The 57,248-nt window shown below is 64.7% G+C and carries 51 protein-coding genes (2 of these 51 only partly in view); 21 read left to right on the top strand and 30 right to left on the bottom strand.

The window, feature by feature from the left end; all coding sequences use genetic code 11:
• Positions 1-9,963 carry the end of a helix-turn-helix domain-containing protein gene (locus ACQP2U_RS25515; protein ID WP_433709810.1) on the top strand. 15,093 nt of this gene lie to the left of the window's left edge, so the window shows 9,963 of its 25,056 coding nt (coding positions 15,094-25,056); the start codon falls outside the window, past its left edge; the stop codon is at positions 9,961-9,963.
• 441 nt (positions 9,964-10,404) lie between these two features.
• Here the strand turns inward: ACQP2U_RS25515 and ACQP2U_RS25510 are convergent, their stop codons facing one another.
• Positions 10,405-10,710 (bottom strand): hypothetical protein, encoded by a 306-nt coding sequence (locus tag ACQP2U_RS25510; protein WP_433709809.1) that lies wholly within the window; start codon positions 10,708-10,710, stop codon positions 10,405-10,407.
• Here ACQP2U_RS25510 and ACQP2U_RS25505 point away from each other — a divergent pair.
• Together ACQP2U_RS25505 and ACQP2U_RS25500 are read left to right on the top strand one after the other, a co-directional pair.
• Positions 10,695-11,840 (top strand): acyl-CoA dehydrogenase family protein, encoded by a 1,146-nt coding sequence (locus ACQP2U_RS25505; protein WP_433709808.1) that lies wholly within the window; start codon positions 10,695-10,697, stop codon positions 11,838-11,840. The two genes, ACQP2U_RS25510 and ACQP2U_RS25505, sit on opposite strands and share 16 nt — an antisense overlap.
• Positions 11,824-12,495, top strand: a complete 672-nt coding sequence (locus ACQP2U_RS25500) for a TetR/AcrR family transcriptional regulator (RefSeq protein ID WP_433709807.1) — start codon at positions 11,824-11,826, stop codon at positions 12,493-12,495. The genes ACQP2U_RS25505 and ACQP2U_RS25500 overlap by 17 nt, the downstream gene beginning before the upstream one ends.
• Before the next feature lie 14 nt (positions 12,496-12,509).
• Here ACQP2U_RS25500 and ACQP2U_RS25495 read toward each other — a convergent pair whose 3' ends face one another.
• On the bottom strand, positions 12,510-12,878 hold the full coding sequence (locus ACQP2U_RS25495) for a hypothetical protein (RefSeq protein ID WP_433709806.1): 369 nt from the start codon (positions 12,876-12,878) through the stop codon (positions 12,510-12,512).
• A gap of 300 nt (positions 12,879-13,178) precedes the next feature.
• Here ACQP2U_RS25495 and ACQP2U_RS25490 point away from each other — a divergent pair, with 300 nt between their 5' ends.
• Positions 13,179-13,934: a DUF4190 domain-containing protein gene (locus ACQP2U_RS25490; RefSeq protein WP_433709805.1), complete on the top strand. Its 756-nt coding sequence runs from the start codon at positions 13,179-13,181 to the stop codon at positions 13,932-13,934.
• A gap of 29 nt (positions 13,935-13,963) precedes the next feature.
• Here the strand turns inward: ACQP2U_RS25490 and ligD are convergent, their stop codons facing one another.
• The 6 genes from ligD to ACQP2U_RS25460 all read right to left on the bottom strand — a co-directional run bounded on the left by ligD (position 13,964) and on the right by ACQP2U_RS25460 (position 19,009).
• Positions 13,964-14,974, bottom strand: a complete 1,011-nt coding sequence (ligD, locus tag ACQP2U_RS25485; protein ID WP_433716578.1) for a non-homologous end-joining DNA ligase — start codon at positions 14,972-14,974, stop codon at positions 13,964-13,966.
• Positions 14,974-16,059 carry an ATP-dependent DNA ligase gene (locus ACQP2U_RS25480; protein WP_433709804.1) on the bottom strand — a complete coding sequence of 362 codons (1,086 nt, stop codon included), beginning with the start codon at positions 16,057-16,059 and terminating at the stop codon, positions 14,974-14,976. Before ACQP2U_RS25480 ends, ligD begins: the two co-directional genes overlap by 1 nt.
• A 167-nt stretch (positions 16,060-16,226) precedes the next feature.
• On the bottom strand, positions 16,227-16,625 hold the full coding sequence (locus tag ACQP2U_RS25475; RefSeq protein ID WP_397029060.1) for a cold-shock protein: 399 nt from the start codon (positions 16,623-16,625) through the stop codon (positions 16,227-16,229).
• 31 nt (positions 16,626-16,656) lie between these two features.
• Positions 16,657-17,757, bottom strand: a complete 1,101-nt coding sequence (locus ACQP2U_RS25470; RefSeq protein ID WP_364340530.1) for an SPFH domain-containing protein — start codon at positions 17,755-17,757, stop codon at positions 16,657-16,659.
• A gap of 37 nt (positions 17,758-17,794) precedes the next feature.
• On the bottom strand, positions 17,795-18,025 hold the full coding sequence (locus ACQP2U_RS25465; protein WP_433709803.1) for a hypothetical protein: 231 nt from the start codon (positions 18,023-18,025) through the stop codon (positions 17,795-17,797).
• Positions 18,026-18,091: 66 nt separating this feature from the next.
• On the bottom strand, positions 18,092-19,009 hold the full coding sequence (locus tag ACQP2U_RS25460; RefSeq protein WP_433709802.1) for a hypothetical protein: 918 nt from the start codon (positions 19,007-19,009) through the stop codon (positions 18,092-18,094).
• Positions 19,010-19,154: 145 nt separating this feature from the next.
• Between ACQP2U_RS25460 and ACQP2U_RS25455 the strand changes: the two genes are divergently transcribed.
• A complete protein-coding gene (locus ACQP2U_RS25455; RefSeq protein WP_433709801.1) occupies positions 19,155-22,091 on the top strand; it encodes a tetratricopeptide repeat protein in 2,937 nt (978 codons plus the stop codon).
• A 29-nt stretch (positions 22,092-22,120) separates the two neighbouring features.
• Here ACQP2U_RS25455 and ACQP2U_RS25450 read toward each other — a convergent pair whose 3' ends face one another.
• The 10 genes from ACQP2U_RS25450 to ACQP2U_RS25405 all read right to left on the bottom strand — a co-directional run bounded on the left by ACQP2U_RS25450 (position 22,121) and on the right by ACQP2U_RS25405 (position 32,349).
• Positions 22,121-22,747, bottom strand: a complete 627-nt coding sequence (locus tag ACQP2U_RS25450; protein WP_433709800.1) for a TetR/AcrR family transcriptional regulator — start codon at positions 22,745-22,747, stop codon at positions 22,121-22,123.
• Positions 22,748-22,828: 81 nt separating this feature from the next.
• On the bottom strand, positions 22,829-24,148 hold the full coding sequence (locus ACQP2U_RS25445) for a pyridoxal-phosphate dependent enzyme (protein ID WP_433709799.1): 1,320 nt from the start codon (positions 24,146-24,148) through the stop codon (positions 22,829-22,831).
• Positions 24,148-25,734: a decarboxylase gene (locus ACQP2U_RS25440; protein WP_433709798.1), complete on the bottom strand. Its 1,587-nt coding sequence runs from the start codon at positions 25,732-25,734 to the stop codon at positions 24,148-24,150. Before ACQP2U_RS25440 ends, ACQP2U_RS25445 begins: the two co-directional genes overlap by 1 nt.
• Positions 25,731-27,023: a heavy-metal-associated domain-containing protein gene (locus ACQP2U_RS25435; RefSeq protein ID WP_433709797.1), complete on the bottom strand. Its 1,293-nt coding sequence runs from the start codon at positions 27,021-27,023 to the stop codon at positions 25,731-25,733. The genes ACQP2U_RS25440 and ACQP2U_RS25435 overlap by 4 nt, the downstream gene beginning before the upstream one ends.
• A complete protein-coding gene (locus ACQP2U_RS25430; RefSeq protein ID WP_433709796.1) occupies positions 27,020-28,228 on the bottom strand; it encodes an aminotransferase class V-fold PLP-dependent enzyme in 1,209 nt (402 codons plus the stop codon). The genes ACQP2U_RS25435 and ACQP2U_RS25430 overlap by 4 nt, the downstream gene beginning before the upstream one ends.
• A gap of 217 nt (positions 28,229-28,445) precedes the next feature.
• Positions 28,446-28,880 carry a CBS domain-containing protein gene (locus tag ACQP2U_RS25425; RefSeq protein ID WP_397029076.1) on the bottom strand — a complete coding sequence of 145 codons (435 nt, stop codon included), beginning with the start codon at positions 28,878-28,880 and terminating at the stop codon, positions 28,446-28,448.
• Positions 28,881-28,964: 84 nt separating this feature from the next.
• On the bottom strand, positions 28,965-30,224 hold the full coding sequence (locus tag ACQP2U_RS25420; protein WP_433709795.1) for a PucR family transcriptional regulator: 1,260 nt from the start codon (positions 30,222-30,224) through the stop codon (positions 28,965-28,967).
• 500 nt (positions 30,225-30,724) lie between these two features.
• Positions 30,725-30,922, bottom strand: a complete 198-nt coding sequence (locus ACQP2U_RS25415; RefSeq protein WP_433709794.1) for a hypothetical protein — start codon at positions 30,920-30,922, stop codon at positions 30,725-30,727.
• Positions 30,923-31,111: 189 nt separating this feature from the next.
• The gene (locus ACQP2U_RS25410; RefSeq protein ID WP_433709793.1) at positions 31,112-31,348 is read right to left on the bottom strand and encodes a hypothetical protein; all 237 of its coding nucleotides are present in this window, start codon (positions 31,346-31,348) and stop codon (positions 31,112-31,114) included.
• 203 nt (positions 31,349-31,551) lie between these two features.
• On the bottom strand, positions 31,552-32,349 hold the full coding sequence (locus ACQP2U_RS25405; RefSeq protein ID WP_433709792.1) for an SAM-dependent methyltransferase: 798 nt from the start codon (positions 32,347-32,349) through the stop codon (positions 31,552-31,554).
• Between the two features lie 361 nt (positions 32,350-32,710).
• Here ACQP2U_RS25405 and ACQP2U_RS25400 point away from each other — a divergent pair, with 361 nt between their 5' ends.
• Both ACQP2U_RS25400 and ACQP2U_RS25395 read left to right on the top strand, forming a co-directional pair.
• Positions 32,711-32,935: a DUF397 domain-containing protein gene (locus ACQP2U_RS25400; RefSeq protein ID WP_397029086.1), complete on the top strand. Its 225-nt coding sequence runs from the start codon at positions 32,711-32,713 to the stop codon at positions 32,933-32,935.
• A gap of 86 nt (positions 32,936-33,021) precedes the next feature.
• The gene (locus ACQP2U_RS25395) at positions 33,022-33,909 is read left to right on the top strand and encodes a helix-turn-helix domain-containing protein (RefSeq protein ID WP_433709791.1); all 888 of its coding nucleotides are present in this window, start codon (positions 33,022-33,024) and stop codon (positions 33,907-33,909) included.
• Between the two features lie 5 nt (positions 33,910-33,914).
• Here the strand turns inward: ACQP2U_RS25395 and ACQP2U_RS25390 are convergent, their stop codons facing one another.
• Both ACQP2U_RS25390 and ACQP2U_RS25385 read right to left on the bottom strand, forming a co-directional pair.
• A complete protein-coding gene (locus ACQP2U_RS25390; RefSeq protein WP_433709790.1) occupies positions 33,915-34,862 on the bottom strand; it encodes a carbohydrate kinase family protein in 948 nt (315 codons plus the stop codon).
• Positions 34,859-35,527, bottom strand: coding sequence for a class II aldolase/adducin family protein (locus tag ACQP2U_RS25385; protein ID WP_433709789.1), 669 nt, complete (start codon positions 35,525-35,527; stop codon positions 34,859-34,861). Before ACQP2U_RS25385 ends, ACQP2U_RS25390 begins: the two co-directional genes overlap by 4 nt.
• Before the next feature lie 57 nt (positions 35,528-35,584).
• Between ACQP2U_RS25385 and ACQP2U_RS25380 the strand changes: the two genes are divergently transcribed.
• On the top strand, positions 35,585-36,223 hold the full coding sequence (locus ACQP2U_RS25380; RefSeq protein WP_433709788.1) for a TetR family transcriptional regulator: 639 nt from the start codon (positions 35,585-35,587) through the stop codon (positions 36,221-36,223).
• Between the two features lie 53 nt (positions 36,224-36,276).
• Here ACQP2U_RS25380 and ACQP2U_RS25375 read toward each other — a convergent pair whose 3' ends face one another.
• From ACQP2U_RS25375 to ACQP2U_RS25355, 5 genes are all read right to left on the bottom strand, one after another.
• On the bottom strand, positions 36,277-36,585 hold the full coding sequence (locus tag ACQP2U_RS25375) for a hypothetical protein (protein WP_433709787.1): 309 nt from the start codon (positions 36,583-36,585) through the stop codon (positions 36,277-36,279).
• Between the two features lie 230 nt (positions 36,586-36,815).
• On the bottom strand, positions 36,816-37,118 hold the full coding sequence (locus ACQP2U_RS25370) for a putative quinol monooxygenase (RefSeq protein ID WP_397029096.1): 303 nt from the start codon (positions 37,116-37,118) through the stop codon (positions 36,816-36,818).
• 32 nt (positions 37,119-37,150) lie between these two features.
• A complete protein-coding gene (locus tag ACQP2U_RS25365) occupies positions 37,151-37,846 on the bottom strand; it encodes an SDR family oxidoreductase (RefSeq protein WP_433709786.1) in 696 nt (231 codons plus the stop codon).
• Positions 37,847-37,929: 83 nt separating this feature from the next.
• On the bottom strand, positions 37,930-38,427 hold the full coding sequence (locus ACQP2U_RS25360; RefSeq protein WP_433709785.1) for a DUF2599 domain-containing protein: 498 nt from the start codon (positions 38,425-38,427) through the stop codon (positions 37,930-37,932).
• Between the two features lie 113 nt (positions 38,428-38,540).
• On the bottom strand, positions 38,541-38,807 hold the full coding sequence (locus ACQP2U_RS25355) for a hypothetical protein (RefSeq protein ID WP_433709784.1): 267 nt from the start codon (positions 38,805-38,807) through the stop codon (positions 38,541-38,543).
• Between the two features lie 355 nt (positions 38,808-39,162).
• Here ACQP2U_RS25355 and ACQP2U_RS25350 point away from each other — a divergent pair, with 355 nt between their 5' ends.
• The 7 genes from ACQP2U_RS25350 (at position 39,163) to ACQP2U_RS25320 (ending at position 46,481) form a co-directional block, all read left to right on the top strand.
• Positions 39,163-40,341 (top strand): lipase family protein, encoded by a 1,179-nt coding sequence (locus ACQP2U_RS25350; RefSeq protein WP_433716577.1) that lies wholly within the window; start codon positions 39,163-39,165, stop codon positions 40,339-40,341.
• 263 nt (positions 40,342-40,604) lie between these two features.
• Positions 40,605-42,023, top strand: a complete 1,419-nt coding sequence (locus ACQP2U_RS25345; protein ID WP_433709783.1) for a lipase family protein — start codon at positions 40,605-40,607, stop codon at positions 42,021-42,023.
• Positions 42,024-42,120: 97 nt separating this feature from the next.
• Positions 42,121-43,149, top strand: a complete 1,029-nt coding sequence (locus ACQP2U_RS25340) for a fused (3R)-hydroxyacyl-ACP dehydratase subunits HadA/HadB (protein WP_433716576.1) — start codon at positions 42,121-42,123, stop codon at positions 43,147-43,149.
• A gap of 102 nt (positions 43,150-43,251) precedes the next feature.
• Positions 43,252-44,193: a helix-turn-helix domain-containing protein gene (locus ACQP2U_RS25335; RefSeq protein ID WP_433709782.1), complete on the top strand. Its 942-nt coding sequence runs from the start codon at positions 43,252-43,254 to the stop codon at positions 44,191-44,193.
• A 136-nt stretch (positions 44,194-44,329) separates the two neighbouring features.
• Positions 44,330-45,172: an SAM-dependent methyltransferase gene (locus ACQP2U_RS25330; RefSeq protein WP_433709781.1), complete on the top strand. Its 843-nt coding sequence runs from the start codon at positions 44,330-44,332 to the stop codon at positions 45,170-45,172.
• A 56-nt stretch (positions 45,173-45,228) separates the two neighbouring features.
• Positions 45,229-45,876 (top strand): TetR/AcrR family transcriptional regulator, encoded by a 648-nt coding sequence (locus ACQP2U_RS25325; RefSeq protein ID WP_433709780.1) that lies wholly within the window; start codon positions 45,229-45,231, stop codon positions 45,874-45,876.
• A complete protein-coding gene (locus ACQP2U_RS25320; protein ID WP_397029109.1) occupies positions 45,873-46,481 on the top strand; it encodes an Rv1733c family protein in 609 nt (202 codons plus the stop codon). Before ACQP2U_RS25325 ends, ACQP2U_RS25320 begins: the two co-directional genes overlap by 4 nt.
• Positions 46,482-46,682: 201 nt before the next feature.
• Here the strand turns inward: ACQP2U_RS25320 and ACQP2U_RS25315 are convergent, their stop codons facing one another.
• Positions 46,683-48,233 carry an acyl-CoA carboxylase subunit beta gene (locus ACQP2U_RS25315; protein ID WP_433709779.1) on the bottom strand — a complete coding sequence of 517 codons (1,551 nt, stop codon included), beginning with the start codon at positions 48,231-48,233 and terminating at the stop codon, positions 46,683-46,685.
• Between the two features lie 401 nt (positions 48,234-48,634).
• On the opposite strand from ACQP2U_RS25315, the gene ACQP2U_RS25310 reads away from it, so the two are divergent.
• From ACQP2U_RS25310 to ACQP2U_RS25290, 5 genes are all read left to right on the top strand, one after another.
• On the top strand, positions 48,635-49,606 hold the full coding sequence (locus ACQP2U_RS25310; protein ID WP_433709778.1) for a transcriptional regulator: 972 nt from the start codon (positions 48,635-48,637) through the stop codon (positions 49,604-49,606).
• 45 nt (positions 49,607-49,651) lie between these two features.
• Complete coding sequence (locus tag ACQP2U_RS25305; protein WP_433709777.1) at positions 49,652-50,602, top strand: acyl-ACP desaturase; 951 nt, start codon at positions 49,652-49,654, stop codon at positions 50,600-50,602.
• Entirely contained in the window at positions 50,599-51,609 is a 1,011-nt protein-coding gene (locus ACQP2U_RS25300; protein ID WP_433709776.1) for an alpha/beta hydrolase, read from the top strand. The genes ACQP2U_RS25305 and ACQP2U_RS25300 overlap by 4 nt, the downstream gene beginning before the upstream one ends.
• An 85-nt stretch (positions 51,610-51,694) precedes the next feature.
• Entirely contained in the window at positions 51,695-51,985 is a 291-nt protein-coding gene (locus ACQP2U_RS25295; RefSeq protein ID WP_433709775.1) for a hypothetical protein, read from the top strand.
• Positions 51,895-52,248, top strand: a complete 354-nt coding sequence (locus ACQP2U_RS25290; RefSeq protein ID WP_433716575.1) for an ABC transporter permease — start codon at positions 51,895-51,897, stop codon at positions 52,246-52,248. The genes ACQP2U_RS25295 and ACQP2U_RS25290 overlap by 91 nt, the downstream gene beginning before the upstream one ends.
• Before the next feature lie 88 nt (positions 52,249-52,336).
• Here ACQP2U_RS25290 and ACQP2U_RS25285 read toward each other — a convergent pair whose 3' ends face one another.
• Positions 52,337-55,063 (bottom strand): discoidin domain-containing protein, encoded by a 2,727-nt coding sequence (locus ACQP2U_RS25285; RefSeq protein WP_433709774.1) that lies wholly within the window; start codon positions 55,061-55,063, stop codon positions 52,337-52,339.
• A 157-nt stretch (positions 55,064-55,220) separates the two neighbouring features.
• On the opposite strand from ACQP2U_RS25285, the gene ACQP2U_RS25280 reads away from it, so the two are divergent.
• Positions 55,221-56,252, top strand: a complete 1,032-nt coding sequence (locus ACQP2U_RS25280) for an LLM class flavin-dependent oxidoreductase (RefSeq protein WP_433709773.1) — start codon at positions 55,221-55,223, stop codon at positions 56,250-56,252.
• Here ACQP2U_RS25280 and ACQP2U_RS25275 read toward each other — a convergent pair.
• The 3 genes in view from ACQP2U_RS25275 to ACQP2U_RS25265 are tightly spaced (at most 38 nt apart) and all read right to left on the bottom strand, a layout consistent with a single transcriptional unit that may run on beyond the window.
• Complete coding sequence (locus ACQP2U_RS25275) at positions 56,213-56,560, bottom strand: hypothetical protein (RefSeq protein WP_433709772.1); 348 nt, start codon at positions 56,558-56,560, stop codon at positions 56,213-56,215. The genes ACQP2U_RS25280 and ACQP2U_RS25275 overlap by 40 nt on opposite strands.
• A 38-nt stretch (positions 56,561-56,598) precedes the next feature.
• Positions 56,599-56,907: an FAS1-like dehydratase domain-containing protein gene (locus ACQP2U_RS25270; RefSeq protein WP_433709771.1), complete on the bottom strand. Its 309-nt coding sequence runs from the start codon at positions 56,905-56,907 to the stop codon at positions 56,599-56,601.
• Positions 56,908-56,930: 23 nt separating this feature from the next.
• A protein-coding gene (locus tag ACQP2U_RS25265; RefSeq protein WP_433709770.1) for a YdcF family protein crosses the window boundary here: on the bottom strand, positions 56,931-57,248 show its final stretch. It continues 333 nt past the right edge of the window; the window shows 318 of its 651 coding nt (coding positions 334-651); its start codon lies beyond the right edge, outside the window — the gene reads right to left on this strand; the stop codon is at positions 56,931-56,933.

Genomic DNA, 57,248 nt, shown 5'->3' with positions numbered 1-57,248 from the left:
GCTGCCCATCAGTTGCCTGGTGACTGGGTGCGCGCTGTTCGTATCAGCAAAGGTATGACCCAGTCGGTCCTTGCGCACGCGGTCGGTGTGGACCCTGTGCGCATCGGGGTCTACGAGAACAACCGGGAGCGTCCACGCCCCGGCCTCTTCTTGCGGATTGCGCGAGTTCTGGGGGTAGAGCAGCAAGCGCTGGCGGACGCGGTTAGCGAGTTCTATCGGGACATCGAGTTCGACCTCGACCCCACCGCGCACGACTCTGGGTTGCCCGGAAGTTGGATTGCGGCGCTGCGCTATGACCAGGACATGTCCAGCGCCGAGTTGGCACGGATCGCGGGCATATCGGAAACATCTGCCAGCCGAATCGAGGGCGGTCACTCTCCGAATTCGTTCGTCTTCTGGCGGATCTGCCAGGCACTGGGAGTTGCGCCGGAAGTACTCGCTGCCGCCGCGCGCCATTTCTATCGGGATCTCAACCTCGATACCGACCCGGCCGCGCACGATGCCGCGTCGCCTGGTAGTTGGTTCGTGGCGCTGCGGCATGACCGGGAGATGTCCCAGAGCGAGGTCGCGAAGGCGATCGGTTCCGGTGCGGGCCATCTCTACCGGATCGAATCCGGAAGGCACAGGCCGAGGTTCGCGGTATTCCGGCGAATCTGTGATGTGCTGGGGGTCGGTGACGAACTGCTGCGGGCCGCCATGCGTCACTTCTATTCGGATATCAATCTCGATATCGAACCTGCTGCGCACAGCCCCGGGTTGCCCGGAAGCTGGATTGCGGCGCTGCGCAATGACACAGGTATGTCGGGCGGCGAGCTTGCGCGCCGAGCGCGGATGCCTCGGGACTCCATTTCCCAGATCGAAAACCAACGTTTTCGTCCGAGGTTGAGGAAGTTTCGGCAGCTCTGTGCGGCGTTGGGAGTCGGTGGTGATGTGTTGCTGGAGGCTGTCGAGCGATTCTACGATCGGGGTCGTTTCGGGCCGTCCGCTGATCGATATGAAGTAGATCTGTTCAATCGATATGTCGTGAGCAGGGTGGGTTCGCCGGAGGAGAGGGAAGTCCGGGACGAGATCTGCAAGAGGTTCGCTTGGGTTCGGAATGCGTTGGCGCTTCGTGAGTCTCCGGATACCCGAGACGAGGCGGGGCAGGCCGCGTGGCTGGGGATTCTGAGCGCGATCGACAACCACCTCCCCTCCGCGTCGTTCGCCCCGTATGCCTGGGCGAGCGGTAGCAGAGCAATTTCCCGATACCGCTCCAAGCATCAGTTCCCAGCTCTGAACAATCGCACCGTGCGGAAAGTCAACGCGGTGAGAGCACACATGGCGAGGATGGTTGCTGCTGGTGTAACTCTCGACAACACGGAGATTGCCCGCGCGACACGATTGAAAATGGCCGATGTCATGCTGGCGCGGGAGATTTTGACTCGGACCACCGTACAACTGGATGCTCCGATCGGGGGGACGGACGGATTGCATCAGGAAATGGTCGATCGGGTTGCCTCCGCAGGGGCTTCCGATACCGATTTCGCGATGATGATTCGCGCCGCGCTAGCTGATACGGCTGATCCTGATGACACGGAGCGGTTGGTGATGCTCCATCTGGTAGACGGCGTCCCCTTGGCCGAGGTTGCTCAACGAGTGGCGTTACCGGTCACGACCGCAGCTGAGGTGTTCGCCGATGCTGTTGCGCGGCTGCGCGATGCGTTCGACTCGGGGAGAGCGGGCGAGGTGACCGCGAGTGATCGGGGTCCGGGTGCGCTCACTGCAGGTGCCGAGGTGGCGCAGCAGGATCAACTGCCGGTATGGACCAGTGATCCCGAGGATGGCGACGGCGTTCCCGGTGGGCTGATCGGCAGCAGGCCATATGCGGACGATTCGCACTCGGATGCCGCGCGGGGTGCGTGGATCAAGGCGTTGCGACTCGAGCGGGGGATGACGCAGAAACAGCTCGCGCAAGCCGTGGGTCTGACGAATAGCGCGCTGTCCACTATCGAGAGCGGGAAATCGAAGCCACGGCTCGGCAACTTTCAGCAGATCTGCCGGGCACTCGGGCTCGATGGCGAGGCTGTGACCGACGCTATCCGGAGATTCTATCGGGACGTCGAGGTGGGAACCGCTGTGGCCGACCATGATTCGCTGGGTAGCTGGGTGGCGGCTCTTCGTAACAGCAAGGGCATGACCAGGGCGGATCTCGCACGCGCAGTCGATATAGCGCCGACGAGCATCACGGAAATAGAGAATGGCGTGTACCCGCTGCCTGGTCTGTTCTTGCGGATTGCGCGAGTTCTGGAGGTAGGGCAGCAAGCGCTGGCGGAGGCGGCTCGCGAGTTCTATCGGGATATCGTGTTCGGTCTCGATCCCGCCGCGCACAACCCGCGGTTGCCCGGAAGTTGGATTGCGGCGTTGCGCTATGACCGGGACATGTCTCAGGCCGAGCTGGCCCGGACCGCGGGCATACCGGAACAATCTGTCGGTCGAATCGAGCGCGGACGCACTCCAAAACTCATGGTCTTCCGTCAGATCTGCCGGGCGCTGGAAGTTGCGCCGGAAGTACTCGCCGCCGCCTTTCGCCATTTCTATCGAGGTGTCAATCCCGATATCGATCCCGCCGCGCACGATCCCGCGTTACCCGGTAGCTGGTTCATGGCGCTGCGACACGATCAGGGCATGTCCGGAAGCGAGGTTGCGAAGGCGATCGGGTCCAGCTCGGATCTGTCTCATATCGAATCCGGAAGGAACAGGCCGGAATTCGCGCTGTTCCGGCGGATCTGCGACGTGCTGGGGGTCGGTGACGAACTCCTACGGGCCGCCACCCGCCACTTCTATCCAGACCTCGCTATCAATCCCCCTCCGCACACATTGCTGGGTGGTTGGATCAAGGAGCTGCGACTCGAGCGCGGGATGACGCAGAAAGAGCTTGCGCGTCGGGCGTGGATGTCCCAGCCCTACATTTCCGCCGTCGAACTCGGAACGCGTTTTCCGCCGGTGCGGAGATTGCGGCAGCTCTGTGGGGCGTTGGGTGTGGGTGGTGATGTGTTGCTGGAGGCGGTCGAGCAATTCTATGCGGGTCGCTATGAGCGTTCCGGTGACCGGGAGGAAGTGGCTCTTTTCCATCGATATGTGGTCAGCCGGGTGGGTTCATCTGAGGAGAAGACGATCCGGGACGAGATTTGCGCCACGGTTGCGTGGGTTCCGGATGCGTTGGCGCGGCGTGAATCTCCAGATATCCGCGATGAGGCGGTGCAGGCCGCGTGGATGGGGATTCTGAGCGCGATCGACAGCCACGTCCCCTCGGCGTCGTTCACCGCCCATGCCTGGGGCGGCGGTAGGAGAGCAATTCTCCGATACCATCTCGCGCGCACGTTCCCGGATCTCGACAATCCCACCCTGAAGAAAGTCAGCACAGTAAGAGCGCAGATCGACCGGATGGTTGCCGCGGGCGAGGTGCACGACGATGCGGCGATTGCGCGCGCGGTGAGTTACCCGGTGGCCGATGTCGTATTGGCGCGGGAGATTCTGGCTCGGCCCGCCGCGCAATTGAATGCGCCGGTCCAGGGCAAAGACGGACAGCTGAGTCGAGACGTAGCCGATCCGGCTGCTACTACAGGGTTTTCCGATACCGATTTCGTGACGACAGTTCGCGCTGCGCTGGCGGATTTGGCTGAACCTGATACCGCTGAGCGGTTGGTGATGCTGCATCTGGTGGAGGGTGAGCCGTTGGCCGACGTGGCCGCGCGGTTGGGGTTGACGGTCGCGTCGGCGGGTGAGGTTCTCGCCGAGTGTGTCGCGCGGCTACGTTCTGTGTTCGATCCGCATGGTTCCGCCGAGGTGACCGCGAGCGAACAGGATCCGATACCGGGGAACCAGATGAAGGCTGAGCCGGATCAGCCGACAATACGCGGCGGCGATGCCGAACCGGATGGCACCGACAGCCGACGGACCGGGGGTGAAGGTGGAGGTCCGAGTGATCTGATCGGTAGCAGGCCATATGAGGACGATTCGCACTCGGATGCTGCGCGGATCAAGGAGTTGCGGCTCGAGCGGGATCTGGCCACGCTCACTCCGACGGGCGAGGTGGTGGCGGCGCAGGATCAGCTGCCGGTACGGAGCACTGATCCCGGGCCGGGCGAGGGCGGGCCGACCCCGGGGGGCCTCAGCGGCAACCGACCGGTGGGGGGTGAGCGCGGTTTCGTCGGCAGCAGGCCGTTCGAGGATTCGCCTGGTGAGCGGGCGTTCGCTGGTCCCGGGTTCGAGGAGTTGGTGCTGGCGGGCCTGGATTCCGGTATCGCGGAACGGTTCGTGGTGGAGGATGCGCCGGGGCTGAAGGTCGAGGAAGTAACGTTCAGCAACGGCTTGCGGGTGTTCGCGGAGACATATTCCGACCCGATAAAAGCGGACATCCAGGTGTTGCAGGCCAAGGTCGCCGCTGTCATGGGTGCTCCGGTCGCCCACGCGATGCTGAACCTGGACGACGACCGCGTTTATCGGGAACTCACGCCCCACGGGCGGCCCGGGCACGAGTTCGATGTCTTGCCTCCGGAGATTCTGGACTCGTCCTCGGCGGTGCTACTCGGCCTGTTCGACGCAATGACCAGGACGAATCGAACCGGGCGAGAGTGGAGTATCGACCCGTATGACCACGTGATGGGCGGGCGCGCCCGATCCGACGTCGACGCTACGCCGACCGGTGTGTTCGCGGCGAAGTTCGTAAAACGTCTCGATGGCCGTGACGTGTGGTTGGACAACGCCCTGCCGAGGTGGGTGATCGAGGACATTCGCGAGCGGGTGACCTACCTCGAATCGTGGATCGAAAGCCATCCGGCTCCCGAGAAACACCGAGATGTGCTGCTCGACATCCACCGCGCGTACTTGGCAGCGCTGGCACAGATCGAACGGCACGCTGTGCCCACCCCGTGGGACCTGTTGCATCGTGCGGGGCTCAACGACGAATGGGGCGATGACGATGCGGAGGCCAAGGCGCGGTTGGTCGAGGTGTTCAATCTGAAGTATCCGCATCTCACGATGGTGGGGTTCGACCATCCGCATGTGCGCGCCCATGTCGTCGAGGAGATCCTCGGTGGGCTGGACGAGATGTTCACCAGGTTCCCCGGCCGGACCAATATCCGGGAATTCCGGATCGATTACCTCGGGGATCCGAAAGCCAGTGCCAGAACGTCTTGGCATGTAGATCGCGTAGCGGCGGCGGGGCGAACCCAGCGGATTCATTTCAGTCTGCACCATGCGGCTAGGCCGGAGCCGTTTGTCGAACTGGGCATCCGATCGCGTGAGGACGGGATCAATCCGATCGGCGACAGACCATTCCACCACGATGCCGTCCACGAATTCATCCATGCGATCGACGCCAAGGAGGGGCTCTCGGAGAACCTGCGACAGGTGCTGAGCCGGACCCATGCACAATTGTCCAGGCTCGGCCTGATCGACGAGCACTGGTGGACCTGGTTCGCTCGGCTACCGCGGTACGCCTTCGGTAACGAAGCCAAGACCGTATTCGACGACGGCGAGGCGCTTGCTGTCGGGTTCGCTGAGGCCGACATTCATGGTGTGCCGGTGGGTTCACCGCAGTGGGCGATTCACGAGTACGTGACCACCGGGCGTCCGCCGCGGGTCACGCCGGACCTCGAGGTCGATCTTCCGCCGTATGTCGATCGTCCGGTCTCGGGCCGTGCGCGTGGTCTGATCGGCAGCAGGCCACATGAGGACGATTCGCGGCCGGACCTCGAGCGTGGATCCGCGGATGTGATGGCGAGTGAACGGAGCCCGGCACCGCGGACACCGTGGACCACGCGAGCCGAGCCGGATCAACCACCCGCGCGAAGCGGCGATACGGAGCCGGGCGAAGGCAGCCCGGAACCGGGCGGCCGCGTCGGCAACCGACCGGCGGCGGACGAGGGCGGTCCGCGCGGGCCGATCGGTAGCAGGCCGTTCGAGGACTCGCCTGGGGAGCGCGCGTTCGCTGGTCCCGGTTTCGAGGAGCTGGTGCTGGCCGGACTGAATTCCGGTATGGCCGAACGCTTTGTGGTAGAGGGGGCGCCAGGGATTCGGGTCGAGGAGGTGACGTTCGACAATGGCCTGCGGGTGTTCATGGAAACCTATGCCGATCCGATAGACGCTCTTGTGCAGGTGTTGCAGACCGAGGTCGCCGCCATCATGGGTGCTCCGGTCGCCCACGCGATGCTGAACCTGGAAGATGACCGCATTTATCGGGAGCTCACCCCGGGCCGACCGGGGAACAGTGTCGAGGGTGTGGACCCGGAGGTTCTCGGCTCGTCCTCGGCCACAATGCTCGGCCTATTCGATGCGGTGACCAGGACTCACCGGACGGCGCGCGAGTGGAGTGTGGCCGACAACCAGGTGATGGGCGGACGTGCCCGATCCGACGTCGACGCGACGCCCGCCGGTGTGTTCGCGTCATCGTTCGTGCGGCGGGTCGACGGCCGTGAGGTGTGGCTGGACCACGCTATGCCGACGTGGGATGTCGCGGCCATTCGGGAGGCGGTGTCCTACCTCGAAGAGTGGATCTCGAATTTTCCGATGCCCAAGCAACATCGAGAGGTGCTATTCGATATCCATGGCAGGTATATGGTCGCGTTGGCGCAGGTTGAGCGGCATGCCGGGCTTACCTGGGGCGAGATAAGGCATCGCGCGGGGCTCGATAAAGCGGCGCGGGCCAAGGCGCGGTTGGTCGAGGCATTCACCCTGATGTATCCGCATGTGGCTATGGCCGGATTCGATCATCCGGATGTGCCTGCTCATGTTGTCGAGGAGATTCTCGGTGGGTTGGATGAGATGCTCACCAGGTTCCCGGGCCGTACCAACATTCGCGAACTGCGCATCGACTACACCGACTCCGAGGGCACCAGCGCCAGAACGTCCTACGATGCGGACCCCGCGACGGCGGGGCGGAGCATGCAGTTCAGCCTGCGTGATGCGGCCAGGCCGACAGAGGCTGTCGAACGCGGGATCCGGTTGCTCGAGTTCGGCCTGAATCCGGTCGGCGACAGGCCATTTCATCACGACGCCGTGCACGAGTTCGTGCACGCGATCGACGCCATGGAGGGGCTGTCGAAAAATCTGCAACAAGTGCTCTCGCAGACCCATTCACAGCTGTCGAGTCTCGGCCTGATCGACGAGCACTGGTGGACCTGGTTCGCTCGACTGCCGGAGTACGCCTTCGGTAACGAAGCCAAGACCGTATTCAACGACCTGGAAGCGCTCGCTGTCGGGTTCGCGGAGGCGGACATTCATGGCGCGGCGGTCGGGTCGCCGCAGTGGGCGATCCACGAGTACGTGACCACGGGGCGTCCGCCGCGGGTCACGCCGGATCTCGAGGTCGATCTGCCCGCACCTGTAGAGCCGGATTCGGATGGTTCGAGTGGACTGATCGGCAGCAGGCCACACGAACACGACGAGACCACACGGCAACCCACACCTGGACGGACCACGCCCTGGTCGCGGAAGGGAATCGACGAACCACACCCAGCCCACCAACACCGCGCATATCCGTCGCCCATCCCCGAGCGGCCCGCCGACAATCCGCCGAGCACATTCCAGCTCACCCTCCGCGAGACCAAAGTTCTCGCTCGGGTGCAACAGGGTATGACACACGAGGAGGTAGCGGCGGCACTGGATATTTCCGTGCTCGATGTGCAGGCGAACCTGAGCAGTCTCCGCCGCAAGATCAGAAATGAGCAGGCACGGCAGGTTGCGGCACGCCAACTTGGCGACCTGCCGTCCACGACATCGGAGTTCGACCGTTTCCGAGCGGCCATGTACGCCGCCTTGATGAGTGCCGACCAGCCGGATCCGCGACAACTGCTGGCCGAGGCAAGCCCAGAGCAGATGGAATCCGCTGTCCAAGGGCTCAGTTCGACTCATCGAGGGGCGCTACACCAGCTGCGAGTGAGAGCGGGTACACCAATGATCCGCAGTATGGCGCTCATCGCGGCTCAGCGATGGGTGAGCACCGTTGCGGCCGCACACCACCGGTCCATGGCGCTGTCGGCCACAGCGCTGGCCGAGGCCAGTCCCGCTGACTTGCACACAGCGCTCGACCAACTCACCGCCGCCGAACGCCAACTCCTGGTCAACCGGTTCGCACCGACGACGTCGCCTGCCACCTTCGAACCCGACGGTTCCGTGCGAGCCTTGCGTGCGGTCGACATCGTCCGGCACGTCGCGGGGTGGATCGCGACCCGTGCGGGAACTCCGGCCGTAGACGAAAACGGTATCGACGAGAGCGGATTCCAGCGCAGGCCCCATCTCGTGGAATACGAAACGTACTCGGCGGACGAATGTCTGGACGCGGTCTTGAATTGGATGGACCGGCAGGCCCCGCCGGAGTCGGGCAAACGGTCCAGGCGGGTCCGTCGAGGTTCCTCGTCGGCGACTGCGGATCGATCCGACGGCCGATTGCACCAGGACGGGCTGCCTGCTGACGAGCCAGGTGTAGGCGGCCCCATCGTCCCCGGCGGCACCCATCCAGCGGCCGCCTCGTCCGAGGAACCAGGGCATCCGGAGGACTCCGTGCCCGACGACGCGAGCGGCTACTGGCGCTCGTTGCCTGCGGATCACGGTTTCGATGACGAACAGCAGCGGCTGGCCGACGAGGCGCTACGTGCCGGCGGCTTCGACAACGCGGATAGGTTGCTGCGTTGGGGGTATCGCCGGCCAGCGTGGTCCGCACGACGCCGCGCGACCGAGAACGGCGAGTGGTGGAACTCGCTGCGCGACCCCGCCGAACCAGGTGCGTTGAGCGCTGCGCAACAGGCACTGATCCAGGTCTACCCACACCGGATCGGCAACGCCGACGGCCTTCCCGCCACGATCCGCGACCACGCCAACCGGCTGTCGATCAGCCGCGATCTCGGCGAGTTCCTAGCCCGCAAGCCAGCGGACCAGAGGCTGCTCAACTGGACGCGGACCGGCCTCACCGACGCTGAGAGGAAGCAGCTCGGCAACCTGATCCGCACCCGAAATCACTTGCGAGAGTTGGACCGACAGGCCACGGAGGTACCGGGCAGTCCGCCGGTGCATGTCCTGTCCTACGATTCGACCGCCTTCCGCGGCAAAGGGAAGGCCGTCGTCGCGCTCGGCAATGTGGACACCGCGCACACGGTGAATTGGCACGTGCCTGGGACGAATACGACGTCCTCCTCGTTGGCCTATCAGTTCAAGCCGCTGCGTAACCTGTATGAGGAGACGCTGCGGGTCGATCCGTCGCTCGAGCTGGCGTCGATCATCTGGATCGGATACGACGCGCCGGCCGGGCCGGTGAACACCGGTTATGCGAAGGCCGCCTTCCGACGCCGCGCACGCGTCGGCGGGGACCGGTTGCTGTGCGACATCGCGGCATTCCACGCCACCAGAAGTCTCGCCGGAACCGCCGGCCCCGACCAGCTTGCCATCCGGATCTACGGGCACAGCTACGGTTCGGTCACGATGTTCTATGCGGGCAGGTTCGGCAGGTTCGCCGGCTTGGTCCGCTCGGCAATCGCCGCGGGCTCGCCGGGAGCGGCCTCGGTTCGCGATGCCGCAGAGCTGGGCATCGGCGCCGACAATGTCTATGTCGCCGCATCGTGGCGCGATCTGGTGACCATGTTCGGAGCGGACGAGCCCGGCGCGTGGAGCCGCCTCATCGTGTGGCTCGGCCTCGGCATCGATCCCGCCACCGAGGCATTCCGCGGCAAACGTATTCCCGCCGAGTTCCCCGACTCGCCGAACTTCGCCGGCGTCGAGGCCACGCATCAGGGCTATCTGCACCGCGACCCGGCGACCGGGCTGCCCACCGAGGCGCTGGCCAACGTCGCGCAAATCACCGCAGGACGCGGCGACACCGTCGCTTCAGTGGATCGCCGTCGAGCTGGCGGCGGGGTGGTCGGGCGACGACCCATCGACTCCGAGCGCGGGCGATACGCCGACGGCAACGGCGATCGAGATATCGACTGAGGTGGCCGTAGGGGGAGAACCCGGAACGGCCGGTCAGGGTGCTGGTGTTCTCCGGGAGAGATGGTCACCGCTTGGCCAGGGATAGGTATTGTGTGGCGATGCGGTTACGGGCGCCCGGCTCCGTCCCGGGCGGCAGTTGGTCGTGCACGGGAGGGCGGGCGGGCGGCGAAGAAGGTGCTGACGCACGAATCGGTCACGGGCACCGTCGGCACCGTAGTGATCTGCGGCGAATCGAATCTCGAGACGATGCGCGACGTGCTGCGAGATGTCGCCGTGTCCGTGGACGTCTCCTACGGTGTCGCTGCGCGGACGAATAGTCCCGCTAGGTCGATGGAGTTGCCCGGTGTGCAATTCTCATGCCGGTTTCCTTCCGGGGGTGCGAGCCATACCGTGGCGTTGTTGACGCAGGCCCGTGCAGTCGGGCAGCGGGTCGAGCGTGCGTCATTCGCAGCCGGCAAGACCATCGATGACGAATTCCTGCTGTCTGTCGATTGTGGCTCGACGATTCATGTCGACGGCTGCGAGCGCGGTGAAGTTCGTGTACGCCGGACTGGCCGAAGACTGATCGCCTGAACCAGGCGCGCGGCCGACCGGCTGATCCGCATTGCACTCCCATAAACCTGCCCCGAGCTGTCCTGTGCCCGCTTTGTTGACATCATGCCAATAGTGCGCCAATGTGATGACACGACGCGGGTGCCACAGGCCCGCGCGATCGAGCAAAGGATTCTGCGATGGCACGCGCGGCATGGAGTGACGACGAGGTCGAGGCAGTCCGGGAGCTGGCGCGGAATTTCTTCGAAAGGGAGGTCGTCCCGCACGAGGAGAAGTTCGTCGCACAGGGACATCCCGACCGCGCCCTCTACAACCGGGCTGGTGAACTCGGCCTGCTGTGCACCGCGATCCCGACCGAATACGGCGGCGGTGGCGGCACTTTCGCGCACGAGGCCGCCATCATCGAAGAACAGTCCTTCGCGGGTGACGGCTCCATGGGCATGGCCGTGCACACCTCGATCATCGCGCCTTATATCCACCACTTCGGCACCGAAGACCTCAAGCAGCGGGTACTGCCCAAGGCCGCGACCGGCGAGATGGTGCTATCCATCGGCATGACCGAACCGGGCACCGGATCGGACCTGCAGAACATCAAGACCCGTGCGGTCCGCGAGGGCGACGAGTACGTCATCACCGGCTCGAAGATCTTCATCACCAATGGCTGGCTCTGCGACGGAATTCTCATCGCCGCCAAGACCGATCCGGCCAAGGGTGCGGCGGGCGTCTCGCTGATCTTCGCCGAGGTCGGCGACGACACCCCGGGTTTCAAGCGCGGTCGCATCCTCAACAAGATCGGCGGCAAGGCCCAGGACACCGCGGAGCTGTTCTTCGACGGACTACGCGTGCCCGCCTCGAATCTGCTCGGCGAGGTCGAGGGTCAGGGCTTCTATCAGATGATGCAGATGCTGGCCCAGGAGCGACTGGTCACCGGCATCCTCGCGGTCGCCATGATGGAGATGGCGGTCCAGCTGACTGTTGAATATACGAAGGGGCGCGAGGCCTTCGGCAAGCCGTTGTTCGCGATGCAGAACACCAAATTCGAGATGGCCGAATGCGCGACCATCGCCAAGGTGAGCCGGATCTTTCTCGACGACTGCATCGGCAAACATCTGCGCGGCGAACTCGATATTCCCACCGCTGCGATGTCGAAGTACTGGCTGACCGATCAACTCGGTATTGTGGTCGATCGCTGCCTGCAACTGTTCGGCGGCTACGGCTACATGACGGAGTATCCGATTTCCCAGCTCTACACCGGTGCCCGCGTGCTGCGCATCCTCGCGGGCAGCAACGAGGTTATGAAGGATCTCATTGCCAGGTCACTCTGAGGTCCCCGCTAGCGATCGCTTGCTGATCGCTCGAAGCAACACCGAGGCGCAGCCGCGCAGGCGCAGGCTGGAACCGGACGAGCGACGCGCACAGATCCTGGAATGCGCGATCGACATGTTCGGCGAGCGGCCCTACGCGGCGGTCTCCACCGCGGAGCTCGCGCAGCGCGCCGGGGTCGCCCGCGGATTGATCAACCATTACTTCGGCAATAAGCGCGACCTGTATCTCGCGGTCGTGCGCCGGATGGTCACCCTGCCACGCCTGGACGATATGGTCGCACCGACCGGGACCGACCGGGAACGCGTCGATGCGAGCGTGCACTGGCTGCTGGATGTGATCTCCGAACACGGCAGCACCTGGGTCAAGGTGACCAGCCACGAGGGCGTCGGCGACGATCCGGAGGTGCAACAGATCCTGGATCAGGCCGATGACGCGGCCGCCGAACGGATGCTGCTGATGGTCGGACGCGCGGATTCGGCGCACAGTGCGCCATTGCGTGCCATGGTCCGCGCATTCGGTGGTCTGGTGAAAGTCGCGGGCCGGGAATGGATCACCCGCGGCGCCCTCACTCGCGAGCAGGTACATGTGCTGCTGGCCGACATGCTGATGACGTTGGTGACCGAAACCATGCCGAAGGTCGATCCGGGGCGCTGACGCTGCGGCGCCGGCTATTTCGGCGATTCCGAAGGGTTTTCACCGGGCCCGAGCCTGCGTTCGGTGGCGCTGTAGCGGACGGGCCGCACACGGCCCGGCGCGTGCCCGGTGCGACCGTACTTCTGCTCGATCACTTCCTCGCGGTGATGCTCGACCAGCAGTGCGCCAACTCCGGTGATCCACAGTGCGGCAGTCACTATCGCGCCGATCCGGGTCCAGCCGATGAAACCGTAACCGGCGGCGGTGAGGGTGCACGCCATGGCGACGACGCCGAGCAAGCACAGAATGATGCCGGGAACGTTGTAGTCGTCACCGAGTAGATCGCCCGCGTGGGAATGCCACGGGCGCGATTGTCGTCCTGTCGAACGGGAGCCACCGCGCATGGATCCCTCCTGTGCCGAAGTCGCCGCATAGATTGGTCCCGGGACTAGCATCTACCTCGATGACGTACCGCGCGAGTGGTATTTGCCGGTTTGTAACTCCCCTGCTCGAACCGCATCGTTGCGAAACCGATCAGGACAGGCGAGTTGACATGATGGCTTTCGCGATTACGGTTTGATGACGATTGATCGGCCGTTTCGGATGATGTTGCGGCCGTCGGCCCCTATTCTTTGTCGGTATCGGGGCGGGTCCGGGCAGTTCGAGGTTCCTGCGCGGTTTGGTGGTGTGGAAGAGGGACCTGGATGGCACGGACGGATAACCGTGAGCGCGAGCGCTGGCCGGAGGCGCAGCCGGAGGAGTACGAGGCGGAAACCGGAGCAATCGGCCGGTGGCCCGATGGCGATCCCAACGACCGCTGGCCGGAGATGGAGCCGCCGACCCGGCGGGCTCCCAGGGCCGGTCGACTACGGGTCGAGGTTCCGCCCATCGTCAACCCGTACGCGATCGTCGCCTTGGTGGCCGCGCTACTCGGACTCTTCCCGGTCGCGATCGTCTTCGGGTTCATCGCGTTCAGCCACCCGCGCGGTAAGACCATGGCGGTGTGCGCGCTGCTGCTCGGTGTGATCGAAGTGGTAGGTATCGCCGGATATGTCGTGCTGTCCGGCAGTAATTTCTCCGACGCACTGTCGGGGATGAGCCGGACTCCGGTCGTATCGAGTGTCGCGCTGCCCTCCACGATCTCCCAGACCGCTGTCGTGCAGCCCTCGGCGGTGCCGCCCGTCATCACACCTCCTTCGGCCGCTACGTCGACCAGCCAGGTAGCCCCGAAGAAGGGGACGGTGTGTACCGAGCCGGGCCGTATCGGTACAGGGGCCGACGGCACGACTCTGCTGTGCTTGGCCAGCGGCGGTGTTTACCAGTGGAACGGTCCCTATACCGTCGGCGGCACCGTCGCAGAGCCAGGAACCAAATGCGACGGTTCGACCAAGAGTGCCCGCACCGCGGACGGGCGCGCGGTCACGTGTGAGAGCAAGGTGTGGGTGCTATGGACCGAATAGCGTCCGGGGATGCAATAGCCTTCCGGTAGCTAGCCTTCCATTTCCGGCTTCTTGGCGCGGCTCGGTTGTACCCGGGGCGGCTCGTTCGGCATCTTGGGATATTGCGGTGGCCACGGTGCGTCCATAAGCCCGGCGGCCATATCGCGCTCCGAAATTTTCAGCAGCGGCTCGATGGATTGGGCCGGTCGCTGCGCCCACGGGTCACCGGATTCGGCCAGCCGCGCCGGGACGGTGGCAATGGTCAACTCCTCGGGGACAACAGTGTCGAGATCGGACCAGGCGATCGGCGTCGAGACCTGCGCGCCGACCTTCGGGCGCACGCACCACGCGCCGAAAACCGTTTTGTGCGGGGCATTCTGGTTGAAGTCGACGAAGACGCGGTTGCCGCGTTCCTCCTTCCACCACTGCGCGGTGATCTCGTTCGGATGCCGCCGCTCCAATTCCCGTGCCAGCGCCACCGCGGCCGCGCGGACCTGATAACCGTCCCATTTCGGTTCCAGCGCAACGTAAATATGCAATCCGCGCGACCCGGAGGTCTTGATCCGGGAGTCGATGCCGAGTTCGGTGAACAGCTCGCGGGTGAGTACCGCGGCGTGTTTGAGATCGTCGAAGGTGATGCCGGGGGAGGGATCCAGATCGATACGCAGCTCATCGGCGATATTCAGATCGTCGACGTGATTGGGCCAGACGTGGAAGCCGAGGCAGCCCTGGTTCACCGCCCACAGAATGTGCGCGAGATCGTGGGCGACAAGGGCGTCGCTGGTGGTGCCATTGGGCGTGGCGACCTCGACGGTGTGCAGCCAGTCCGGCGCGGATTTCGGCACCCGCTTCTGGAACCACGACTTACCGGACGCACCATCGGGATACCGCTCCAGCAGCAGCGGCCGATCGCGCACCACCTGCAGGAACGGTTCGGCCACCGCCTGGTAATACCGCACCAGATCGAGTTTCGTCTCACCGCGTTTGGTGAAGTAGACCTTGTTCGGATTGCTGATGGCGACGGTTCTGCCATCGACTTCGATATCGATCGACTCGCTCATCATCGCCCCCGCGCTTCGGTGAAGATGGCGCTCAATTCGGCCGGTGCGACTTCGTCGAGCTGGGCATAAGTACACGATTCCGGTGTGCGATCGGATCGGAAGCGAACCAGCCTGCCGCCGTGCCGCAATCGGCCCGACTGCACATGTTCGTAGCGGACCTCGGCCACCAACTCCGGACGCAGCGCCTCCCAGGACAGATCCTTACCGCCGGTCCACCGGCTCACCCCGCCCGGCATCTTGCCATCGGCCTTCGCCTGCGCCGCCGCATCGGCCCATTCCCGCCACGGGTGATTCGCCAATGCGTTCTCCCGCAACGGTTTCAGCTCATCCACCAGCGACTTGCGTTTGGCGGCGGTGAAACTGCTCGCCACCCCGACATGATGCATATTGCCCGCGTCGTCGAAGAGTCCGAGCAGCAGGGAACCGACGCCCTCGCCATCCTTGTGCCAGCGGAAACCGGCCACCACGCAGTCGGCGGTGCGCTCATGTTTGACCTTGAGCATCACCCGCTTGTCCTGCAGATATGCCAGCTCGTTCGACTTGACCATGACGCCGTCGAAACCCGCACCCTCGAAGCGGGTGAACCAGTCCTCGGCGACGGCGGGATCCTGGGTGATCGGCGTCAGATGCACCCTGGCGAGTTCGGTATCGAGAATGGTCTCCAGCAGCCGTCGGCGTTCGGCGAACGGTTCACCGGTCAGATCCTTATCGCCGAGGGCGAGCAAATCGAAGGCGACGAAACTTGCGGGTGTTTCCTTGGCCAACTTGTTCACCCGGGAGGCCGCCGGATGCAACCGGTTCTGCAGGGTGTCGAAGTCGAGTCCCGCATCGGTCACCACCACGATTTCGCCGTCCACCACGCATCTATCCGGCAGTGCCGCCTTCAGCAGTTCGGCGACCTCGGGAAAATAGCGGGTGAGCGGACGGTCGTTGCGGGAACCGAGTTCCACTTCGTCACCGTCGCGGAACACCACGCAGCGAAAGCCGTCCCATTTCGGTTCGTAACTCAGCCCCGGCTCATGTGGCACCGAGGGCGCCGTTTTCGCCAGCATCGGCCTGACGGGCGGCATTACGGGTAAGTCCACACCATCCTCCTCGGGGGTCCGTTTTCTCACCCATATCGACGTCGCAGTCGACGCGGATTCATCGGTGCGGCCGGGGCTGTGGCTTGATCGTAGAACGCCGGTCCGACAAGGTCGTGAACCTCGCCTGGACCGCCCGAACTGCCGAGAAGGTGGGGGGAGGCTGCGCGCTATTCCAGCCAGCCGTGCTGATCGGCGAAGGCGGTCAGGCGGTCGCGGATGGTGAGGATCTCCCCGGCGGTGAGGGCGGGGCTTGCGTCCAGTAGTAGCTCGGTGATCAGGCGTTTGTGTTCGGTGGCGGTCAGCTGGCCGGAGCCGGATCTGTCTTTTTTGTGCCGAGGAGCGGGTGGTAGCGGTTGACCGCCGACCACGGCGAGATTGATCGCCTTCGGACCACGATCACCCTCGGTCACATCGAATTCGAACACCCGCCCCTGACGCAGTTCGTCCTCGTCCAGTCCGATGTCGTTCACATGAACGAACACATCCGGACCACCATCGTCGGGCCGAATGAACCCGAATCCCCGCGAACTGTCGAACGACACCAATTTCCCGATGGACACCAACACCCGCTCCTCGCGCCGTCGCTACTCGGCCACTTTAACCCGCATTTTCCCCGTCGTTGGATGAAAGCGCCTTTTGTAACGAATTGAATACAGTCAGGCCCTGACCGACCATTCCGTTGACCAATTCGCCGACGCCGTCGGGTCCGTTGAGCACCGTCAGGTTGGCGTTCGCCAGGCCGTTGGAAGCCTGCTTGACGATTTCCGGCAGCTGCTCGATCAGCAACTGGTCCAAGGCGATCCGGTTGTTCGAGGCTGCCGCCTCGGCCTGGATCCGGGTCCGATCGGCCTCGGCCACGGCGAGGATGCGCACCCGTTCCGCTTCGGCCTGAGCGGGTTTCACGACTTCGGCCTGCAACTGCTGCTCGCGCAACTCGGCCTCTTTGCGCGCCTGTTCGGCCTGTGCGGTGAGCACCTCCTGCATCGCCTTGGCCTCGGCCAGCGGGCCGGCCTGTGCCGCTTCGGCATTGGCCTTATCGATATCCTGCTGATACTGCGCCTGGAGAATGGCGGTCTCGCGCTGATATTCGGCTCGGCGGCGCAGCGATTCCTGTTCGGCCTCGGCGGCATGCTGGGCTGCCTGTGATTGGGCGATCTGCGCATCGCGCTGTACCGCCGCGTTGTGCGGTGCGGCCAGTGCGGTGATGTATCCCAGATTGCCGTCATCGATGGATTGGATTTGGAACGAATCCACCCACAGACCGATGTTGCTCATCTCCACCTTGGAGGCCACCAGCACCTCGTCGGCCAGCCGCTGGCGTTCGCGGATGATCTCCTCGACCGTCATCGAGCCGACGATCGAGCGCAGGTGTCCGGAGAAGATGCGCCCGGTCAGCACCGACATCTCCCGCTCCTGTTCGGACAGAAAGCGTTGGGCCGCATTGACGATCGACTGGGTGTCATTGGCGACCTTGAACGCGATCACCGCGCGCACCTCGAGCTGGATGGCCTGTTTGGTCACGCAGCGTTCTTTGATCTCGGCCTCGAACATGGCCAGCGACAGGTAGCTCACCTTGCGGAAGAAGGGCATCACCCATTTGCCGCGCCCGATGACGACGCCGAAGGGCGCGTTGTCCTTGCTCTTACCGCCGCTGACCAGCATCGCCTCGTCAGGATCGGGAACGTGATAACCCAGCACTGTGTCTCCCTAGCAGTTCATTACTTCGGTCGCGGTGTCAGATGTCGACCGGGACGGGTTCCAGCGGAATCCACGGCACCACATCGACGATGCGGCCCGGTTGTACCGCGATGATCAGGACAGCTTCACCGGCCGAGATCGGCTCGGCCGCCCGCGCGATATATATCTCCGTGCCCCCGCGAATCGCAACCAATACTTCGCCGAGCATTCCGGGACCCCGGATCGGCGAGGTGAGCGTACCCGTCAAACCTTGCACGGGGTCGGTCATCGCGATGAACTCCTCGCACTCGGTGCCAGAATTGTCAGAGTACGCGCGATTCACCAAGGACTCCGGTTACGAGAGGGACTCGGCGATGATGCGTCCGACCGATTTCTTGGTGAGATAGTGCGTCGCATCGTGTGGACTGGAACCATTATCGAGTTCGGGGTGGGTCGTGGGCGCCACATCACGTCCGGGCGCGGACGGGAAATACGGTGCCAGATCCAGATGCGCCGCGACGATATCGTCGCGATCCGCCAAATTCTCCCAGCGGGTGAGCGCAGCGGGCACCGTGGGCGGTTGCGGGCGTAGTAGCGGATAGATGATGGACTGCAGCGCCAGCGGTGAACCCAGCGTGACCAGTGCCGCAGGCTGTTGGGTCTGGTGTAGCGCCTCGTAGGCGACCACTGAGCCGAGCGAGTGTCCGATGACCAGCCGGGTTTCCGGACCGATCAGGTCGAGCACCTGTTGCTGCGCGAATTCACGCACCGTTTCCTCGGACAGATATCTGCTGACCTGGGCCAGTGACCGGTTGACGAATTTTCTCGCCATCCCGAAACCGAAAGGCGCGAACCACTTCAGCTTGGTGAGGGCATTGGCCGCAGGTCTGGCCTTGCGGCCCAAGCCCTGCGCCCCCGCGGTGCCGAGTGCGGAATTGTCCAGGTAGCGTTGCGCTTCCAGTCGATCGCGCTGGTCGGCCGCCTGATCGGCCGCGGTGGTCAACCATGCGTCGGCGATCCGCTCGGTGAGTTCGTCCTCCGTACCGACCGGTCCGCCGCCACCCTGAGCGCCTGGGTCGAGAAAAGCATTGCCGTAGAACGCCATTCGCACCTCGAGCACACCCGGGCGCTGGCCGCGCCACAGTTGATCCGCGAGTTCGCCGAATCCGGCCGTGCGCACCCCTGCCGCCAGTGCCGGAAGCCATTGCGCTTCCAACAGATCCGCGCCGTACTGTTCTTGCGCGATCCCGTGCACCAACACGATCGTTGCCATCAGCCCCCCGTTGTCGCTTGCCCCGATGTCTATTCGGGTACCTTCCTACCACGCATGGCTGACCCTTTCGAGCGACCTGCGAGCAGTCGCTACGGCAGGTGTCGAGGTCGCCGGGGAGTCGACGGTGGGAAATGGTGGTGCTGATATGGGAGGAAGGCTCGCCCTGGTGGTCGGGTCCGAGTGTGCGGCACTGGGGGAACTGGGGTTCACCGGTGAATTGGCCACAGGTCTCTATGGAACATTGACCGAATCCGGCGGCTGGCGGGCAGCAACGGAGGTGCCGGGTCCGGTGCTGAATCCGACAGTGGCACAGCTGGTTACGGCGGTCGACGCGGCCTTCGACGCGGCGGCACGGGAGCAGGCTACGCTGCTGATCGGATTCGTCGGGCACGGTACCGCGACCAGCGCGGAGGATTTCTTTCTGCTCGGCCATGATTCGCCCGCGGTGCCGAACTCGCATACGGCCTTCCATCTGACACAGGAGATTCGTGAGCGGTTGAACCGATCGGTGTTGGACGGGCTGGTGGTTCTGGTCGACGCATGTGAGACCGAACAGGGAGTGCTCGGCGCGGCCCGCCGCTGGACCGACCTGCTGTCGCGGGCGGCGGGCCGGATGGAGTTGCTGGTCGCCGCCGGTGACGGGCCCGCGTATGCCGGATGCTTCACCCGGACGCTGCTGTCCACCTTCGCGGCCGGACTGCCCTCGCGCGGGGAGAACCTGCTGCCGTCGGATCTGCTCGATCCGATCGCTGCGGCGTGCCCCCGGCAGCAACCGGAACATCTGTCGTTCACCTCGGGCACGGTATCCGCGGCAGAAGGGGGTGACCCAGGCCTGTGGCTGGTGCCGAATATCGCCCGCCGCCGCGATGCCGTAACCGGCCGGCCAGCAGCGGGTTTCGTCGATCAACTCACCCGCAGACTGTTATTGACCCCGGCCGTGCGCGAGACTCTCGACGATATCGTCGGATCCGGCAGTTACCGGTTGCGTGGGGTGATCGGACCACCCGGTGTCGGCAAATCGACATTGCTGGCCATGCTCATCCGGCCGAGCTTGGTCGACACCCTACCCGTCGCGCCCGAATACATCACGGCCGCAGTATTTTTGACTGTCAGCAGTTCTATCGAGGCGGTCGCTGCAGAGCTTTCCGCGCAATTGAGCACCCGCCTGCCCGGCTTCCGCGCCGCAGTCTCGGCGGCGCGGAGCTTGGCCCGGCACAGCCTCACACCACCCGACGTCTTCGATGTCGAGGTGCGCCAACCGCTGGCGGACTTGGGCGGATGGGGTCGCCGGGTCACCATCGTCGTGGATGGACTGAACGAACCAGAGCAGGGCACCCAGCGACTGCTGGTGGCCGCGGTCGCGGAGTTGACCCGCAGACCGGAGCTCGCGCACGTCCGGGTGATCGTGGGAATACGCGAGGGGCTCGGCTTCGAGAACGATCCGGAGCTGCGGCATATGCATCGGATCGTGGTCGCCGAGCCGGTGGCCGAGGATATCGCCGCCATTGTGGAATCGGCCGGATATGAGCGCGCCGCCGTCGACGAGCAGGAATGGGTCGGCTGGATCGACGCCCGGTTGGCCGAAACACCACCAGCGCGAGCCGATTACCCTGCGGCCGCGGCGGGTTGGTTGCTGGCCGGATTGCTGGCCGAGGTTGCCACCGAGGTCACCGATCGGGTGGTTGCCGAGGATATCGGCGTCGATGGTCTGGTAGCGCTGCGGGTGGGTGCGGCCATTCGTGCCGCGGCGGGAGATGGACCGGATATCGCAAAGGACATCGCCGATGTCTGGGGAATCGGCGCGATGCTTGGTGTGCTCGTCGCGGCGGGTGTCGGTCCGGTGCTGCCGCTGGAGCTGCTGGACGCGGCGATGCGTGAACTCGGAGCCGACGTGAGCATTACCGGAATCCGCGACCTCACAGTGGGTTTGGGAGTACTGGTCACGCGCAGCCGCCCCGGGACGGTCGACGAATCGCTCGGTATCGCCCATGCCGCCCTGCTCCCCGGACTGACCGATGAATGCGACCGCCTCGGCGTGCACAGCGAGGATGCGCACCGCGCGGTGATCGCGGCCATCGAGGCGGGCACCACCGAGCGCGTGGCCGACTATGCCCGTGGCGCGGCGGTGCGCCACTATCTGGCCTATGGCGCAGCGGCGGCCGCTTTCGGCTATCTCGAATCGCTGGAAACCACACGCGTGGTGGACAACCGGGATCTGTGGGCCGCCTGGCTGCCGAGCTTTACCGCCGCGATGGGGCCGGATCATCGCGTCACCTTGCTGGTTCGCAATCATCTCGCGAATTGCCGTGGCCGTAGTGGCGAATTCGCCACCGCTGTCACCGAATTGGAAGAGCTGGCTCGTGATCAGACCCGAGTGCTCGGCGCGGATGATCTGGATACGGTCACCACTCGCTACGACATCGCGGATTGGCGCGGCCATATGGGCCAGCTCGAGCGGACGGTCGCGGAGTTCGAACGACTCGTCATCGATCACGCCCGAATCCTCGGCACTGATCACCCGTGGACGCTGCGCGCGCGAAACAGCTTGGCCTATTGGCGCAGTGAACGTGGCAGCCTGCGGCGCGCGGTCATCGAATTCGAACAGTTGATCGCCGATCAGGAGCGCATACTCGGACCGGTCGACCCGCAAACCCTGCGTACTCGGCTGCATCTCGCGCGTTCCCGCGCCATGGCGGGCGAATTGACCCGGGCCTTCGCCGAATTCGAACTACTGCTCGTCGACCAGGTCCGCATCCTCGGCCCGGATGACGCCCAGACCCTGCGCACCCGCATCAGCATGGCGCGCTGGCGCCGGGAGAGTGGCGAAACGCCCAAGGCCATTACCGAATACGCGGCCCTGCTGGCGGATCAGTTGCGCCTTCTCGGGCCGGATCATCCGGACACGCTGCACACCCGCAATTGCCTCGCGGGCTGCCACGGCGAGGCGGGTGACATCGGCGTCGCCATTGCCGCACTCGAGCCACTGCTCGCCGATCAGATCCGCGTCCTCGGGCCCGACCATCCGCACACCCTGCTCACCCGCAGCAACCTGGAATACTGGCGTGCCCGTTCCGGCGGATAGTCGAGGCAGGCGGTCGAAAGTGGGTGGAATCAAGACTGGTACAGGGAGCGGTAGGCGGCGAGCGTCGCCACACAGTGGTCGATCACCTGCTCGCGGGTGGCGCGCAGCGATCCGTTCAACCAGGCCGAGAACATGCCCGCATTACCGCTGGCCATGGTGAGCGCGGCCAGTCTGCGGCGGACCGGGTCATCGATATGGGCGAACAGGTGGTCCTGCAGGACCTTGGTGAAGACCGGCATGACCGCGATGGTGGTCTGGCCGAGGCCGGTACTCGAATACGGTTCGACCAGAAACAGCCGGGATTTGCGGGGATCGGCGAGCACCTTGTCGACCAGGATCTCCGACAGCACGCGGTCACGGGAGGGGTCGGCGGCGGCGAAGGCCGTCATCGGTTCCAGGAACTCGTCGGCGATCTGGCGGTAGAGCACATCCAGCAGTTCGTCGCGGCTGGCGAAGCTCTCATAGAAGTACCGGTCGGTGAGATTGGCGCGCCGACATACCGCGCGCATGGTCACCCCGCCCGCACCCGACTCCCCGATCAGGTCGAGCGCGGCCTCGAGCAGGGCGGAGCGGCGCGCCTCCCGCCGTTCGGTGAGCGTGGTACCGCCCCAGATCCGCGGACCCGCATCGTCAGCTGATTCCTGGCCTTTCTGCACCCGCCCACACTAATGCCTGCCGGTCGGGACGAGATCAGGACCGCGCACACCGCCGTCGGGTTCCGTTCGCTGCAGGATGGTTCAGCCGCCGCGTTCGAGTGCGAATCCGGCATCGCGCCAAGCGACGATCCCACCGTCGAGGCTGCTGGCGTCGAAACCGTCCTGGCGGGCGATGGCAGCGAAGCGCAGCGATAGCTCGCCAACCGGGCAGACGAAGACCAGGGGGCGCGATCGGGAGAACGGGATGCCGTGGGTGAACATATCGTCGAGTTGGTCGTCGCGGATATTGATCGAGCCCGGCACATGGCCGATGCGGTAGGCCATCGCGCCGCGGGTGTCCACGATGGTCGGCCGGGCGGTGCGGTCCAGTTCGGCCAGTTCATCCGGGGACACCGCCGGTGTCGAGGCGAGTTCGGCCGTGGTGGGTGCGCGGCGGCGGTCGGCGCGGTCGAAGAGTTCCGGCCTGCGCTTTTTGATATAGGACAGATACGGCTCGAGTCGATCGCAAACAATGACGACCGCCACCACCGGTGCATTCGACGAAACAGCCTGCTCGCCAAGGGTTTCCAGCGCCGCAGCATAGCTCGCGCCGCTGGTTGGACCGGCTAGGATGCCGTATCCGGTGGCCAATGCGAGGGTGGCGTCCACTGCGCGGGCCGAATCGATGGTCACGATGCGGTCGTAGAAATCGGGTTGGAACAGCCCCACATCCCACATCTCGCTCTCCGAGCGGATACCGGGTATGAAATCCGACCGATCGGAAACCACGGCGATGCAGCGCAATTCGGGATTGTGTTTGCGTAGATAGGTGGCGGTGCCGCGGGTGGACCCGGTGGTGCCGAGTCCACCGATCAGATAGTCGATGCGGGTGATACCGTCGGCAGTCAGATCTTCATGGATCTCGCGGCCGGTGCCGTGGTGATGTGCCTCGATGTTCTTCTCATTGGTGTACTGCGAGGCGTGGTAGTAGGCGCCCGGTTCCTTGGCCATGGTCGCGTCGATTACCGAATACACGTCGTTCGGAGTGGTCGGATCCGGACATTCGGACAACCCGGGCAACTCCACGATCTCGGTGCCGAATAGCTGCAGCAGCTCCCGCACCTCCGCGACCTTGATCCGATTGGTCACCGCGCGCAGACCGATACCGTGGATCGCGCCGAGAATGCGCAGCGCCTTGGCGGTATTGCCGCTGGAGGCCTCGATGAGTCTCTGCCCGCTCGCGCGGATCTCGTCCAGATCGTCGCGGATCATGCCCCAGGCCACCCGGTCCTTGACCGAGCCGAAGGGATTGTGCGACTCCAATTTCGCGTACAGCTCGACATTTGCCAGGCCGTGCACCGCCGGATCCAGCCGCAGCAGCGGCGTATTGCCGATCAGCTCGGTGATGTGGTCGTAGCGCATTACGGCGCCTCGGAGGGGCGGCGCGGCAGTGGCGGTCGATGCGGGCCGCGCGGCGGAGTACGGCGCGGTGGCGGCAGACCGACGGGTATCAGCGGTTCATAATCGGTATCCCGATAGACTTCAAAACTTCCCGCGCGGTGCACGACAGCGAGTTTCGCGGGCGGTGCGTGCATCGACGCCGAGGCCGCGGACAGATCCATGTGATAGGCGCCGGTATTCGGGAAAACCACCAGATCACCCTCGCGCGGGCGCTCGGGCAGCCACACCTTGTGATTGGTGATCAGATCGCGCTCCAGGCACAGGCGGCCAGCGAAATACACACCGACCGGCCCGGATTCGACCACCGGTCGCAATGCCGGCATGGTGTCGGCGGCACTGCGCAGCGGCGTCACATTATCGCCCCGAACAGGCGCGGTGCTCGGCGTATGCGCGACACTCGGCAGGATCACCGGATCGACCATGACCTCCTGATCCGCCGGAGTCACCTGATCCCGACTCAGATCCAGATTCACCAGCACCGTGCCATCGGCGAGTTCCTTGACGAACTCGACCCGCGACACCGTCACCCCCGCATGATCGACCAACGCCTTACCCGGCTCCAACCAGATATCGAGCATATTGTCCCCGGCCACCTGGGCTACGGTGCGGCCACCGTGGCGCTGCAGCGGCGCGCCGAGCAGATCGTCCAACATCCGCGTCGCCGGCACGGTGTTCGCGTACTTGTGGAAGACCGGAATCCCATGCACCGCACCGTCATCGACGTGATAGCCGAAGGTGTTGTTCGACCAGCTCATCGATTCGCCTCGGCCGAGCAATGATTCGCGCAATGCCCGCACATACCCGTCGAAGCGGTCCGCGTCCTCGGTGAACACCTGCCGGAAACCGCCGCCGATATTCAGCACCGAAGGGCCGAGTCCACCGGCGTAGGCACGCTCGACCAGCCCGAGGCAGGCGTCGATGGCCCGGATGCGTTCGGCGGTATCGCCGGAGTCGATATGAAAGGCGAAGCCTAGGAACGCGATTCGTCGATGGTTGGCAGACAGCAGATCCAAGGCCTGGTCCACATGGGCCAGCGGCACACCGAACCGGCTCACCGCCGTCTCGTCGAAACCGGAAACGCGCAGCAGCACTGGTACTTTCGCGCGATCACCGGCCAATTCGATGATTCGCCGCAGCTCCCACAGATTGTCGACATTGATGGTGACGCCGCAATCGATCAGATCGCGCAGGAACCCTTCACCTTTCGGCCCGGTCACCTCGATTCGCATCGGGTCGAATCCGGCGCCGATGGCACTGGCCAGCTCCTGCGGGGATGCCACATCGATGGCGATGCCGGCATGTTCGGCAGTGCGTACGAAGGCGTGCGACTGGTTCACCTTGTGCGCGTAGCAGATTCGGTAGCGCGCGCCCTTGTTGTCGAGGACGGCGCGTAACCGTTTCAGGTTCTCCGCGTAGACCTGTGGAAACACCAGGTGGATCGGGGATCCGAAGCGAATCAGCGTTTCCTCGACCCCGTCGCGGGTATCGAGAAAGGCGCGTACCAGCGGATGGATCTTCGCGGGTAGCGCCGGTAGCGGTGCCGTCATACGGTGGATTCCGTGGGCTGGGACCGGGTCTGCGCCACTGTGGTTCGCGCTGGTTTCTCGGTCACCGGGTTGTAGCCGCCGTCGCGGAGTGACTCGAAGGCGCGGGCCCGATTGCGCGGACTGCGGAACTCGGCGACCACCCGTTTGCTGGGCAGATCGATGTCGATCACCTTGATGCCCATCGTCTCCAGCACCCCGGTGATCGTGCGGACACAGTGCTGACAGCTCATATCCGGCACATAGAAGATCCGATCCTCGGCACTGGCGGGCGCGTCGGCGATGAGTTCGTCGAGCTCGACACTCACCTCGGTGATCCGGACCCGCTCGGTGAGCTGTTCGAAGATCTCGACGAACTTGTCCACCACCAGGGGCAACAGCGTGTAATGCCCGCCACCGAGATGATGTGGCATGGCGGCCAGGCAGGCGGGGCGAGTACTGGCGGGCAGCAGTGCGTATTGGCGGGAGATGAGATCGAGGTCATCGTGATATTTGGCGATGGCGGCGTCGGTGCTCATTCCCTCGACGCGGGTCGCGCGCCGCATCACCGTGTGCGCGTCCTCGATCGTCGTGTCCTTCATCGCACGCAGTGTCGCCACCGTATCGGCGGTGTATCGCACAGTGCCGTCGGGTTGGGCGGCCAGCGTCACCGGGATCATGCCGCGCCGGTACGTGGAGGCTTGCAGTTCCCAGAACCAGCGGGTGGCCACACCGGAGAAAATACCGGAATCGTGGATGCCCCTGGCGAATTCGGCGGCACTGCGATAAGGTGTCTGCCGCGCCAGCAATGCGTGCTGGGCCAGTGCTCGCCCGGTGGCCTCGATACCGACGCGGAAGATTTCGATCGGATCGTGATCGGTAGTGGTGCCGTCGAGCACCGCATGCTCGCGCGGTCCGAGGTCGCCGACCCGTTGCATGAGTGCGGAATTCGCGGCCAGCGCATGCCACAGCACCAGCACGGTCTCGCGCACGGCGATGGGCACCAGTGGGCCGAGGCCGTCGGCGCGGAAGTGGCCGGTGTTGGGGACACCGTCGCTATCGGTCCAGGCGATGCGGTGCGTCGCGCTGGTGACCTGCGCGGGCTGGCACGGCCGCATGAACTGCTGCAGGTACAGCCGCTGTGAATAGGTGAGGTGACTGCCGGGCTCGGGACGCAGTGCGGCACCGGTGTATTCGATATGTCGAGTCGACGGTACCGCGATGGGAGTGGCGAACAATCCGGGGTGGGCCAGGCCCGCCAGCACCCGGGACGCCGCCCTCCGGTCATAGCGCGGGGTGTCGTCCATTCTCATGTGACCTCCTCGGCAATCGTCTTGACGCAGGTCGCGAACCGGTCGATCTCCTCGACGGTGTTGTAGATGTGCGTGCTGACCCGTACCGAGTCCATCGCGTCGTCGCCAGCTCGGGGTGAGCAGTGTAAGCCGGTGCGAACCAGAAAACCCAACTCGCTCAATACGAATCCGAGGTCGGTCGCGGAAATGCCTGCGAGAGTGAAGGACACGATGCCGTAGCCGATGGCGCACGGTGCGTGCGCTGGGCCGGGTAGGAAATCCAGCCCGGGTACCGGACGCAGATTATCGATGAGCCGCAGCGTCAGCGCGCGGTTGTGCGCGGCGATCGCTCCGACATCCAGCGATTCCAGTACCTCCAGTGCACTGCCGAGGGCAAGGATGCCCGGAATGTTCTGGGTACCCCCCTCGAGCAGTTCCGGCATGCCGGTCGAGGTCAATCCGGCCTCGGTGAGCTCGACCCCGGTATGCCCGCCGGGCAGGAACGGCAGTAGCTGATCGTGAATTCTGCGGTGGCAGTAGAGGATTCCGGTGCCGGGCGCGCCGAACATCTTGTGCGCGGCGAAGATCGCGAAGTCCGCGCCGAGTTCGGTCACGTCCAGCGGCAGATGCCCCGCGCTCTGACTGCAGTCGAAACACAGCAGAATCCGGGGATCGAGTTTTCCACGCAACTCTTCGAGCGTGGTGAGTCCGCCGAAGACGTGATGCAGATGGCTGGTGGTGATCAGCCGGGTGCGCGGGCCGACCTTGGCCAGAATATCGGCGGTATCGGCTTCGCCGAGTTCGGTCACCCGGTAGGGGACCAGTTCGATGCGTCGGCCGAAGCGGGCGAGTACCTGGCGCAGATGGTGCCACGGATGCACATTCGAAGCGTGATCGCTTGGGTTGTAGAGGATTTCGTCGCCGTCATCGAGTTCGGCCAGCCCCCAGGACAGTGCGACGGCATTGAGCGCCGCGGTCGCACCGCTGGTGAAGACCACTTCGGTGGGCGATTCAGCGCCGATGAAGGTCGCCGTGCGCTCGCGGACACCGGCCAAGCGCGTGGTCAGCTCGGTGGCCCACGGATAGGTGCCTCGACCGGCGTTGGCGGTGCGCGAGGTGTGATAGCGGTGGATGGTCTCGATGACCGGCAGTGGCTTCTGCGTCGTGGCCGCGCTGTCCAGATAGATCTCCGTGGATTCGGCCAGCGCCGGAAAAAGTTCGCGCACGGTGGCGAGGGGCGATGGTGCCGGTACCCGAGTGGTGATCGATCGGGCTGGATGCGTCCCGGACGCAGGTGACCGCAAGGTGCCGCTCCCTCCGAGAACCGCGCTGGACGTCACCAACGATACGCACTTTCCCGTGCGACTTCGAAGTTTTCTCGTAGCCAACGGCTTTCGACAAGTCGCAGCCAGCAACGGGCCCGTCGCGGATATCCGCGACAGGTCAGTACTGTCCCTGTACGTACTCGACCAGATGCTGGCGTTCGGTCGCCAGTTCGGAGATCGCGCTCTTGACCACATCACCGATGCTGACGATGCCGATCAGGCGGCCGTCGCGGACCACGGGCAGGTGTCGGATGCGATGCTCGGTCATGGTGCCGCGCAGTCCGTCGACCCGATCGTCGGGCGCGCAGGTGCGCACATCCACGGTCATGATCTCCGAGACCGGCGTATCGAGCAGCGCCGCGCCGCGCGCGTGCAGACTGCGCACCACATCGCGCTCGGAGACAATGCCGGCGATCCGGTTGCCGTCCGGCGATACCACCACCGCCCCGATATTGTGCTCGGCGAGCGTGCTGAGCAAGTTCCTTACCGTGGTCTCGGGCGCGACGGTCGCCACGTCGCTGCCCTTCCTGTGCAAGATCTCCGCTATTTGCATAATCCACCATCCAGAGGTCGCAGCACTACCAGGATGACGCCTTTGTGATCTCGTGACCAGCACAAATCCGCAACAGGCTGCAATCTACAGCCGTCGGGCCACGCTGTGGTCCAGATCGCGGGCGAGCAGTGCGATAGCGGCCTGTGAGATTCCGGCCGAGGTGGCCAGATCGATCGAGGCCAGCTGGGCGATGCGGCGCAGTCGGTAATCGACGGTATTCGGGTGAACATAGAGCTGACGCGCGGTGAGCTGGCGATTCATATCGTTGCCCAGATAGGCGCGCATGGTGTCGAACAGTTCGGGGTGGGCGTCGAGCGGATCGAGAATTGTCGCGATGCGTCGGGTGGCGGGGCCGCCGCGGGTGAGCTGATACTCCACGGCCAGGTCGGCCATCTGGTACAGGCCCGGATTGCGTCCGCCGACCCGCACCAGATTCAGTAGTTCGTGGGCCTGTTCGGCGGCATCGGGTATCTGATCGGTCTCGCTGGTGACCAGCGCGGCGGTCAGCGCGACCTCGGCGGATTCGGCGAGCAGTCGCAGTGTTTCGGCGGTCAGGACCGGCGCGTCGTCCTCGATCGGGACCAGCAGCGTGCCGCCCTTGGTACTCAGCAAAGCAAGTACCCGGGATTCGAAGGCGGTGGCCAGTTCCGATTGCAGTCGGCGCAGCTTCCTGCGGGCGGCGACATGGCTGTCGACCCGCGGATCACCTTCGTCTGGATGTTCGGGGATCGATAGCGCCACCACCTGATACGAGTCGGCGATCGGGATGCCGGCCTGGCGGGCGAGTGCGGAACTACCCCGACCGCTCAGCAGCGCGGATGCCAGCGTCTGCGTCGCGGTCTGGTGTTCGCGCGCGACGAGATGCTGTTCCTCGACGTAGGCGTCCGAAACCGCCGCGGTGATCGCCTCCAGGAGTTCGAGCATGAGGTCGGTGGCGACCAGCAGTTCATCGATATCGTCGGCCTTGGCTCGCGCGGTCACCAGTCCGAACGCGATGCGCAGGCCCTCGTGGTAGGCGCGCAGGATGGTGCCGAGCGGCACCGCCTCGCGGGCCCATTGTGCCGCCGCCTCCCTGACCTCGCCGAGCTGTTCATCACCGGGAACCGTCCGCTTGTCGAACATTTCGGCGGCCAGCGCCAGGCAGCTGCGGGTCAGCTTGGTGACATCGCCGCGCAACTGCTCGCCCGGCAGCGTGCGACACGGCGCCATACAGGTCGCGAAGTAACCGACCATGCGCGAGGCGACGCGGTCGGTATTGAGTAGGGGAATCGACGCGGGCTGGCCGCCGATCTCGAGGACAGGTTCCGTCGGCTCGACGGACAGATCCAGCGCGGAGAAGGTCATACACGTCGCTCCAGTGCCACATCGGACGTGATAGATCTGCGTCCGAATCGTTGCATCACTATACGAAATAGTTATGAACCACGGAAGACTACGCGAAATCTATTGCGGCGCGGCAACGTTGCGGATTGTCTACCTACGGGCATGTGCGGTGGTGGAAGCTTCAGCGCCCGGTGCGGGTTGCGAAATCCGTGACCAGCCGTCTTGACATCGGTCTCCGGGGACGGCCGTTGCCTGTGGTTCGCCCGCGTGGCCGTTCGTCCGGGGTTGGTCGGGCACCTGCCGAGTTTCTGTGTTTTCGCGCTGAACTACGGCAAGTCGACCGTGCTGGAGGTCCGTTCGATCCACAACATCACGCTCCAGGACGGCTGCGGTCAGGACATGCCCGATCACCTGTCGATGATGTACTGGCGGCGCACGGTATCCATTGCGCTGCGAGCACTCGACGCGGTCACATGCCCGGCGCGCATTGAACGGCTGGTTCATCGGCGGGGCGGCGGAATCTACGCCGCGCCCTGCTCGTTCCGCAGTGTGGAATCGATTACTACTGCGCCGCTGCGGATTTCGCGTTCTATTGCGATGGCGGCGTAGTGCTTGCCGCTGGCGCGCAGTTCGGCGATGCGTCGCTGCAATGCCTCGGTGCCGTAGGCGGCGGCGATGTCGGCGATCCCGAGTCGACCGGCAGCGCGTGGTTGATTCATGCGAATGCCCCTGTGGCTCTGGCGCCGAGAGATCCGATGGCGACAGCGGCACGGGCTCCCGGATGCGAAACTCCCTTGTCACGCATGAGTTTAGAGTGGTGTGTGTGCAGATGCAAGTACATTCGCACGAACATCGCTGTGTGCGAAGCTATTTGGAAGCTGCCCTGGTGAAGCCGTTGGGGTCGAGCGTTATTCGTCGTCTAGTCCGGCCGATAGGTAGGCCGCGGCGGCGAGCCACTGGCGGCACTGCGGGCCGTGCACCTCGTGCAGATGCAAGATCTCGCGGGCCTGCCGATAGGTGAGACCGAGCGGTTCGGCACCGCAGTCGAGTGGCGCGTACTCCGGCGCCGAGTATTGCCGCAGGGTATCGATCCCGGATCCGCCGGCGATCGTGGCCCCGTGCGGAGTTCGGAATGGCGTACTCATCTCGACCGCCCCTCGCGTCTACCGGATGGGGAGGTGATTGTGGTGACGCCGGCGCGAACTCCCTGCGTACCTCCCCGATTCTCGTTCCGAGTCTAGGCCGTCGGCACTTACAGATGCAAGTACATTTGCACGAACGACCAACAGAAATACAAACGGCGGTCGTCAGCCGGATGACCGATGACCGCCGTTGTGCCGCTTGCGCTTCAAGGCTTGCGCGCGACCGCTCCGTAGGCGGAGATCGGTCGGATCTCGCCGACCTCGGCGGCATCGGCGCGCCACTGGGTGATCGAGACGAATCCGGGCTCGACCAGTTCCAAACCGTCGAAGACAGCACGGATTTCGGCCTGGGGGCGGGGAACATAGGGTACGCCACCAGTGCCGGTGTAGTTCTCACACAGCGTCACATACTCTTTGCTGTCGTCGGTGCCGTCCCACATCACCAGGAAGCTGCCCGAGGGCACCGCGGCCACCACGGTGCGCACGATGCGCAGCAACTCGTCGTAGGACTTGGCATGGCCGAGTACGCCCATGAACATCACGCCGATCGGCTCATTGAAATTGAGCACGTTGCGGGCGTCGGCGATGATCTGCTCCGGATCGTGGTAATCGCAATCGACGTAGGTGGTTACGCCCTCGGGGGTCGTGCTGGTGAGCAGCGCCCGCGCCATGGTGAGGACCAGTGGATCGTTGTCGACGTAGACGACCTTCGACTCGGGCGCGACGCTCTGGGCGACCTCATGGGTGTTCTGCATGGTCGGCAGGCCGGTGCCGATATCGAGGAACTGACGGATGCCCTCCTCGCCCGCAAGGTAACGCGCAGCGCGAATGAGGAACTGGCGCGACTGTACCGCCATGGTGGTGATGTCCGGGTCCACCTCGACGCCGGCATCGCCGGCGATTCGGTCGATTTCGTAATAGTCCTTACCGCCCATCCAGTAGTTCCAGATGCGGGCGGAATGGGGGATGTCGGTCCGGATGAGCGGGGTGTTGTCGTCGGACATGGGGCTGGACTCCTCGGCGAGCTGATAAACGGTGAACCGGACTGCTCAGGCGGCGGGTGTCGCGATTGGGCTGGCGCGGCCGATGTGCACTGTGACAGTACAAGATTCGCGTCGACTCGAGCGGTGGGATCGAGGAGTCGATCACGCATTTCGGGCGCGTCACGCATAGCCCCGGACAGCACTTACACAACGCGGTGAACAGGGGTCACGAAGGGGACCGGCAGGTCTGAATTCTTTTGTGCCACATAGCGGAGCTTCGTGCTATCTTGCAGATGTTGGTGCAAATGCAAGAACGTTTGAGCGCACATCTGCAAAGCCGCTCGAGCGTACATCTCACACTGGAAGCCGAGGAGTGGGGAAGATGTTCGACACCGGTACACCCAAGATCAACGGCGCGTGGCGCAAGAGCTCGTTCAGCGGTCCGTCGGGCGGTAACTGCGTCGAGGTCGCGGAGGCGTCGGATGGTTCGATCGCCGTTCGCAATTCACGCGACCCGGAAGGTGGCATCCTGTTCTACACTCGACCGGAGATCGACGCGTTCGTGCGCGGCGCGAAGGCCGGGGAGTTCGACGACCTGACTAGCTGAGCGGTAACATAGGCGATCGGTGCGGTGTGTTTCGACGTGGTGTTTGTGACACACTGTGGTCAAACCCGAGTATCGGAGATGACTTCATGATCGCAGAACCCGGTGACGACGGTCGTGTGCAATCGGTTGTAGTGGAACGTGGTCCGACCGTATTGCGAATCGCGCTGGGCGGGCAGTTGCGTGACCTCCGGGTGAAGAACGGCATCACCCGTGAGGCCGCAGGTGACGCCATCCGCGGTTCACACGCCAAGATCAGTCGTCTCGAGTTGGGTCGCACCGGTTTCAAGGAACGCGATATCCGCGACCTGCTGACCCTGTATGGCGTCAGCGACGTTGAGGAGCGGGAGCGTTTCCTTGATCTGGCACGGCAGGCGAACGAACCAGGCTGGTGGCATCGCTACAGCGATCTGCTGCCATCCTGGTTCGGCACCTACCTCGGCTTGGAGCAGGCCGCGACGAAGATCCGTACCTACGAGGCGCACCTGGTGCCCGGGCTGCTGCAGACGCCCGAATACGCCAGGGCCGTAATGTCGCTCGGCTACGAGGACGCCGATATGGATCGCCGCGTGCAGGTGCGCATCCGTCGGCAGGAGGTGCTGCGGCGCGCCGATCCGCCGGTCATCTGGGCGATCATCGATGAGGCCGCGCTGCATCGGCCGGTGGGTGGTTCGCGGGTGCATCGCGAGCAAATGGAGCACCTGATCGAGTTGGCGGAACTACCGAACGTCACGGTGCAGGTCCTGCCGTATTCGGCGGGCGAGCACGCGGCCGCGGGTAGTTCGTTCAGCATCTTGCGTTTCGCCGAGTCCGAGTTGCCCGACATCGTCTATCTCGAACATCTGACCAGTGCGTTGTACCTGGATCGGAAACAGGATCTGGCACTGTACCTCTCGGTTATGGACCGGCTGAGTGTGCAGGCCGAGGCGCCCGGCGAGTCGCTGAAGATCCTCGCCGACTACGCCAAAAAAGCCTGATATCGCTATCGACCCGGCTCGCTGGAGTCGATAGTGCTCGTTTCGGCTGCGAACGCGTCCGCGGCGGCGAGATCGAAATCGCCGTGGTCGCTGCCGAGTCCGCGCGCGACGAGCGCGGCGACCGCATTGCCGAGAATCGCGGCAGCACGCAGATTCCGGCCGAGTGCGATGGCGCGGATGAAACCGGCGGAGAAGGCATCGCCGCAGCCGGTGGTGTCGACCACGTCGACGGCGAACGCGGGAATGTGCTGATGGTTGTCCGGACCGACGAGTAGGGCGCCGTGGGCGCCCCGAGTGACCGCCAGAATGCTTGCGCCCCTGTCCTGCAGAACTTTGCACCCCGCCATCAGATCGGTGGTTCCGGTGAAGCCGAGTACCTGTTCGTCATTCGGGAGAAAGTAGTCGGTATGCGGGAGGACCTCGGCGATGGCGTCGAGGCTGCCGAGCGAGCCGGGCGCGATCAGATCAACGGAGGTGCTGACGCCATTGTCCTTGGCATGACGCAGGATTCGCGCGGCATTGGCCGGCCCGATCAGCTCCGGTCCGCCGAGGTGCAGATGGTCGGCGGCGGCCAATGCGGCCCAATCGACATCGTCGAGGGTGTAGAACGGATTGGCGCCCAACAGGTGCAGGCTGGGGCGTTCGCCATTGAGGCGGACCGGCAGCACCGACGACGAGGTGGGCTGATCCTCCTTGCGCACCACCAGTTTCGTATCGATGCCCGCTTTGGCGAGCAGACCGAGCAGGATATCGCCGGAGGTGTCCGTGCCGATCGCGCCCGCGGTTCGTACGCTGGCGCCGAGTTTCGCCAGTGTCAGTGCGGTGCCTGCGGCCGTACCCGCCGGGGTGATGCGGATGTTCTCGACCAGGGCGGTCTGCTGCCCCTCGGGTATGGCCGCGACGGGTCGGACTAGGATGTCCAAAACATGTGCGCCCAAAGCGATTACGTTCATTCGGTGCCCTTCTCCAGCGGTTTGCGGGTGCCGTATCCGGTCCGTAGTGCCACCTCGACGACCGCGGCCTGCTGCTGTTCGGTGAGTTCGCGCGGCCTGCCGATTGTCATCGCGTCCAGATACAGTGCGCAGGCCCATTCCAGCAGCAGTGCGGATTCAACGGCACGGTCCAGCGACGCGCCGATAGTGACCGCGCCGTGATTGGCCATCAGCGCGGACTGCTTGCCCTGCAACGCCGTTCGCACCGCATCGGCGAGTTCGACGGTGCCGAAGGGATGGAACGGGGCGACTCTCGTCGTACCGCCGAGCAGCAACTGCTGGTAGTGGATGACCGGCAGTTCGTCGAGCACACAGGCGATGGCCGTCGCCTTGGGCGCATGGGTGTGCACGACCGCCTGCGTGGCAGAGCTGCGATAGATATCGAGATGCAAACCCAATTCGGACGTGGGTGCGTAGCGTCCCGCGACTACCTGGCCCGCCAAGTCGACCACGGTGACGTCCTCGGCGATGACCTCCGCGAGCACCGCACCGGTGGCCGTGACGGCGACCAGATCACCACAGCGCAGGCTTACATTGCCGGCGGTGCCGATCAGCAACCCGTGTGCGGCCAGGCGCTGACAGGCCGCAGCTACCTGGGCTCGCTCGGTTGGTGCGATGGAGGTCATCTGGATACTCTACCCAAACCTGAATATGATTCATATTACGTTCGGAGGAGGTAGTCCGTGCCGATCCGTGCACTACCCGAGGCGAGCCTGCGTCGCGTGCCGATTCAGGCGCGCAGTCGCGAGCGGTTGGCGCGGGTGCTCGAGGTGGCCGATCGCCTGATCGCCACGGAGGGCGTCGAGGCGCTGACCATGATCAGAGTGGCTGCGGAGGCACGGATTTCGGTCGGCTCGCTCTATCAGTACCTGCCGGATCGCGACGCCGTCATCGAAACCCTCGCCGCGGCCTATATCGAGCAATTGGAGGGCAAGGCGGCCATGCTGCTCGAGCTTGCACGCGTCCAGCGCTGGGATGATCCGATCGGCGTGCTGGTGGACGCTTTCGCCCGGGTTTACCGGGACGAGCCCGGCTTCCGCGCGCTGTGGTTCGGTAAGGACTTCAACGAGGCCGCACGAGCGGCCGATCGCGAGCACAAGCGCCGAATGGCGGTGACGCTGCGTGAGGTCATGCTCGCCCAGGGCGCCGTTGCCGATATCGAAGGACTCGATATCGCCTGTCGCGCCGCCCATCTGATGGGCGACGCCGTCCTGCAGGAGGCGTTCCGATCCGATCCAGACGGCGATCCGAATCTGTTGCGCGAGGCCAAGGTCGCACTGCGGGCCTATATGGCACAGTGGGCATCGCCGACCGGGGCATAACGCAATTCGGTTGCGCTGCTACATCATTGGACGCAGTGGTCGGTGCTTACCGATCACTGCTTGATGAAGCTGGAGGCGATGCGCCAGAAGGTCGTCGGCTGCAGGGTCTCGAGATCCCAGCCGTCGGCCATCGCATGCGCGGTGGTGACGATCCGGTCGATATCGAAATCGTGTCGAGTAGCCGCACCGGTTGACTCGACGGCATCGATGACGAACGCGACTGCGGTTTCTCGCGAGTACGCAGTACTGCGCTGTCCGCTTCGGGTCGACGGTGTGCTCATAGTTGTTATACCGTTCGCTGGCTGGTCGGCCAGTGCGGCATCGGCGATTCCGAGCCGGCCGCCGTGAAGTGGTTGGTCCATTCGAACGCCCCTGACGTCTGGCGACAGCAAACCTCTGGCGACATCGGCCCTCGGTTCACCCACGCGGCCTCCCCTGGTTGTCCCCTGTCATGCCTTGCGGGACTGAGTTTAGGTCGGTGTGCCTTTCATATGCAAGCACATCTGCACGATCGATTGTGCGTTCGCAGTTGGGTTTTCGCACCAGCTGATCTTCCGCGAACCGGCGCGGATGTGTAGCGAATTCGGCGCGATCATTTCGCATTGACCACCACATCGGTGCTGTAGTGAACCTGAGTGCCCGGCTCCACATATCGGTCGGCCGCGCCGCGCCAGGCCAGGAAATGCTCGGTAAAACGGTGCGCTTCGGCGGCCTCCTCATCGATATAGACCTGGTAGAGGAAAAACCGGTGCGGATCAACTCGGTCGGCGCACACATCGAATCGCAGGCAACCGGGTTCTTCGCGCACCGATGCGGCGGCACTGCGGCTGACCACATCGAGGAATTCACCGCGGGATCCGGGTCGCAGCTTCAGGGAAGTGATACGGCTGAACACGGTTATGTTCTCCAATCTAGCGGCGAAAAATATCAATCGGTAAGTGCTGCACCGCCTTCGGCGATCGGCTGGCTACCGATATCCGAGACCGCACGCGTTACGGAAATGTCGCCTGCGACGAGCTCCAAAGTGGTGCGCGCGGTATGCGGCGCGGGCAGAATTTCGGCGAGGACGGCGGCGACGTCGGCACGGGCGATGCTGCCGAAGGGCAAGGGTGGCGTGCTCAGCAGTACCCGGTCGGTCGCGGCGGTATCGAGCAGCTGGCCAGGGCGCAGGATCGTCCATTCGAGATCGCGGGCGCGCAGATCGTCCTCGGCCTGGGTCTTGGCGTCGATATAGGCGGCCCAGACCTCATCGGTGCCCGGTGCGGGCGGCTTACCCGCGCCCATGGTCGAGATCTGCACGAACCGTCGGACACCGGCCGCTTCGGCGGCATCGGCCAACAGCACCGAACCACCCTTGTCCACTGTGTACTTGCGGGCCGCCCCGCTGCCCGCCCCGGCGCCCGCCGCGAAAATCACAGCGTCGGAACCCTTTACGACGGCGGCGAGCTCGGCCGCCGTACTGTGCTCGAGATCGAAGACGACCGGTCGTGCGCCGGTGGCCGCGACCTCGTCCGCATGGTCGGCATTGCGGATGAGGCTGTCGACCTCGTCGCCGCGCCCGGTGAGTATTTCGCCGAGCAGTAGTGCGATCTTTCCGTGTCCGCCTGCGATGACGACGCGCATATGGGTCCTTTCGGGGCCGTAGCGATTGCTTGCAGGTCGCTCGAAATGGTCAGCAGCGATTGCTTGCAGGTCGTTCGAAATGGTCAGCGTTCGGGTCCTCCGGGGTTACACGATGCCTGGATGGTGGCCTGATAGCCGACTACCGGACGCCAGGGTTCGAGATTCCAGCTCTCCTTATCGGGCTGCACCATGCGGGCCCAGACCCAGTGACAGACGAACTGGTCGCGCATGCCGGGTGTATCGGCATCGGGGGACTGCGTGAGTACCTCCTGCCACGCCCGTCCCTCGGTGTTCGGGAAGGCCTCGCGCCGCCCCGCCTCGGTGGGGTAGACCAGCAGGCGGGGACCGTCGACGCCGTCGGTCCAGGTGGTGTGATCGATGAGCGGCATACCGGCGTAGGGATCGACGCTGGGAAATGCGGCAAGAGGGGTGCTGGATGCTGGTGCGGCCGTCATCGTAGTAGTCGTCGCTGCGGCCGACGGTGTCTCGTCGGAGCCGCATGCCGCGACGGCCGGGACCAGCGCGCCGCAGCACAGCAGCACGGCGCCCCACCGTGCCCGTTCGGTAGTCCGCTGGGTCAACGTCGATCCTCCCGCATGGTGTCCACCATCCGAGAGTAGTCATCGTGCGGCGGCGCAACAGTCATACCGGGAAGGCCGCCCGGTGGTTTACCGCAGCGGTGCCGCGGCCGCCGTCAGTGCCACAGCGAGCGGCACGGCAGACGGCGCAGCCCCGGTCGTACCCTGCTGTCGACCGTCACAGTAAGTCCGGCGTTGACCGCGGCCGAGGTGAATTCCCAGGCCTCGGTTCGGGTGGCGGCGTACTCGAGCACTAGTGCGTCCTCGGGGGTCGGACCGTCGAAGTAGACGGTGACCCGTCGCGTCGGTGGATCCTGGATATCCATTGGATACACCGAGTTGCGCTCGGCGGAATCCGCTCCAGTTTTCACAGTGCCGTCCATGCCACCGTCTCCTTCCGACCCGACTCGCCGCGTCGATAGGTGTGACGGTAAGTCGCGCACCAGGGTGTCGCACATAGTCCGGCCGATCGGCTGGACATGTCACAGACACGACACCTCGCGATCGGAGACAGTCACGAAGGCACCGGACCCCCGACCACGGTTCGAGCATCCGAGAGTTGTGATTTCTCAAAACATTTCGCTTGCCCTTTGCCTTCGCGACGACCGCGATCGACTATGTTCGCAACGTTGGACCAAACTCTCTCCCGGAGGCAATACGTCGATGAGACAGGCCCCACGTAGACCGATTCGCGCACTTCGCGGCGTGCTTCGAGTGACCGAAAAACAGTCGCTGGCCATGGCGATCGGTCTGCTGATGGTGCTGACGGCGACGGCAGGCGCCGCCCACACCACACCCCTGTATCCCACCCCTGATCCCGACCCCTTCTACGCGACACCGTCCGATCTGGCGGATAAGAAACCCGGTGATGTGATCGCGACGCGGGTGATGCCGCCGCTGGCGATCTTCCCGGATACCACCGTGACCGTCGTACGCTTCCGCTCCACCAGCTCCGAGGGGCAGCCGATCGCGGCGACCACCACGGTGCTCACTCCGAAGTCGCACGCCCCGGACGGCCCCTTGCTCTCCTACCAGCACATCATCAACGGGCTCGGCGCCGAGTGCTCGGTATCGCGCGTGCTCTACACCGGCGATCCGAACCTCATCGTCCGGGAGGCGCCGGGCTGGAATGTGCTGCTCTCGCGCGGCTGGAGTGTCGCGCTGCCGGATCACCTCGGTCCGAATTTCGCATACGGCGCGGCCAAATTGGGCGGCATGATCACCCTCGACGGTATCCGCGCGGTGAAGCAGGTCGCCCAATTGCAGGTGCAGCAGAGCCCAGTATCGATGGTCGGGTATTCCGGTGGCGGCATGGCCACCGCATGGGCGGCCGCGCTGGCGCCGAAGTACGCACCGGATCTGGAGATCGCCGGAGCCGCGATGGGAGGTGTGCCGATGAACCTGGTGACCATGCTGGAGACCCTTGGTCTCAACTCCCATCCCGTCTTCGGACTCGCCCTGGCTGCGGGACTCGGCCTGGAGCGGGAGTATCCGGACCGCTTCCCGCTCAGCGACCAACTCAACGAGCGTGGACTCGCCGCCCGGGCCGCGATCGCCAACAGTTGCACCAATGACATCCTGGCCACGGGCGCGGGGCGCGGGGCGCTGGACTTCGCGAAGTCCACCTCGATGATCAACGACGACACCGCACGCGCGGTGGTCGAGGAGAACAGCCTCGAACTCTACGACGGCGTGCCGAAAACGCCGATCTTCGAATGGCATTCGCCGATCGATGGACTCATTCCCGTCGATGCGGTGGTGAATACCGATAAGCGCTGGTGCGCGGCCGGGGCACGGATACAGTCCGAGCAGATCCCGGTACCCGATCATCTCACCGCCGCGGTCCTGGGCATTCCGGCGGCGCTGAACTGGTTGGACGCGCGATTCCGAGGGGAGGTCGCGCCGAGCAACTGTTAACGAGCACAAACACACTGGTGCGATCCGGCGGATGCCGGATCGCGACCGAGCCGGATCCATATTGCTGGACAAGTGGATTCGGATCGGATTGTTGCGATTCGGCGACGTGACACACACAACTCGGGCACGGCGGGGTATCCGCGCGAGTCGTCTCGGCTAGCCTGACTGCCTGGCCTCGGTACTCAGGGGCATTTCGGGCGTCGAAGGCACCATAAACCCCGGGCGCCAGGGAAACCCGACGTTGCACCCTGGGGCGTGTGTCAATGAGCTGTCTGCGTGTCATCGTTTTCGCGCTGTTGCTGGTGTGTCCGGCCGCGATGGGGAAGGCGGCGGCCGAACCGCCGCCCGCACCGGCCCCGCCCGCGATCCCCGGCCTGCCCGCATTGCCGATTCCGACCGATGCCGCTTCGATATTGCCGGATCTGCAGCAGTGGATCGATGGTGTCATTCCGCCGCCACCGATCGCTGCGGGGCCGCATCTCTCGGGTCCGATGCAGGAGGCCACCACCTTGACCCCGGCGCTGGCCGCCCTGCGTCAAGCCTCGGCGCCGAGCGCCGTCGGTGACCCGATCTTCGACGCATGGCCGGCGGATCTGGACGATTACGTGCCGGGTGAGCTCGTCGAGGTGCGCGATATCAGCGCGACGGCCGCGCCGCTGGTGCTGGTGCCGATGCGGCAGGCGCTGCTGTTGAAATACCGCACCACCGATTCGCAGAGTGCTGCGTCGTATGCCACCGCGACACTGATCATTCCGGCCACCGCATGGCCCGGTCCGGGGAGCCGACCAGTCGTGGTGAACAACTTGCCGATCGACGCGCTCGGGCGGGACTGCACGCCGAGCTACACCTTCTCGCACGGCTGGTCACGCAATACCAACATCACCGACTTCCTACCGCCCACAACGCAATTGGCGGCACTGCGCGGGTACGCGGTGCTGATTCCGGACCACGAGGGACCGTGGATGGCCTACGCGGAGCCCTACGTCGCCGGACATGCCGTGCTCGATGCCATTCGCGCGGTGCGCGGATTGCGTCCCGATGAATTCGGCGACAGCAGATTCGGTATGACCGGCTACTCCGGCGGCGCCATCGCCACCAAGGGCGCGGTGCAGCTGATCGACAGCTACGCGCCGGAACTGGCCGGATCGATTGTCGGTGCCGCGCTCGGTGGTGTGCCCGCCGACTACGAAATCCTCGGGCGCAGCATGAACGGCAACCTCGCCTCGGGGGTCTTCCTGGCCGCGACCTTCGGGGTCGGCCGGGAGCGCCCGCAGATCCTGGCCAGCATGAACAACCTGGCGCAGTGGGCGGCGACGTCACCACTGAAAGATCTGTGCGGCAGCGTATTCGGTGCGGTCGGGTTGCTGATGCTACCGATCGATATCGCTGCCAGGATTCCGGATCCGCTGCACTCCGAGGTCGCCACCGAGATCTATGACGTGACGCGGATGACCGGGATGAAGTCCGCGACACCCCTCTACATCTACAACGGTGAGCAGGAATTCTGGATTCCGGCCGAGGGTGCGCGCAACCTCTACCAGGAGCAGTGTGGCCTCGGCGTCTCGGCGGTGTATCGCAGCGTCCTCGGTGAACACATCATCGCCGGGGCACTCGGCTATCCGGACGCGATGACCTGGCTGGATCAGCGCTTACAGGGTGCGCCCGCGCCCGATGAATGTTAAGAGACTTATGGCGACCTGCTCTTAGTGTTGCATGCCGCGTGGGGGTCGCGATGTATGACATGTGACGTTCTCGAGTGGATCCAAGCAGGCCAGCGCGATGGTGGGGCGCCATTATCGGATGTCCGACCATTATGAGGTCGGGCGCGAGAAGATTCGCGAATTCGCCCGTGCGGTTCGCGGCCGCCATCGCGCACATTGGCATGAAGACGCGGCGTGGGAACTCGGCTACGACGGGCTCGTCGCACCGCCCACCTTCTCCTCGATCATCTGGCCGCTGCTCCAGCGCAGGATGTTCGATTCGGTGCTGACCGGTTATGACATCAGTCAGGTGCTGCAGACCGAGCAGCGCATCCGGGCGCACCGGCCGCTGGTCGTCGGTGATCAACTGCGCTGTGACTCCTATGTCGAATCGTTCCGGCAGGTCAGCGATATGGACTTCATGGTCATCCGAAATGTGCTGACCAACCAGTACAAGGAACTGCTGCAAACAGCGCACACGACCGTGGTTGCCCGCACCGACGCCGAAGTGGCCACCGATCTGGTCACCGCGGTCGACGGCGTCATCATGAGCGGTGAGGCGTTGTCCCACCGGCGGGACGCGGCCCGGCGCTCGGCAGAGCCAGCGTTCGACGGCGGCATGATCGAATGCTTCGACGAGGTGTTGCCCGATGGTGGTGTGGACGAGGCTCCGGTGCGTGTGCCGCGCGGGTTGGCGTTCGACGAGCTGCGGATCGGTACCGAACTTCCTGCCCGCGTCGTGCCGCTCTCGCGCGGTGATCTGGTGAATTATGCCGGGGTATCGGGTGATTCGAATCCGATTCACTTCAGCGAGCATGTCGCGGTCGCCGCGGGACTGCCCGATGTGGTCTCGCATGGCCTGCTGACCATGGGTCTTGGCGCGAGCTATCTCACCGACTGGCTCGGCGATCCGGCCGCGATCAGCGAATACGGTGTGCGGTTCGCCGGATTCGCCCCCGTCTCGGCGACCCGGCAGTGCGAGATCGAATTCCGCGGGCGGGTCAAGGCATTGGATCCGGACCGCCGCGCGGCGACCATCGCACTCACCGCGAGCTCGCGGGGTCGCAAGCTGTTCGGCCGGGCAACCGCCCAGGTGCTGCTGCGCTGAACCGGATAAGTTCCGCAATGTAGTTGCAGATGTACGAATGCTTCTGGAAATGGGGCATTTTGGTTCTAGTAGGTTGCGGCTATTTCATGGCAGACTCATCGAATGCGTGCTTCGCAAGTGCGACATTCATTTTCAGGCAGGGACCCTGCTGCCGACGGCGGGCCGACCGTGCTGCGGATGATGCTCGGCAGTCGGATGCGACGGCTGCGCGAGGCCTGTGACATCTCCCGCGAGGATGCGGGTGAGGCGATCCGCGGTTCGCATTCCAAGATCAGCCGACTGGAATTGGGCCGCACCGGGTTTCGGGAACGCGATCTGCTCGATCTGCTTACGCTCTACGGGGTCACCGACCCCGAAGAGCGCGAGGAGTTCACGGAGCTCGCGCACCAGGCCAACGCCTCGGGCTGGTGGCATCGCGACAGCGACTGGTTGCCGAAATGGTTCGACACCTATCTCGGACTCGAGCAGGCCGCCAAACTGATCCGCGGTTACGAGCCGAGGGCGGTGCCGGAACTGCTGCAGACCGCGGACTACGCGCGGGCATTGCTGTCGATGGCCCATCCGGCCGAATCGGCGGAGGCGATCGCGCGGCGGGTCGCGTTGCGGTTGCGCCGTCAAGAGATCTTGCGTCGCCCGCATCCGCCGCAGCTGTGGCTGATCGTCGAGGAAGCGGCGCTGCGTCGGCCCATTGGCGGGTCGACGGTGTGGCGGGCCCAGCTCGAGTATTTGCTGCGCATCGCCGAGGAGCCGCATATCACCGTGCAGGTGCTGCCCGATCACGTCGGTGGTCCGGCGTTGGCAGATGGTGCGTTCACCATGTTGCGCTTCGCCGAAGCCGATCTCCCCGACATCGTCTATCTGCAGCAACTCACCAGTGCGCTCTATCTGGACAAGACCGCCGACCTCGACGCCTATCGCGCGGTGGCCAACCAACTATCGGTCCATGCCGCGCCACCGGAGTACACCCCTGGATTGCTGCGCGCTCTGTGCGAACGGCATCCGGAGACGCTCGATCATCCGGCCGTGCCTGGCGATTCGCGGTGATACGCCGAAAACAATAAGCGGAACAATCGGACTCGGCGTGGTGCGATGCTACGCCGGGTTGGTCAAGTGCGTACGGTCTGATGCCGGGTCTCATACGATAGAAGACGCACACGTCCCGTGGACGAAGGTGTTGACAATGACCGACGATGCCGCGCCCCCAACACGGCTCGACTGGGAGATCGATCAGAGCAGACCGAGTATCGCCAGGGTGTATGACTATTTGCTCGGCGGTAAGGACAACTACCTCGTCGACCAGGAGGTCGGTGATCACTTCAAGGTGAACCTCCCCGGTTCGGTGGCGATCGCCTTCACCGGCAGGCAGGCGCTGATCCGCGGGGTGCGCGATATGGCCCGCGCCGGTATGCGGCAGTTCATCGACTTCGGCAGCGGCCTGCCGACCGCCGACAATGTGCATCAGGTCGCGAAGCGGCACGCCGCCGACGCACGGGTCGTCTACGTCGACAGCGATCCGATCGTGCTCGCACACGGCCGCGCGCTGCTGGCCACCGATAAGAACACCACGGTGATCCAGGCGGACGCCCGGGATCCCAAGTCGATCCGCGATCATCCCGACATTGCGCGACTGATCGATTTCGACCGGCCTGTCGGCGTCATCTTCAGTTCGATCCTGCACCACTTCAATGACGACGAGGATCCGGCGGCCGTGGTGCGCTTCTGGAATGCCCACGTTCCATCCGGCAGTCAGGTATTCATCACACACTTCCGCTCCGGTCACAATTCCGAGACCACGGCCGCCGAACAGAAACTCCAGTCCACCTTCGGGCGCGGCCGCTGGCGAGATATCGAGGAGATTCGCGGGCTTTTCGGCGACCTGGAAGTCCTCGAACCCGATATCGTCCCGTCGGCGCAGTGGCGACCAGATACGCCCGCGGGCGACGCGGCATCGGTCGGTACCGGCTGCCGTGAGCTCACCGTCTGGGAGCAGCTCATCGTCACCGGCCTGGCACGCAAGCCCTGACGCGAATCACACCGAACTAATGTCTCGATGGGACAATAGGGAGTAGACTACGCGATATGGGTATCGACGACGAAGTCGACCTCGACGGCCGTCGGCTGCGTACGCTCCGCAGCCGCGCGGCAATGTCGCGCGCCGCATTCGACCTGCTCAATGAGCGAGGGTTGGGATCGGTGGCTGTCGAGGACATCGCCGAGCGCGCCGGGGTCACCCGGCGAACCTTCAGCCGTCATTTCTCCTCCATCGAGGATGCCGTACTCGGCGAAATCGACCAGGACGTGCACCTGTTCAACGAAGCGCTGTGCCGCCGCCCGGCAGACGAGTCGCCGCTGGTCGCCTACCGCAATGCCCTGCACGACTGGCTGGCCGCCGAACATACCGGTCCGAAGGCGGCGCGCTTGGCCCGCCGCTGGGCGCTGTTCCAGCGCTTCGAGGCCGAACCGACGCTGGCCGCGGGCTATCAGCGCATCCGACTCGACGGGCAGCGCGAATCCGTCCGGATCATCGCCGCAAGACTCGGTGTCGATCCCGCGGTCGACCGGCGGCCAGAGGCAGCCGTCGCGGCTGGGACTGGACTGCTCATCGTCGCCCTGCAAGTCTGGGGCGCGGGCACCGACACCGACGGATTACCCGATCTCATCGACACATTCTTCGACACCCTTCACGGGCTGACAGCTGAATTCCAGAGCGAGGTGTCATCGTCATGACCGCAGCAACCGGGTCACCGAGCGTCGTCCGCCGCACCTGTCGCCGGGTCGGCTTGGATCGAAATCCGATGCGTCGCCGTGAGGATCGCCTGCAACTGGCGGTCGCCGCGGTACTCACGCTGTTGTTCCTGATCATCGCTCCACTGCTGTCGATGGCGGTCGGCGGCCGGATCTATCAGACCGAAGACCGCATCGCGCGGGCCGAAGCGGCGCGGTTGCACGAGGTCGACGCGACGGTGATCGAGGTCGGAAAGGCGCCGCTCTACGCGCCGATTACCCCGGCTCGGGTGCAGTGGCGCGACGCCGACGGTGTCACGCATACCAGTGACTACCAGGCCACCGGGGTAATGAAAGCCGGTGCGACCGTGAAGATTTGGCTCGACGGCTCCGGCAAGGTCGCCGAGCCGCCGTCGGATACCCGGGCACTGAGCAAGGCATTGCTGATCACTACCGGCATGGTCTTCGGGATCGCCGTCTGCTTCGGCTGCGGCTATGCGCTGTTGCGCCGCGCGCTCGATCGGCGCAGGGCCCGGTTGTGGGAGTCCGAATGGGCCACGGTGGAACGCATGTGGGGCAACCACGGGACGCGTCCGGATCAAGCCTAGTGCGCGAGTGCGGCGTTCCCACTCGGAGCGGGTAGGGACACTCTCGGTCGGCACGCCGCATGCCCGGCGCTCGCGCGGCGAACACAGGTCGGGCACCGATGACGTTAGGGCACAGCGCTAACGGGCCGCACGGCGTGCGAATCAGCCTCGGATATCACACGACCGATGGCCGTTCGCGCTGTGACACAACACAAACCGGGCCTAAACCGGGAAGAGGCTGTGCTTGCGCGGGTTGTGCTTCCTGACCGCGCCCTTCTCCCGCAGCAGGCGCAGGGCCCTGCGGATCTCCAGTCGAGTCTGCGAAGGCTCGACCACGGCATCGATGTAACCGCGTTCGGCGGCGGTCCAGGGGGTGGCCACGGTGGCGTTGTAGAAATCGATCATCTGCTGACGCACGGTGGCGCGCTGGTCGGGCGGGGTCGCCTCCAGCTGCCTGCGGCCGATGATGCCGACCATGCTCTCGGCGCCCATGACCGCGATCTGTGCGGTGGGCCAGGCCAGGGCGAGGTCAGCGCCCAGCGGTTTGCAGCCCATCACCGCATAGCCGCCGCCGTAGGCCTTGCGCGTCACGATCGAGACGATCGGCACGGTGGCCTCGATCACCGCGCGGAAGAACCGGCCGCCGCGCTTGATGACGCCGTTGCGTTCCTCTTCGAGACCGGGCAGCACACCGGGGGTGTCGACGACGAAGATCAGCGGCAGGCCGAAGGCATCGCACAGCCGGATGAAATATGCCGCCTTATCCGAGCAGAATCCGTCCAGCGCGCCGCCCAGTATCTGCGGCTGGTTGGCCACCACGCCCACACTGCGACCGTCGACCCTGGCGAATCCGGTGATCAGGTTCTGGGCGGTACCAGCGCTGATCTCGTGGAAATCGCCGTCGTCGAAGATGCGCAGTAGCACCTCGTGCATGTCGTAACCGGACCGGTCGGAATCCGGAATGATCGAGTTCAGCTCGAGGTCATGGGCGGTGGTCTCCGGCTCCAGGCCCGGATTCACCACCGGAGCCTGTTCCAGGCAGCTCGACGGCAGATAGCTCAGATAGTTGCGGACCCAGTCGAAGGCGGCCTGCTCGTCGGCGGCGACATGGTGCACCGTGCCGTTGGCCTGCAGGGCTGCGGCGCCGCCCAGATCGTCGGCGCTGACCACCTCGCCCGTCACGCCCTTGATCACCTCCGGGCCGGTGACGAACATATACGACTTCTCGGTCGCGACCAGCACATCCATATTGATCGGGCCGTATACCGAACCGGCCGCGCATTTGCCGAGCATGACCGCGACCATCGGCACGAAGCCGGACAGATCCTCCTGGCGTCGGCACATCAGCGCGTACCAGGCCAGCGAGGTCACCGCCTCCTGGATCCGGGCGCCGCCGGAATCGTTGATCGACACCACAGGGCAGGCGTTCTCCTGCGCGAATTCCATTGCGGCGGCGACCTTACGGCCGAACATCTCGCCGACCGAACCGCCGTGCACGGTCTGGTCGTGGGCGATGACGACCACCGGCCGGCCGTCGATGTAGCCGCGGCCGGTGACCACACCGTCGCCGTACATGCCGTTGGTGCTGCCCGGCTGGCGCACCAGTGCGCCCATCTCCACGAAGGAGCCCTGATCCAGCAGCATGCGCACGCGCTCGCGCGCACTCGGTATCCCCTTGGTCTTGCGTTTCGCGATACCGGTCTCGCCAGCGGGTTCCTCGGCGAGCTCCAGGATGTCCCGGAGTTCCCCCAGCTTTTCTCGCGTGCCGCTCATATGGTCTTATGCCATCCTTCGACTCGTCGCTTGTACCGTCCGGGTTCACCGAACGGTACAAGGCGCTCGATGCTATCGGGCGCACGACCCGCAGCACAGGGATTCCAATTCAGTCATGGGACAGCTCACCGGTTTGGTTTGCCGTCCTCGAGTGCCGTCGGTGGATCCTTGTCAGGCGTTACAGCCGTCGTACGGGGTGGCGCACCGACGTCAGTGTCCCCGTGGTGTACTCCGATCTCATCCGACCATATCCGATCATTCGAACCACCGGAAATATGCGATCGAGAATCGCTCCGCCGCTTGTGATTTCGTCCAAGCTGGCCGGCACGGGGTGATGACTTTCCTAATTGAAGGAGCAGGTACGCGATTTTCGGTCCGATCACCACTAGCCTTTCGGAGTCATGGTGGGCAAACATGCTGATTCGGGCAGGAAGAGCCTGGAATCGAAACTGGTCGAATATTTGACTTTTCAAGCCGGGCGCGCGCAGCGCGGAGATCTCGGTACTATCACGCGCACATGTCTGGCCGAGGCGGCGCAAGTACTCGAACCGCAGTTGGCTGCGGTCGCCGAGCAGCCGGCGGTGATTACCGGATCAGCCGCGCGCTGGGCGCGCGAGGGGGTAGCACTGGAAACCGTGCTGAACGCCTATCACGATGGCGTGCGCGTCGGGCTGGGATTTCTCGCCGAACAGGCGGCGGACGAGGATGCCGATCAGGTGGCGGCCGCGGCGGGATTGATCGTGCGTGTGCTGGAAATGGTGACCAGGGCGACATCGACGGCTTATCTGGATGAACACCGCCAAGTCGCTCGGGAGCAGCAGACCGCCGCGCAGACCCTGGTATCGGCGCTGCTCAGCGGGTATGGCGTTGCTCGGCTGGCCGGTCGCGCCGGTATCAGCGTCGCCGCGGCGTACCAGGTGGTCGCCCTCGCGATTCCCGCACATCCAGACGAGCGAAGACCCGGACTCGGTGCTGCGTCCGCGGCCCGCCGCAAGCTGCGCCGGGTCCAGGCCGCGCTGGCGATGCCGCTCGGCTCCCGCGCGCTGTCGCTGCTGTCCGATGACGGCGGCACGGTGCTGGTGCCGATCGACGAGATATCCGCGATGACACCGCTCGCGCTCACTCCGGATGTACTCGAGTTGGTCAGCGAGGCCGCCGAGGTGCCGTTGACCGCGGTGGTGGCCTCCGGCGAGACCGCCCGGATTCCCGAATTGGCCGGGTCGGCGCAGGAACTGCTCGCCCGAGTCCTCGCCGAGGGGCGCCCGGCGGGACTCTACCGGCTGGCCGACCTGCCGGGTTGTGACGGCTTCCAGCCTGGTCGGCGGCCTGTCGTCACCTCACCCAATGATCGACGAATCACTCGTTCGGCCTGAACTGGTCCACCTATCTTCGATTCGGGGTGAACAAAAGGAGCACGTGTGACGACCGCGTTGACCGATCTCGATATTCTGCGCGAACTGGATCCCGTCGCCGAAAGTCAGCTCGACGAGCATCTGCGCAAGGCCAAGGCATGGAATCCGCACGATTATGTGCCATGGGACGACGGCCGGAATTTCGCGGCCATGGACGGTATCGACTGGGATCCGGAACAATCGAAACTGTCGGAGGTCGCGCGGACCGCCATGGTGACCAACCTGCTGACCGAGGACAATCTGCCCTCCTATCACCGGGAGATCTCGGAGTCGTTCTCACTGGATGGTGTCTGGGGCACTTGGGTCGGGCGCTGGACCGCGGAGGAAAATCGGCATGCGATCCTCATGCGCGATTATCTGGTGGTCACCCGCGCGGTGGACCCGGTGGTCCTCGAACAGGCCAGAATGGCGCATATGACATTGGGTGTCGTGAGACCGGAGAAGGGGCCGCAGTTCCTGCGCTCGGTCGCATATGTGACACTGCAGGAACTGGCGACCAGAATAAGTCACAGAAATACCGGTGCGGCCTGTAATGAGCCCATCGCCGAGCGTATGCTGCAACGGATTGCCGCCGACGAGAACCTGCATATGATCTTCTACCGCAACCTCAGTGCCGCCGCCCTCGACCTCGCACCCGACGAAGCCCTGCGTGCGATCACCGATATCGTCACGCGGTTCCAGATGCCCGGACTCACCCAGCCCAACTTCCGGCGAAATGCGGTGGTGCTGGCCAAGAACGGCATCTACGACTTACGTCAGCACCTGGATGTCGTGCTGCGTCCGGTGCTGCGCGCCTGGAATGTCTTCGAACGCACCGATCTTTCCGACGACGGCGAGCGCGCCCGCGACGAACTCGGCGCCTTCCTCGACGAGTTGGAAGTCAAGGCAACACGTTTCGAGGAGCAGCGCGACCACGCGGCGGCCAGACAGGCAGAGCGAGCCGCCCTCGTACTATGAGTCTTCGAGCACCGATCACCGCGACGGCGATGGCCCTCATCGCCGTGCTGGCGTCCGTGCCCGCACTCGCGGATCCGCCCCCCATTGATCCGGCCATGACACGGACCGGAACGATCAGCATCGAGACGGTCGGGCCGCGCCACGAACGTTTCGCCGTCGCCTCGGCCGCCATGCGCCGGGTTATTACGGTAGATGTGTTGCGCGGGAGCGGTTCCGGACCGCGTCCATTGCTGTATTTGCTCGATGGCGTCGACGGCGAGGCGGTCTCCGGATGGCTGACCAAGGGGCGTGCGGCGGAGTTCTTCGCGGACAAGCCGGTCGATGTGGTGTTGACCAGCGGTGGCACTGGAAGCATGTACAGCGACTGGATGCGCCGCGACGCCACCCTCGGACTCAATCGGTGGGAAACCTTTCTCACCGACGAACTGCCGCCGATTATCGAATCGTATCTGAAAACCGATGGGCGCCGGGCGATCGCGGGTGTGTCGATGGGGGCGCAGGCGGCCATGATGCTGGCCCAGCGGTATCCTGGCTGGTTCCGCGCGGTCGCGGGGATGAGTGGATGTTATTCCACTGCAGACGATCTCGGTCGTGCCGTCACCACGATTACCGTCGCGTCGCGCGGTGGCAATGTCGACAACCTCTGGGGCCCGCCCGGATCGCCGGAGTGGCGTGCGCACGACAGCCTGCTCGGCGCTACACAGTTGCGCGGCACCACGATCTACCTGTCCGCGGCGAGCGGCCTGCCGACCGACGCCGACCTCGTCGCGGTATCGCACTCCTCGGACCTCGTCGAAGCCTTGAAGACGGCGGGCGGTGGTCTGGCCCTCGAGGCCGGTGCGCGCTCGTGTACCGAACGCTTCGCCACACGACTGGCCGAGCTCGATATCCCGGCCACCGTCGATTACGCCCCGACCGGCATGCACACCTGGCCCGATTTCGAGGCCCAACTGCCGCGGGCCTGGCGCGTGCTCGCACCGGCGCTCGGCCTGCCCGACCCGCACTGATTCGCGCGTCCTCGGCCGGTGAGCCTTGCCTCGGTGTGTCGCGTCGGTTGCGCGGAGCGTGGTCGAGGAGAAGCAGAATCGCATCGTGGAAATTCTCGCCAGCGCGATTCCGTTGCGGCAGTTGCTGATCGGGAAGGTGATCGGCAATACGATCATGGCATTCGGACAGCTCGCGCTCTTCGTCGGCGCCGGGCTGATCGGTTCGACGTTCACCGGCAAGGGTGATCAGGTGAGCGAAATCGCTGGCGCCGCAGGCTGGTTCATCGTCTTTTCGTCGTCGGTTTCCTGGCTCTTGCGAGTCTGTGGGCGGTCGCCGGTTCGCTCGCGACCCGCAGCGAGGACATCCAGTCCACCGCGACACCGCTGTCGTTGCTGATCATGCTGGTGCTCTTCACCGGTATCTTCCTGTCCGGCACCGCTCGGGTGGTCGCGTCCTACGTGCCGGTGCTGTCCATTGTCGCCATGCCCGCCCGCCTGGCCGAAGGCACCGCATCCTGGTGGGAACCACTGGTAGCGCTGACCCTCATGGCGACCGCGACCTACGGCATTGTCGTGATCGCGGAGAAGATATATCGCCGCTCGCTGATGCAAACCCAAGGGCGACTGACGATTCGACAGGCGCTGAAGGTGGAGGACTAACCGGAAAGCGTCGTGGTGGTATAGGCGTTGTCGCGCAGGAGCTCGGCCAGGACCCGCCCCACCGTGAGGTGTACGAACAGGTCGCGAGTCAGGTTCGGGGGCCGGTGATTTCGAGTTCTTGGAGGGTGGGGTGGGTGGGGGCAGTGAGTTCTAGGCGGATGTAGCGGGTTGAGAGGGAAGTGGGGAGGGAGCCGGTGGTTGGGTCGGGGGTGATGGGGGTCCAGGTTCGGTTGTCGGGGGAAGTGGTGAAGGTGGTTGGGGTGGGGGTGGTCCAGTGGGGGAGGATTCGGTCGATGTGGGTTTCCTGGCCGAGGTCGACGGTGAGGGTGGCGGTGGGGGCGTTGGGGGACCAGCCGGTGGCGGGGGTGCCGTCGACAGCGGCTTCGGCGTATTTGCCCGGCTCGTCGGAGCTCGTGGTGACCGGTTTGCAGCGGGCGAGGTTGTCGGTGGGGCTGCGGTCGGGGCGGCGGGTCGGGATGGTCAGTTCGCTGTCCAGGCGGTGGGTTTCGGTGTCGGTTCGGACTTGTAGGGGTTGGCCGCTGGTCAAGGTCAGTTCGGTGTCGTCGGGGCCGATGGTTGCGTCGAAAGTTCGGCCCTGCCAGTGGATTCCATGGATGGTAAGACCCTCGTGGAGTTCGGGTGGCAGCGTGGGCGCGATGCGGATTTCGTCGGTGTCGAAGCGCAGGCCGAGCAGGCCGTTGGTGAAGGTTTGTAGGAAGCCGCCTGCCGCGGTGACGAATGTGAAGGCGGGCGCACCGGCCAGTGGATCTTTGGCTCCGACCTTGGCGCCGCGAGCCTCCGCGAATTGACCGAAGGGGGCACGGACGAATGGGCGGGCGGCGCGTTCGAGGTAGGTGTCGGTAGCGCAGCCGGGAACGCCGATCTTCGCCGCATCGATGGCATGCACCGAATCGGTCATCGCCGGACCGTCGGGATCCGTTCGCTCCGAATAGTATTCGAGCACATTGGCCGCGACATCCGGCGGCATCGGCCAGTCCAGCGGGTAGATGAGCAGCACGGTGTCGGCCTGTTTGATGGGAGTGCCGGTGTAGCCGTCGAATTGGACGAATATCCGCTGATTCCCATCGAACGGCATACGCAGACCATCGGCGATCGCGGTCCACTCGGGCGGGCGCGGTATGCCCAGAATCTCCGCCGCGCGTGCGGCATTGCGCAGGGCCAGGGCGGCGACGGCATTGGTGTAGACCGCGTCGTTCACCCCGTTGCTGTACTCATCGGGACCGGCGACATTGCGAATCGAGTAGCTGCCGTCGTCGTTGCGCGTCACCCGCGAGGACCAGAATTCGGCGAGCGCGCCCAGCACCGGCCAGCCGCGTTCGCGCAGGTAGCCCGTGTCGCCGGTGGCCGTGTAGTACTGCCAGGCCGCCAGGGACGCATCGCCTTGCAGGTGGATCTGGGTCAGGCAGTGCGGCGGATCCCAGCTGTGGCATTCGTCGAGATCGCCACGGCTCGCGCTGGTCCAGGGGTAGAAAGCACCGCGGTAGCCGAGCCGCGCGGCGTTCGCCTGCGCGGCGGGCAATGTCCTAAAGCGGTAGTCCACCACGGATTTCGCCAATTCCGGTGCGAGCTGCAGCAATGCGGGGAACGACCAGATATCCGCATCCCAGAACACCGCGCCGCCATAGTTGTCGCTGCTGAGCCCGACGGGGGGAATACTGTTGTCCTGTTGCGGATTCGTGCTCGAGTACAGCGAATACAGCGCACCGCGCGCCCAGGTCTGCACATCGGGCTGACCGGGCACCTCGATATCGCCGCGCCACCGCACCCGCCAGGCCGCGGATGTTTGCGCGAGCAGGTTCGCCCATCCCGTCCGCACGGCGCGCTGCGCCGCCTCGAATGCGGTCGCCGCCGGATTGGGCGAGGTGCGGGCGGTGTCGACCCCGACGAACTTCGTCACCTGATATGTGCCGCCGTCGCGCACCGGAAACCGAACATCCTGGCGCGCACTGAGTTCGCGGCCCGGTGGCATCGGTTCGATCGCGTTCGAAGCGATACCCACCCCGGGGCGCAGTATGGAGACGATATCGCCGTCGACATCGGTGCCGTCGGCACGGAATCCGACTCGAATCGTGTCGTCATCGCGAGCGCCCACCTCGGACTGGTTGACCCGCCGCGCACCGGCGCCGTCGACCAGATCGGAGACGACCATCTCACCCGACCAGTGCGGCGCCACCGAAACGTGCACCGCGCCGACATGCTGATCCGACTGGTCGGTGAGCACGTCGTAGGCCAGATCGGTAGCCTTGCCATCGGGCGCGGTCCAGGTCAGTCGGGTCCGCACCAGTCCACACCGCAGATGCAGTGTTTGAGCGAAGTTCGAGATCTGGGCAGCGGGTGTGGCGGGCGAAAAGGTGTGCTCACCGATACCGACCAACAATCCGGACCAGTTCGGAATAGCGGCAGCGACCTCGCGGTTATCGGCTACACCCGGAGAGTGCGCATAGAGGCCCGCGACGAAAGCGCCATCGTATGCGGGCGTGTAGAGCGGCCAGCCGGTCATCTCATCGGTCGCGGTGTATCCCATGCCGCGCGGCGGTACACGTAAACCCAGATAACCGTTACCGACGAACGGATGCGCATCGATCGGCACGTCCACCCGATCGTTCGTCGGTGCCCAGGCGGGAGCCGACGCCAATGGATCATCCGGACACGCACTACTCGCTACCCCATCGGTGTGACGCGCCACGACCAGCACCACTGTTGCCACCAACACGATCACCGCCGCGACCGCGATACCGAGCACAACGGCGGTGCGAGGACGCACACGTTGGAACGACTGGCCGATCCGGGACATTCGCGCCTCCACGTCGAGCTCGACGTTCGTGCCGAGCCGCGATACGCGTCGACGACCGCAGGACCGGCTACCGGTTTACGCAGGTGTGGTTTCCATTCTTTCACCCACACCCATCGGCGCGGTGGAATGCGGCCGGGCCCGGGGTGTTGACACAGATATGACTTCGGAACTCGATCAGGTGCGGTTTTCGATCCTGGATCGCTCGCGCGTCCGATGTGGGCAGAGCCATCCGGAGGCACTGCGGGAGACCGTGGAGTTCGCCTGCCTGGCCGAGGACTGGGGATTTCACCGGTTCTGGGTCTCGGAGCACCACAGTGTGCTCGGCGTCGCGGGCTCGGCTCCGACCGTGCTGGCGGCGGCTGCGGCTGCGGCGACCTCGCGGATCCGAATCGGCACCGGCGGGGTGATGTTGCCGAACCATCAACCATTGGTCGTCGCCGAGCAATTCGGAGTCTTGGAATCGCTGTTTCCGGGACGGATCGATATGGGGCTCGGTCGCTCGGTCGGCTTCACCGATGGCGTGCGGCGGGCACTGGGACACGGCAAGAGCGATGCCGACGATTTCGATCGGCAACTCACCGATGTTCTCGAATACTTCACGCGCGGCAAGTCAGGTGTGCACGCTTGGCCCGCGGAGGGGCTGCCGGTACCCGCATTCCTATTGGCGACCGGATCCGGCGCGGAACGAGCGGCGCGTTTCGGTTTGCCGCTGGTCATCGCATCGATCGCCGGACTCGACCGCATGGTCGAGGCGATCGAGCGTTACCGCGCGCAATTCCGCCCGACGCAATGGGGCGCAGAACCGTATGTCGTCGTATCCGGCGCGGTGGTGATCGCTGATACTACCGAGAAAGCCCATCAGCTGTTGCTGCCCGAGGCGTGGTCGAGCGCGTATTCCCGGACACACGGCGAATTTCCGGTGTTGATTCCACCTGCGGAGATCGAATCCATGACGATGACCGACCGGGAACGCCGGATCTTCGACGAGGCGCTACGTGACCATATCCACGGCACCGAGGACGAGGTCGCGGACGCATTGGCGGCCTTGGTCGCTCGCACCGGCGCGGACGAAATCCTGGTCCACACCAGCACTTACGATCGCGAAGCGCGACTGGACTCACATCGCAGGCTCGCGCAACTGACCGGACTTCAATCCACCGTCGGGAATAGGACTTCCGCGGCGGCGTAGCCGAAAAGCCTACGGCCATGTGACCTTGCGTCCAGTGCGACGGTGGCCTTGCGGCGATACGGGTCGAGTGAAGTTATCCGGCCACGGAATTCGATGGCGCTGGCCTGCAGTGGCGGAATATGCAGATAGTGCGTGTAATGCGCGAACTGGGCGCGGAATCGGGTGGTGGCCGCCGGATCGCCGAGCCAGCCACCGAGATATCCAGCGGCCAGACCCAGTTTGAGCATGCCGGGGGCGACGACGGTTGGCAGACCGGTGGAGGTGGCGTTCTGCTCGCCGAACAGCACTGGATCGGCATCACCGGTCACCCCGGCGTAATCGACCAGATCATTGCGCGACAGATGAACTACCCGGGCGGGTAACTGCGTTCCGATCGAAAGTGATTCGAAATCGACTGTGGTGCAAGTATTTCGCGATGGACACCGAGCAGAATTATCGAGGCGAATGTCGGCGGGGCGACCAGCCCATTGAAGCCGAGCTCGGCGGCCGCCTCCTCATTCCAATGCGCGGGGTGGAAATTCTTTATCGCGCGGGCGAATTGTCGTATCTTTTCGCGCCCGACCTCGTAGGTGGTGGCGGATCGATATCGATGGTCGCGTAACGCGCGGGCCTGGTCGGCCGGATCGGTAGCGGCATCGATGGCGCTCTTGTTCATATTCGCTCCTGTGTTGCTGTTGTTCAGGACCTGGGTCCGAACTCCCAAACGAACAGCGGCACCTTCTCCGGAGTGACCGTGGCGACGACTGCTACGCCCGCATCGCCGAAAAGGGCCGCGGCTCGGTCGATATGGTCGGCCGAGGTCACTACGACGGCGTCGCGCATGCCGATAGCGTGCATGATTCGAGCTGAACGTTCGGCATTCTGCGCGGTGGACACCGCTTCGGGCTCGATATGAATGCGCTCGGCCGGAATGCCGTGTCCGATAAGCCAATCCGCCATCGCCTGTGCCTCGGTGACACCGTTGCACGGATTCCCGCCGGTCACGATGAAAGGTGA

This window comes from Nocardia sp. CA-084685 (assembly GCF_050955785.1).
GTDB lineage: Bacteria > Actinomycetota > Actinomycetes > Mycobacteriales > Mycobacteriaceae > Nocardia.
Note: the sequence above shows the minus strand (reverse complement) of the source record. Positions and strands in the feature narration are given on the sequence as shown.

What these genes read in the sequence shown, in the direction of transcription:
- ACQP2U_RS25505 (WP_433709808.1), top strand. Translation starts at nt 10,695, where the DNA reads ATGGCACGCGCGGCATGGAGTGACGACGAGGTCGAGGCAGTCCGGGAG.
- ACQP2U_RS25510 (WP_433709809.1), bottom strand. Translation starts at nt 10,710, where the DNA reads ATGCCGCGCGTGCCATCGCAGAATCCTTTGCTCGATCGCGCGGGCCTG.
- ACQP2U_RS25495 (WP_433709806.1), bottom strand. Translation starts at nt 12,878, where the DNA reads ATGCGCGGTGGCTCCCGTTCGACAGGACGACAATCGCGCCCGTGGCAT.
- ACQP2U_RS25490 (WP_433709805.1), top strand. Translation starts at nt 13,179, where the DNA reads ATGGCACGGACGGATAACCGTGAGCGCGAGCGCTGGCCGGAGGCGCAG.
- ligD (WP_433716578.1), bottom strand. Translation starts at nt 14,974, where the DNA reads ATGAGCGAGTCGATCGATATCGAAGTCGATGGCAGAACCGTCGCCATC.
- ACQP2U_RS25465 (WP_433709803.1), bottom strand. Translation starts at nt 18,025, where the DNA reads ATGACCGACCCCGTGCAAGGTTTGACGGGTACGCTCACCTCGCCGATC.
- ACQP2U_RS25460 (WP_433709802.1), bottom strand. Translation starts at nt 19,009, where the DNA reads ATGGCAACGATCGTGTTGGTGCACGGGATCGCGCAAGAACAGTACGGC.
- ACQP2U_RS25455 (WP_433709801.1), top strand. Translation starts at nt 19,155, where the DNA reads ATGGGAGGAAGGCTCGCCCTGGTGGTCGGGTCCGAGTGTGCGGCACTG.
- ACQP2U_RS25445 (WP_433709799.1), bottom strand. Translation starts at nt 24,148, where the DNA reads ATGCGCTACGACCACATCACCGAGCTGATCGGCAATACGCCGCTGCTG.
- ACQP2U_RS25440 (WP_433709798.1), bottom strand. Translation starts at nt 25,734, where the DNA reads ATGACGGCACCGCTACCGGCGCTACCCGCGAAGATCCATCCGCTGGTA.
- ACQP2U_RS25435 (WP_433709797.1), bottom strand. Translation starts at nt 27,023, where the DNA reads ATGAGAATGGACGACACCCCGCGCTATGACCGGAGGGCGGCGTCCCGG.
- ACQP2U_RS25425 (WP_397029076.1), bottom strand. Translation starts at nt 28,880, where the DNA reads ATGCAAATAGCGGAGATCTTGCACAGGAAGGGCAGCGACGTGGCGACC.
- ACQP2U_RS25420 (WP_433709795.1), bottom strand. Translation starts at nt 30,224, where the DNA reads ATGACCTTCTCCGCGCTGGATCTGTCCGTCGAGCCGACGGAACCTGTC.
- ACQP2U_RS25415 (WP_433709794.1), bottom strand. Translation starts at nt 30,922, where the DNA reads ATGAATCAACCACGCGCTGCCGGTCGACTCGGGATCGCCGACATCGCC.
- ACQP2U_RS25410 (WP_433709793.1), bottom strand. Translation starts at nt 31,348, where the DNA reads ATGAGTACGCCATTCCGAACTCCGCACGGGGCCACGATCGCCGGCGGA.
- ACQP2U_RS25405 (WP_433709792.1), bottom strand. Translation starts at nt 32,349, where the DNA reads ATGTCCGACGACAACACCCCGCTCATCCGGACCGACATCCCCCATTCC.
- ACQP2U_RS25400 (WP_397029086.1), top strand. Translation starts at nt 32,711, where the DNA reads ATGTTCGACACCGGTACACCCAAGATCAACGGCGCGTGGCGCAAGAGC.
- ACQP2U_RS25395 (WP_433709791.1), top strand. Translation starts at nt 33,022, where the DNA reads ATGATCGCAGAACCCGGTGACGACGGTCGTGTGCAATCGGTTGTAGTG.
- ACQP2U_RS25390 (WP_433709790.1), bottom strand. Translation starts at nt 34,862, where the DNA reads ATGAACGTAATCGCTTTGGGCGCACATGTTTTGGACATCCTAGTCCGA.
- ACQP2U_RS25385 (WP_433709789.1), bottom strand. Translation starts at nt 35,527, where the DNA reads ATGACCTCCATCGCACCAACCGAGCGAGCCCAGGTAGCTGCGGCCTGT.
- ACQP2U_RS25375 (WP_433709787.1), bottom strand. Translation starts at nt 36,585, where the DNA reads ATGGACCAACCACTTCACGGCGGCCGGCTCGGAATCGCCGATGCCGCA.
- ACQP2U_RS25365 (WP_433709786.1), bottom strand. Translation starts at nt 37,846, where the DNA reads ATGCGCGTCGTCATCGCAGGCGGACACGGAAAGATCGCACTACTGCTC.
- ACQP2U_RS25355 (WP_433709784.1), bottom strand. Translation starts at nt 38,807, where the DNA reads ATGGACGGCACTGTGAAAACTGGAGCGGATTCCGCCGAGCGCAACTCG.
- ACQP2U_RS25350 (WP_433716577.1), top strand. Translation starts at nt 39,163, where the DNA reads ATGGCGATCGGTCTGCTGATGGTGCTGACGGCGACGGCAGGCGCCGCC.
- ACQP2U_RS25345 (WP_433709783.1), top strand. Translation starts at nt 40,605, where the DNA reads ATGAGCTGTCTGCGTGTCATCGTTTTCGCGCTGTTGCTGGTGTGTCCG.
- ACQP2U_RS25340 (WP_433716576.1), top strand. Translation starts at nt 42,121, where the DNA reads ATGGTGGGGCGCCATTATCGGATGTCCGACCATTATGAGGTCGGGCGC.
- ACQP2U_RS25335 (WP_433709782.1), top strand. Translation starts at nt 43,252, where the DNA reads ATGCGTGCTTCGCAAGTGCGACATTCATTTTCAGGCAGGGACCCTGCT.
- ACQP2U_RS25330 (WP_433709781.1), top strand. Translation starts at nt 44,330, where the DNA reads ATGACCGACGATGCCGCGCCCCCAACACGGCTCGACTGGGAGATCGAT.
- ACQP2U_RS25325 (WP_433709780.1), top strand. Translation starts at nt 45,229, where the DNA reads ATGGGTATCGACGACGAAGTCGACCTCGACGGCCGTCGGCTGCGTACG.
- ACQP2U_RS25320 (WP_397029109.1), top strand. Translation starts at nt 45,873, where the DNA reads ATGACCGCAGCAACCGGGTCACCGAGCGTCGTCCGCCGCACCTGTCGC.
- ACQP2U_RS25315 (WP_433709779.1), bottom strand. Translation starts at nt 48,233, where the DNA reads ATGAGCGGCACGCGAGAAAAGCTGGGGGAACTCCGGGACATCCTGGAG.
- ACQP2U_RS25310 (WP_433709778.1), top strand. Translation starts at nt 48,635, where the DNA reads ATGGTGGGCAAACATGCTGATTCGGGCAGGAAGAGCCTGGAATCGAAA.
- ACQP2U_RS25300 (WP_433709776.1), top strand. Translation starts at nt 50,599, where the DNA reads ATGAGTCTTCGAGCACCGATCACCGCGACGGCGATGGCCCTCATCGCC.
- ACQP2U_RS25285 (WP_433709774.1), bottom strand. Translation starts at nt 55,063, where the DNA reads ATGTCCCGGATCGGCCAGTCGTTCCAACGTGTGCGTCCTCGCACCGCC.
- ACQP2U_RS25280 (WP_433709773.1), top strand. Translation starts at nt 55,221, where the DNA reads ATGACTTCGGAACTCGATCAGGTGCGGTTTTCGATCCTGGATCGCTCG.
- ACQP2U_RS25270 (WP_433709771.1), bottom strand. Translation starts at nt 56,907, where the DNA reads ATGAACAAGAGCGCCATCGATGCCGCTACCGATCCGGCCGACCAGGCC.